The 57,671-nt window shown below is 38.5% G+C and carries 41 protein-coding genes (1 of these 41 cut by a window edge); 18 read left to right on the top strand and 23 right to left on the bottom strand.

The window, feature by feature from the left end; translation table 11 throughout:
- The 7 genes from BM179_RS17530 to BM179_RS17560 form a co-directional block, all read right to left on the bottom strand.
- Positions 1-589, bottom strand: partial view of a cellulose binding domain-containing protein gene (locus tag BM179_RS17530; RefSeq protein ID WP_092018459.1) — the beginning only. It extends 4,382 nt beyond the left edge of the window; the window shows 589 of its 4,971 coding nt (coding positions 1-589); its start codon is at positions 587-589; its stop codon lies beyond the left edge, outside the window.
- Positions 590-898: 309 nt separating this feature from the next.
- Positions 899-2,629 (bottom strand): RagB/SusD family nutrient uptake outer membrane protein, encoded by a 1,731-nt coding sequence (locus BM179_RS17535; protein ID WP_092018460.1) that lies wholly within the window; start codon positions 2,627-2,629, stop codon positions 899-901.
- 18 nt (positions 2,630-2,647) lie between these two features.
- On the bottom strand, positions 2,648-6,211 hold the full coding sequence (locus BM179_RS17540) for a SusC/RagA family TonB-linked outer membrane protein (protein ID WP_218159247.1): 3,564 nt from the start codon (positions 6,209-6,211) through the stop codon (positions 2,648-2,650).
- A 238-nt stretch (positions 6,212-6,449) separates the two neighbouring features.
- Positions 6,450-7,556 (bottom strand): FecR family protein, encoded by a 1,107-nt coding sequence (locus tag BM179_RS17545; RefSeq protein WP_092018462.1) that lies wholly within the window; start codon positions 7,554-7,556, stop codon positions 6,450-6,452.
- A gap of 180 nt (positions 7,557-7,736) precedes the next feature.
- A complete protein-coding gene (locus BM179_RS17550) occupies positions 7,737-8,315 on the bottom strand; it encodes an RNA polymerase sigma factor (protein WP_092018463.1) in 579 nt (192 codons plus the stop codon).
- A 365-nt stretch (positions 8,316-8,680) separates the two neighbouring features.
- Positions 8,681-9,271: an HD domain-containing protein gene (locus BM179_RS17555; RefSeq protein WP_092018464.1), complete on the bottom strand. Its 591-nt coding sequence runs from the start codon at positions 9,269-9,271 to the stop codon at positions 8,681-8,683.
- Positions 9,272-9,354: 83 nt separating this feature from the next.
- Positions 9,355-10,191, bottom strand: coding sequence for an alpha/beta hydrolase (locus BM179_RS17560; RefSeq protein WP_092018465.1), 837 nt, complete (start codon positions 10,189-10,191; stop codon positions 9,355-9,357).
- Positions 10,192-10,631: 440 nt separating this feature from the next.
- Here BM179_RS17560 and BM179_RS17565 point away from each other — a divergent pair, with 440 nt between their 5' ends.
- Positions 10,632-11,690, top strand: coding sequence for a GNAT family N-acetyltransferase (locus BM179_RS17565; RefSeq protein ID WP_092018466.1), 1,059 nt, complete (start codon positions 10,632-10,634; stop codon positions 11,688-11,690).
- A gap of 213 nt (positions 11,691-11,903) precedes the next feature.
- A complete protein-coding gene (locus tag BM179_RS17570) occupies positions 11,904-12,491 on the top strand; it encodes an RNA polymerase sigma-70 factor (RefSeq protein WP_092018467.1) in 588 nt (195 codons plus the stop codon).
- Between the two features lie 127 nt (positions 12,492-12,618).
- Here BM179_RS17570 and BM179_RS17575 read toward each other — a convergent pair whose 3' ends face one another.
- The 5 genes from BM179_RS17575 to BM179_RS17595 all read right to left on the bottom strand — a co-directional run bounded on the left by BM179_RS17575 (position 12,619) and on the right by BM179_RS17595 (position 21,355).
- Positions 12,619-14,184: a hypothetical protein gene (locus tag BM179_RS17575; protein WP_092018468.1), complete on the bottom strand. Its 1,566-nt coding sequence runs from the start codon at positions 14,182-14,184 to the stop codon at positions 12,619-12,621.
- Positions 14,185-14,322: 138 nt separating this feature from the next.
- A complete protein-coding gene (locus BM179_RS17580; protein ID WP_092018469.1) occupies positions 14,323-15,222 on the bottom strand; it encodes a glycerophosphodiester phosphodiesterase family protein in 900 nt (299 codons plus the stop codon).
- A 37-nt stretch (positions 15,223-15,259) separates the two neighbouring features.
- A complete protein-coding gene (locus BM179_RS17585; protein ID WP_092018470.1) occupies positions 15,260-16,663 on the bottom strand; it encodes a RagB/SusD family nutrient uptake outer membrane protein in 1,404 nt (467 codons plus the stop codon).
- 18 nt (positions 16,664-16,681) lie between these two features.
- Entirely contained in the window at positions 16,682-20,128 is a 3,447-nt protein-coding gene (locus BM179_RS17590) for a TonB-dependent receptor (RefSeq protein WP_092018471.1), read from the bottom strand.
- Between the two features lie 258 nt (positions 20,129-20,386).
- A complete protein-coding gene (locus BM179_RS17595) occupies positions 20,387-21,355 on the bottom strand; it encodes a FecR family protein (RefSeq protein ID WP_092018472.1) in 969 nt (322 codons plus the stop codon).
- Between the two features lie 243 nt (positions 21,356-21,598).
- Here BM179_RS17595 and BM179_RS17600 point away from each other — a divergent pair, with 243 nt between their 5' ends.
- The 4 genes from BM179_RS17600 to BM179_RS17615 all read left to right on the top strand — a co-directional run bounded on the left by BM179_RS17600 (position 21,599) and on the right by BM179_RS17615 (position 27,871).
- Complete coding sequence (locus BM179_RS17600; protein WP_092018473.1) at positions 21,599-22,006, top strand: YchJ family protein; 408 nt, start codon at positions 21,599-21,601, stop codon at positions 22,004-22,006.
- A gap of 230 nt (positions 22,007-22,236) precedes the next feature.
- Positions 22,237-22,425, top strand: coding sequence for a hypothetical protein (locus BM179_RS17605; protein ID WP_092018474.1), 189 nt, complete (start codon positions 22,237-22,239; stop codon positions 22,423-22,425).
- 232 nt (positions 22,426-22,657) lie between these two features.
- Positions 22,658-25,696: a PAS domain S-box protein gene (locus BM179_RS17610; protein ID WP_092018475.1), complete on the top strand. Its 3,039-nt coding sequence runs from the start codon at positions 22,658-22,660 to the stop codon at positions 25,694-25,696.
- Positions 25,697-25,777: 81 nt separating this feature from the next.
- Positions 25,778-27,871 (top strand): PAS domain-containing hybrid sensor histidine kinase/response regulator, encoded by a 2,094-nt coding sequence (locus tag BM179_RS17615; RefSeq protein WP_092018476.1) that lies wholly within the window; start codon positions 25,778-25,780, stop codon positions 27,869-27,871.
- A 35-nt stretch (positions 27,872-27,906) separates the two neighbouring features.
- On the opposite strand, the gene BM179_RS17620 is transcribed toward BM179_RS17615, so the two are convergent.
- Together BM179_RS17620 and BM179_RS17625 are read right to left on the bottom strand one after the other, a co-directional pair.
- Complete coding sequence (locus BM179_RS17620; protein ID WP_092018477.1) at positions 27,907-29,442, bottom strand: response regulator; 1,536 nt, start codon at positions 29,440-29,442, stop codon at positions 27,907-27,909.
- Positions 29,443-29,448: 6 nt separating this feature from the next.
- Complete coding sequence (locus BM179_RS17625) at positions 29,449-30,588, bottom strand: FIST signal transduction protein (protein WP_092018478.1); 1,140 nt, start codon at positions 30,586-30,588, stop codon at positions 29,449-29,451.
- A gap of 628 nt (positions 30,589-31,216) precedes the next feature.
- Between BM179_RS17625 and BM179_RS17635 the strand changes: the two genes are divergently transcribed.
- The 3 genes from BM179_RS17635 to BM179_RS17645 are packed head-to-tail and all read left to right on the top strand — an operon-like array spanning position 31,217 to position 33,974.
- Positions 31,217-31,585: an Hpt domain-containing protein gene (locus BM179_RS17635; protein WP_092018480.1), complete on the top strand. Its 369-nt coding sequence runs from the start codon at positions 31,217-31,219 to the stop codon at positions 31,583-31,585.
- Positions 31,582-32,709, top strand: coding sequence for a glycosyltransferase family 4 protein (locus tag BM179_RS17640; protein ID WP_092018481.1), 1,128 nt, complete (start codon positions 31,582-31,584; stop codon positions 32,707-32,709). Before BM179_RS17635 ends, BM179_RS17640 begins: the two co-directional genes overlap by 4 nt.
- Before the next feature lie 47 nt (positions 32,710-32,756).
- A complete protein-coding gene (locus BM179_RS17645) occupies positions 32,757-33,974 on the top strand; it encodes a glycosyltransferase family 2 protein (protein WP_092018482.1) in 1,218 nt (405 codons plus the stop codon).
- Positions 33,975-34,007: 33 nt separating this feature from the next.
- Here the strand turns inward: BM179_RS17645 and BM179_RS17650 are convergent, their stop codons facing one another.
- Entirely contained in the window at positions 34,008-34,574 is a 567-nt protein-coding gene (locus tag BM179_RS17650) for an SPOR domain-containing protein (protein WP_092018483.1), read from the bottom strand.
- A gap of 269 nt (positions 34,575-34,843) precedes the next feature.
- Between BM179_RS17650 and BM179_RS17655 the strand changes: the two genes are divergently transcribed.
- Positions 34,844-35,038 carry a hypothetical protein gene (locus BM179_RS17655; protein ID WP_143095260.1) on the top strand — a complete coding sequence of 65 codons (195 nt, stop codon included), beginning with the start codon at positions 34,844-34,846 and terminating at the stop codon, positions 35,036-35,038.
- Positions 35,039-35,082: 44 nt separating this feature from the next.
- Here BM179_RS17655 and BM179_RS17660 read toward each other — a convergent pair whose 3' ends face one another.
- Positions 35,083-36,255: a sugar transferase gene (locus tag BM179_RS17660; RefSeq protein WP_092018485.1), complete on the bottom strand. Its 1,173-nt coding sequence runs from the start codon at positions 36,253-36,255 to the stop codon at positions 35,083-35,085.
- Between the two features lie 11 nt (positions 36,256-36,266).
- The gene (locus tag BM179_RS17665; RefSeq protein WP_092018545.1) at positions 36,267-36,653 is read right to left on the bottom strand and encodes a response regulator transcription factor; all 387 of its coding nucleotides are present in this window, start codon (positions 36,651-36,653) and stop codon (positions 36,267-36,269) included.
- Between the two features lie 1,136 nt (positions 36,654-37,789).
- Between BM179_RS17665 and BM179_RS17670 the strand changes: the two genes are divergently transcribed.
- Entirely contained in the window at positions 37,790-38,206 is a 417-nt protein-coding gene (locus BM179_RS17670) for a barstar family protein (protein WP_092018486.1), read from the top strand.
- A 35-nt stretch (positions 38,207-38,241) separates the two neighbouring features.
- Positions 38,242-40,902 (top strand): metallophosphoesterase, encoded by a 2,661-nt coding sequence (locus BM179_RS17675; protein WP_092018487.1) that lies wholly within the window; start codon positions 38,242-38,244, stop codon positions 40,900-40,902.
- 58 nt (positions 40,903-40,960) lie between these two features.
- On the opposite strand, the gene BM179_RS17680 is transcribed toward BM179_RS17675, so the two are convergent.
- The 5 genes from BM179_RS17680 to BM179_RS17700 form a co-directional block, all read right to left on the bottom strand.
- Positions 40,961-43,798 (bottom strand): S9 family peptidase, encoded by a 2,838-nt coding sequence (locus BM179_RS17680; protein ID WP_092018488.1) that lies wholly within the window; start codon positions 43,796-43,798, stop codon positions 40,961-40,963.
- Positions 43,799-43,918: 120 nt separating this feature from the next.
- Entirely contained in the window at positions 43,919-44,938 is a 1,020-nt protein-coding gene (locus tag BM179_RS17685) for a LacI family DNA-binding transcriptional regulator (RefSeq protein WP_092018489.1), read from the bottom strand.
- A 61-nt stretch (positions 44,939-44,999) separates the two neighbouring features.
- Entirely contained in the window at positions 45,000-45,350 is a 351-nt protein-coding gene (gene folB / locus BM179_RS17690; protein ID WP_092018546.1) for a dihydroneopterin aldolase, read from the bottom strand.
- 105 nt (positions 45,351-45,455) lie between these two features.
- On the bottom strand, positions 45,456-46,463 hold the full coding sequence (locus BM179_RS17695) for a DivIVA domain-containing protein (protein WP_092018490.1): 1,008 nt from the start codon (positions 46,461-46,463) through the stop codon (positions 45,456-45,458).
- A 76-nt stretch (positions 46,464-46,539) separates the two neighbouring features.
- Positions 46,540-47,439 (bottom strand): WD40 repeat domain-containing protein, encoded by a 900-nt coding sequence (locus tag BM179_RS17700; RefSeq protein WP_092018491.1) that lies wholly within the window; start codon positions 47,437-47,439, stop codon positions 46,540-46,542.
- 203 nt (positions 47,440-47,642) lie between these two features.
- Between BM179_RS17700 and BM179_RS17705 the strand changes: the two genes are divergently transcribed.
- Positions 47,643-48,272 carry a 4'-phosphopantetheinyl transferase family protein gene (locus BM179_RS17705; RefSeq protein WP_092018492.1) on the top strand — a complete coding sequence of 210 codons (630 nt, stop codon included), beginning with the start codon at positions 47,643-47,645 and terminating at the stop codon, positions 48,270-48,272.
- Between the two features lie 24 nt (positions 48,273-48,296).
- Here the strand turns inward: BM179_RS17705 and BM179_RS17710 are convergent, their stop codons facing one another.
- Positions 48,297-49,130: a transglutaminase-like domain-containing protein gene (locus BM179_RS17710; protein ID WP_092018493.1), complete on the bottom strand. Its 834-nt coding sequence runs from the start codon at positions 49,128-49,130 to the stop codon at positions 48,297-48,299.
- 224 nt (positions 49,131-49,354) lie between these two features.
- On the opposite strand from BM179_RS17710, the gene galE reads away from it, so the two are divergent.
- The 5 genes from galE (at position 49,355) to BM179_RS17740 (ending at position 57,669) form a co-directional block, all read left to right on the top strand.
- Positions 49,355-50,374 carry a UDP-glucose 4-epimerase GalE gene (galE, locus tag BM179_RS17715; RefSeq protein ID WP_092018494.1) on the top strand — a complete coding sequence of 340 codons (1,020 nt, stop codon included), beginning with the start codon at positions 49,355-49,357 and terminating at the stop codon, positions 50,372-50,374.
- Between the two features lie 43 nt (positions 50,375-50,417).
- A complete protein-coding gene (gene rfbB / locus BM179_RS17720; protein WP_092018495.1) occupies positions 50,418-51,473 on the top strand; it encodes a dTDP-glucose 4,6-dehydratase in 1,056 nt (351 codons plus the stop codon).
- A 75-nt stretch (positions 51,474-51,548) separates the two neighbouring features.
- The gene (gene rfbA / locus BM179_RS17725; RefSeq protein ID WP_092018496.1) at positions 51,549-52,409 is read left to right on the top strand and encodes a glucose-1-phosphate thymidylyltransferase RfbA; all 861 of its coding nucleotides are present in this window, start codon (positions 51,549-51,551) and stop codon (positions 52,407-52,409) included.
- Between the two features lie 652 nt (positions 52,410-53,061).
- The gene (locus BM179_RS17735) at positions 53,062-56,073 is read left to right on the top strand and encodes a SusC/RagA family TonB-linked outer membrane protein (protein WP_092018498.1); all 3,012 of its coding nucleotides are present in this window, start codon (positions 53,062-53,064) and stop codon (positions 56,071-56,073) included.
- A 27-nt stretch (positions 56,074-56,100) separates the two neighbouring features.
- A complete protein-coding gene (locus tag BM179_RS17740) occupies positions 56,101-57,669 on the top strand; it encodes a RagB/SusD family nutrient uptake outer membrane protein (RefSeq protein ID WP_092018499.1) in 1,569 nt (522 codons plus the stop codon).
- Positions 57,670-57,671: the final 2 nt, after the last annotated feature.

The following is a 57,671-nucleotide window of genomic DNA, read 5'->3' on the forward strand; positions in this document are numbered from 1 at the left end:
CATTACATACCGGATAGAAATAGGTGAGCATCATGTTTTTAAATCTATCGAAGTCTGCCGAAGACCAACCTTTATAAATCCGCAGCACCTCCGCTGCCATGGCAAAATCAAACACCGGGATTCCACTCAAACCGGGAATATCTGTGCCTGTTGGCACCTGATTTACTGTTGATGACCACGCATTACATATTCGCACGGCACATTCCGCATAAGTTGTATCACCGGAAATATACCAGCGAATGGCATTCAGATAAGCTGCATGAGCATCTGCATCCGCTCGCTGCCGGCTCCCTCCCATATTAGCTCTGGCAGCCGCTGTATAGGTATTCTGAGCCTGAGAGTCTGTAATCAGCTTATTCCATCCATCTATCCAGGGGTGTTCTCCCGCTGCTACTTTTGCTTTCATTCGGTCTAAGTCGGACAATGTATGTAAACCTCCGGGATGGACAAAAGTCTGAGCATTTGTACTATGTAAGATAATCAGCAACAGCGTCAGAATGACGGAGCTTTTAAATATTGTCTTTTTTACCGGATTCTGATAAATATTATCCCCGGCACAACAGTTTTTAAGGAAAAAATTAGTCTGCATATCTCAAAGTTTTTAAAATTTTCAACTGATGAACATCAATCAGAAAGTATTAAATAGGAGATCCTTTCAGTAATAGCAACAGGTCAACCTTCCGGATCAGAGAGTCAGGGTTTTTCAACTAATTTCAGGAACTCCTTTATTTCAAAAAAGTGATCCCTGCCCGTTTACTGTTAATTCAAACGAGAGGTTTTTTTTAGTAAATACATACAGATTAAATACAGAATCCCAGATCTTTCTGCATAGAAAAAGGGTAAAACCCTCTGATTAAAGAGGGCTTTACTAATCAGAGAAACAAAAATCCGCTTCGTCTTACCAGCCAGTATTCTGAGTAAGATTCGGATTCAATTGCAACTGTTGAGTAGGAAGCGGAATCAGGTAGTTCTTCTCCGTGAATTTTCTTTCAGTAACCGGATCAGCTAATACATCCCCTTCCGCTGTTAATGCAGGAGTTTTAGGATATTTTGTTTCGAATTCTGTACCTTTCCAGCGAACACCTAAAACCGGTTTTATCAATTCGATGTGTGCAACATACCATCTTTTCAGATCATCCATTCTGAAACCTTCTCCCTGAAGTTCCACGGCTCTCTCTCTACGGATTTCCTGTCGCATATCTAATCCGTTTGCACCTGCAAAGGCATTACTAAGTTTTGGCATAGCAGCATTTACCCTATTTCTCACCAGATTAAGCGATTTATCAAGATCAGCGTCTGAAATAGCCCCATTTCGTTCATAAACAGCCTCTGCATAATTCAGATAGACTTCTGCCAAACGAATTACCGGATAGTCATACCCTTCCTGTGAGTTAGGGACCTGTCTTTCAGCAGACCATTGCTGATTGTTATAACCTGTAATATCATTGCTCCACGGATCATGCGGAGGACGGGCATTGGCCAAATCAACAGGACTCCAATCCCAGTTAATATGCCAGTTTGTTGCGTTCTGCCAATATGGATTTCCCGGAATCATCATGTAATATTTCATCCGCTTGTCTCTGCTGGCATATTCAGATTTGAGAGTAGCACGGCTAAATGCTGTAGTGGTTTTACTGATCGGTAAGCCATCACTGCATAGATACATATCAGCCATAGTCCGGCTCATATCTGCACCCAAAGCCCCAAATGAGATCTGATTCGGGATAGTTTTCAGTAAGTTATTTGATTCGTAACGAACCGAAAGTATATATTCATTATTCGCTGCCTTCGTAATTCCGGCCGGATTTGATTTCTGGTTTTCCAGAATAAACAGGTACTTCAATGCGGAATCGCCCAAGGCAGTCGGCTTGAACAGAGAATACTGATTAGCAATGATTACACTATTACTATTGCTGACAGATTTGTCCAGCAAGGTTGTTGCTCTTGAAGTATTTCCTCTGAACTTTTGCCAGGTTCCCTCATACAAACAAACTCTACCTAAAAATGCCTGAGCAGCCTGCTTGCTTATTCTCCCCTTATCGTTGGCAAGAATGGCATTTTCCAGAGGTAAATCCTGGATAGCGGCTTCGAGATCAGAAATGATAAAATCTATGGTTTCATCTCTGGTACTGCGTTTGGCAATCAATTCTGCCGATTCAGGAGTTAACACATCCTTAACCAGAATAACCCCTCCGTATGAAGTAAGAAGTTTGTCAAAATAAACATATCCTCTGAAAAATTTCGCTTCAGCTACATAAGTCTTAATCTCGTCTTGTTTTGAATAACTTTTAGCTTTCGCCAGTAGATAATTAATATTTCTGATCCATTTATAGGCATCATTATAATTATTATCCACTGCTATTACTGTATTGGTCCCTCTTGCTATGGCGCCTCTGTCTGCCCCCAGGTCTGAGCCCGCATGGCCATCACCATTTCCGTTGTCGAACGATCTCAGATAACCATAAAACGCATTTGCGGCAAGCTTAAATTCTGAAGAGCTTTTCCAATAACTGGCATCAGATACCTGATCAAGCGGCTTTAAATCCAGCGAATCGTTGCAAGCCTGACCTATAAACATTGCGGAGCCCGCTAAAAAGGCTGTTATATATTTAGTCAATATCTTTTTCATATGTTTCATGTTTTTAAATTAAAAAGTTACGTTTACACCGAATGTTAACAAACGATAGAAAGGATAGCGCTGGGCTCCTCCACCGACATCACTGGTTTGCTCCGGATCCCAGTTATCTTCCACTTTGGTCAACTCCCAAAGGTCATTTCCTGAGAAGTAGATTCTTAACTTTTCAATTTTCACTTTTTGCGTAATTGCCTGTGGAATAGTATAACCAATTACAAGATTCTTTAATCTTACATAAGCTCCGTTCTGCATAGACCAATCTGAAATCTGATAGTTATAAGCACCATAGTTTCCAAAACCTTTATTGGTAGCAGTCGTCAAAATCGGCAATTCTGCATTTGGATTGTCAGGAGTCCACGTCTTGCCTACCCACCAATTGGCATGCCCCTGATAAATTGCCCCGAAAGGTGTACTCCAGTCAGAACGCCTGTAGATATTTCTCTGGCCGACACCCTGAAATACTGCCCCAAAATCGAAACCTTTCCATTCTAATCCGAGGTTGATTGCAAATACATATCTCGGATCGCTTCTGCCAAGATATACCACATCTCCATCTGCAATCGGATTACCATTTGCATCTTTCTTGCCGAGCAAATACTGGGTGGCTCCCGCATTGGTAAGTTTACCATCACCGTTAATATCTTTATACATATTAATCCCCGGAATCATCTGAGTGACTCCCGGCATATTTGAAATACTGCTTCCAGGTACAAGTTGTGCATAAGCAGCAGCCTGATCTGTAGTCTGAATTCTGCCATTGTAAACCACTCCGAAATAAGAATTCAAAGGATAGCCTTCAATTGTCCTTTTTCCTGCAGCAATGATATTGGCTCCGCCATAATTAACCAGTTTATTGTCATTATCTGAAAGCGTACCACTGACACGATAAGAAACACTTCCGATTTTGTCTCTCCATCCCAATGACATTTCCCAGCCCCATACTTTCAGGTTGCCGATATTAGCTGTCGGAGCAACAGCACCAAGTACAGCAGGGTAAGTCTGAGGTAAAAGCATATTGGAGTTTTGCTTCCAGTAATAATCAAATCCTCCGAATAGGCGGTTGTTAAGTGCCGAGAAATCCAGACCAATGTTTGTACTGGTAATACTTTCCCATGTTCTGTTCAAACTCACCAGTGTTCCTGCCGGAGCAGAAATTACTGAACGTGAACTGTATCCTCCCAGGATTGGCCCTCCGGCATTAATATTGATTAGTTGCGTATAATCGTACAATCCAATCCCCGACTGGTTTCCTACAGTGCCATATGATCCCCGGATCTTCAATTCATTAAAAAACTTGATATTTTTCATGAAATTCTCCTGAGAGATACGCCAACCGGCTGAAATTCCACCATAAAGTTTCCATCTGTTGCTGGCATCAAATTTAGATGAGCCATCATAACGGACATTCGCTTCAAAAAGGTATTTATTATTGAAATCATAATTAAAACGTCCGAAACCGGAAGCAATAGCCCAGTGATTACGTTTCTCGCTATTGGTACGGGTGGTATTATCCCCTAAACCCAAACCTAAAGCCGGAATATCATTGCTGGCCAGATAAGTAGTTTGAGTGGACAATGAATCAAGTTCATCCCGCTCGTAATTAACACCGGCTACTACGGTAACATTATGCAAATCTGAGAGCTTTTTCTTGTATTCCAGATAGGCATTGGTATTATAATAAATTTCCTTACGAGGTGCCTGTACGTACCATGACTGATTCTGAGAAGGGTTATCCTGATACTGATATGTTTCTGTATAATTATAAATACCCGTGATATATTTATACTGACTCTGAAGATCTGAAACAGAGTAATTATACCCTGCCTGAGCAATCAGATTCAAATCTTTGGCAATATTAAACTCAAGTTTTGAATTGATAAAAACCCTGTTGTTGGCTGTAATACTTTCTCCGCCAAGTTCCAGCAGCCAGTTACGGGCAGGCTGTGTTCCCCAGGCATAGGGCTTTCCATTGATAGTGGCAACAGGGAAACCCGGCTGAGAACCGAAATTGATCTCACCTTGTCTGCTTGGCACAACTACATCATTCTTTTCCAACGAAATATTGGTAGATATTTTCAGGCGGGGAGAAAAGGTATAATCAAAAGCCAGTCTGACATTATAGCGTTTATTGGAGTTTTGCCCCCATTTCAACATACTTCCATCATTTAAATACCCCAGCGAAAGCCTGTATCCCAAACTTTCCGTTCTGGCAGAAATACTGATATCCTGTTGGTTAGACATCGCACGGCCATCGCCCCATAAAATATCAATCGGATTGGTATCGAAGAAAGTATAATCTTTAACATCCGTAAATCCGATGGTTTCTCCTCCGGCAATATATTCCGGAGTATTTTTATCAATATAACCGCTTGCCGGACGATTCATCCAAGCCCTGGCATATTTGGTCCAGATCCAGTTTTCATCAGGTACTCCCCCAGTCGAAGCATTAGAAATAGCTTCCAGCATATATTTACCATATTGATCTCCATTAAGGAATGCAGGTCTGAGACCCATTCTTTTCTGAGAAACAGAGCTGTTGAACTGAATTGTTGCCTTTCCTGACTTTGCTTTTTTAGTAGTAATCAGTACTACTCCGCCTGCCGCACGTGCTCCATATATTGCAGCGGAGGCATCCTTCAAAAATGACATATTGTCGATATCCTGAGGATTTATGGAATTCAATGCGTTCAAACTAACTAATGGAATACCATCAACGATGACAAGCGGATCGGCTCCGTTAGTCGAAGCAGCTCCTCTGATCTGAAAATTCCAACCCTCCTGCCCCGGTGCAGATGAGCTTCTTGTAACTACTACTCCTGGAACCTGTCCCTGTAAGGCCGACAAGGGATTTGTTACAGCCCCTCTGTCCTGAAACACCTTATTGTCAACCGTGGAAACCGCTCCTGACAAAGTCGCTTTCTTTTGCGTTCCATAACCTACTACCACCACTTCTCCCAATGCCTGAACATCTGTTTTAAGGCTAACGCTTATTACTGTACGTTTACCTACCAGTACCTCTTCACGCAGGTAACCTACAAAGGAAAATATCAGCGAGCTGTTTTCATCCGGAACAGCAATTGAATAATTTCCTTTGGCGTCAGTGGTGGTACCTCTCTGAGTACCTTTGATCGCAATACTTACACCGGGCAGTCCTTCTCCTTTTTCAGAATCAGTTACTCTTCCGGTTACAGTTTGCAGGATATTTTCGGTTGAATTAATCGCTAACTCTTTCTGTTGAATAGCGGAAGTTGGTTTGATTATTTTCTTCAGAATAATTCTCTTTCCCACAACTTCATATTCAATCATATACGGGGAAAGTACTTTCCCGAGTACCTCTTCCAGTCTTTCATTTTCAACTTTTAACGTTAATCGGCCAGATTGATCAAATATCTGGTGATTATACATAAACTGTACATCCGAAGCTTTTTCTATTTTTTTCAAAACTGATTCTACTCCGAGGTTCGAAAGCTGTAAGGAAACTTTTCGTTCCAGTACTTCCTGAGCTTTTATATCATACGCCTGTGCAATTGTCACGAAGACAATCGCTAAAATGGCTTGATACAGGCTAATCCTCATGATTTTAAAGATTGTTTTGTGAATTTGTAATCTGTTTTTCATACTTTTGAATGTTTTGTCGTTTTAACGATTCGGCAAAAGTTCCCTTCCACCCTTTGCAGGGTGCTATCTGAGCCAAAGAAAGTGGGAACAATTCAGGACGGAGGTGGTGGAACGCCTCTGTCTTTTTATTTCCGGGAAATGATACTATTCTTTTTTCTTCATCATACTAAATTTAGGGGTTCGGTAACATGTGTATTTATTGGCATCCTTTACTGTAAATAATTATCTGAGCATCAACCTCCTCATACCTGGCATCAATCGTTCTGCAGATCAGTTTGAGTTTCTCAAACAACGGTTCATCCTCGAGATCTGCTGTCAGGTAGCAATTTTTCATTACATCGGCATCATATACAATTTTAACTCCATAGGTTTTTTCCAGCGTGGCAAAAACTTCTGAAATCTGAGCATGATCAAATTCAAATAATTGTTTCTGAATTGCCAATTCCAATACTTCGGGCTTTTCAATCAATGTCCTGACTAAATGGTTATCATCTCTGTAAAATTCTACCTGTTGATTCGGTGTAAGTATCAGGCCATCGAGATTCGGTTTAGCCTGTTGTTTTAACAAATTTTCTTTTGTTCCGGCAAAAACAGAGACTTTCCCTGTTTTTACCATAACTTTCACGGTTCTTTCATGCTGATAAGCCTGTATGGCGAAACTTGTTCCTAACACTTTGGTAACCAAATTATTAGCATATACATAAAATGGTTTGAAAGGATCCTTGGCAATCTCAAAAAAGGCCTCTCCTGACAAATAAACTTCTCTTCTACCTGCTTTAAAACCACCTGAAGGGTAACTGATCCGGCTATGTTTCTGTAAAATGATTGAACTTCCGTCTGAAAGCGTTACAAGCATCTGCTTCTCAGAATCATTGATTTTCTCAGTCATTACTACCTCAGAAGCTTTCACCAGATAATCATATGAAATAGCCCCTTCTCCCGGGCTTCCTGACAATGCGTACCACCAGATTCCTCCCAATACGATAGCTATTGAAGCAGCAATTTTTATCCATTTATGCTGCCAAAGGGTACGGACGCCTTCACCTTTTTCTTCAGAAGATTCCAGCATTTCTGATAATCTGAAAATATTTTGCTTTACTTCCTCATCCGATATATTTTCAAAAGCACTTTTAATAGATAAGAGTATTCTCCTGCCTTGCTCAATCTCCTCTGTTTTTTCAGGATGTTCCAGAAGCCAGCTTTCCCAAAAGTTTATTTCTTCGGTTCCGGCGTCCAAAACCCATCTTCTGAAAGAGGGATCAGAGGCAAATTCTTCTGCTTTATATTTTTTATAATCCTGCATGGATAAAATTGAACTTTATTAATTTTGAGGTATGATGAAAAATCAGGTCTGAGATACCCTTTATTCTGAAAAAAAAATTATTTTTTTATTTCAGAAAACGATAGAAATGCCCAAAAAAAGGTCTTAAACGACCCAATCCGGCCGATTGTCCGGAATTAAATTTAGCAGAAAATAAAATAATTAATGCAGAGAAAAAAGAAGGAATGACCAAAACTGCCAGTTATTTGGAAATAAAGTACGCAGTGTAATCAAAGCTTTCTGAAGCAGATTTGATACGGATTGTTTATTGATGTCCATTAAATCAGCAATTTGCTGGTGGTCCAGCCCCTGATAAAATTTAAGAAACAGCACTTCCTGCTGTCTTTTGGGAAGCAAGGCTATAGCCTGACGGATCCTCTGTTCATTCTGAGAATAAATTTCATGGCTGATCAGACTCGTTTCAGCGTTCATTTCCTCAAAAAAGTTTAAATCTTCCGTAAAATTGTCATTAAGGATATTCCACTGATTTCGTCTGAGATGTTGTAGCAGGTTGTTTCTGAGGGCTTTAATCAGATAGATGGTGATGACCCTGATTTCATTAATGGTGTTTCTTTGTTCCCAGAGATACAAGAAAAGATCCTGAATCTGATCCTTTATCAATTCACGGTCTTTAGTAAAACTGGTAGCGTAATTAAAAAGGATTTTATAATGATTCTCACAAAGCTGACAAAAGGCTTCCTTATCTCCAAATCTGGCTTTTTGCCAAAGATCGAGATTCATCTGATTATTTTGAGATATGTCCTGGGAATATTTCAAAGAGGTTCTCAGCTAAGCTTACATTACAAATGTACAAATATTTAATTCTTTAATTCTATTCCGGATGATTTTTATGGAAGAGTTTATAACAACCACTACCCATTTCAGGCCAGGCGTTGTTGATAAAAGACAAAAACATGGGGTTACTACTGAAAAAACTTTACAAATCGTGAAAAACGATATTCCCTTTACAAAGCTAATTGTTTCAAAATTTACGTTATCCACCCTTTGGAAGAACTGAAGTTCTCCCAATATTATAAAAACAGGATTATTAAAAGTAAAATCCGGGTCGAATCACCAACCCGGATTTTGCCAGAACAGGAAGAATCTTATTTTCTGAGAATTCCCTCTTCAACACTCTTATTGAGCAATGCTTCTGTAAAATCCCAGATAGAGGTTGATCCGTTTTCAATAACCTGTGTTTTTTCATATACTACATCAAAACCTACGTTAAACTCTCTCCATGTTCCTCCTCTGTTAGATGCGTTCTGAAGGATCGGTTCCAGCCTGTCCATAGATCTGGCAAATTTCGCCTCTGCCGTTTCTGCCATTTCAAATTCTTCCCAGATGGCTATAAATTCTTCTGCCTGAGCTTGCGGAAGCAGACCGAAAATACGTTCCGCTGCTTTTTTCTCTTCCTCTGTATTCACATGATTTTTCTTGGTATCATAAAGAAAGGTATCTCCGGCATCTATTTCAACGATGTCATGAATTAATACCATTTTCAATACCTTTAAAATATCAACCGGAGCATTTGAATACTGTACCAGAACGAGACTCATCAATGCTAAATGCCAGCTATGTTCTGCATCATTTTCATTTCTGTCGCTATTGAATAGTTTGGTCTTGCGCTGAATATATTTTAGTTTATCTATTTCTTTGATGAATGCGATTTGCTTCAATAAATCCTCTGTTTGCATTTTATCTGATTTTCTAAAATTTGGGCTTCTAATAATCTTTAGAGAACAGTATTCCCGGTCTTTTTGTTCCTCAGTTTTAAGGGTTATTTCTTTGAAAACAAGATTTCAAACCCCTTATACGCACTATTATGAAGTATTGTAAGATGATTTTCGTTTGGCATCGGAACAAATTTAACTTTTAAACCTTTTTTCTGCCCGGTCTGAAGTGCTTCTGCAAGTTTTCCGGCATCGTCTTCCATTTGTTTGCCTTCTGTACCGACTGAAACATAAACCTGAGTTTCCTGAGCAGTTTCTTTCGCCAGAAAACCAGGAACTTTCAATAAAAGTGACTCATTATCCCACCACAAACTCGGGCTGATAATCATGTAGTTGTTAAAAAGCTCAGGTTTTGTCAGCAGAATCTCGGTAGCCAATAAACCTCCAAGCGACTGCCCTACAATAGTTTTTGAAGCATTTGCCTTGAATTTCTTCTGAATAAACGGTTGCAGTTCTTTTTCTACAAACGTAATAAATTTTGCTGATCCTCCTGTCGTAGGAAAATCTTTCTTATCATTTTCGATTGAAGTAGGGAAGGTAAAATCTCTTTTTCTGTCAACATTTGCAATTCCTACGACAATTGATGCCGGCATTGCTTCTATCATCGTCAGAAACTGAACAAGTCCGGTAATATGGATAAAATCCTCATTGGCAGAGCCGTCCAAAAGATAAATAACAGGATAAGTTCCTGCAGAATCAGCTGAGTATCCTTCAGGCAGATAAATGTTTAATTTTCTGGTTTCATGCAAGGCTGCTGATTGTATTTTTTCAACAGTTCCCAGCACAAACTGTCCTGATTTATTGATAGATTTTGTCTGAGGTTTCTGTCCGGATAAACTAAGGGATAATGAAAGGAATAGTACTAAAATAATCAGAGATTTCATGCTTTTGTGTTGAAGTGTGAAATAAAGAAAACCAAATTTAAGGATTTTTATCTGCCCGGAATCACGACAGCCACTTTAAATCCAAACCTTATGCGGTTCCTGTTAGTTATGAAAGAAACGGAGGAAAACCAATGTTATGAAAACCTTATTAAAGAAGAATTATTTTCTTCATAAGCATCTGTCAGAATGGTTAAACACTATAACTTAGTCAATTGTAAAAATGAGTGCCTTTATTGCTGAATCAGTTCAGTAACTGTTTATAAAATGACTGAATGATCTAAGGCTGAATATCAGATAAAATATGTTACTTGTGTTTAATATGTTCTATCATCCGGCATTTTTTTCCGGGATTCCGTTAAATTTAACTGAATTATCAGGTATTTTAAGGTAATCTGCTTTGTTTTGTCTAAAACTTTAGCCCAAAATTATCCATTGAATAAATGTTTGCAGAATTACTTCAACCCGACTCCCTGCTTCCCGAAGAACTTGACTTATATCTTGCTGACGGATGGTTTAGGATGGGGCAATCGATCTTTACCACTAATTTTCTACGGTTTCATGACCATTTCTATAGCGCTATCTGGCTTCGGATCGACTTATTTTCCTTTGAAATCACCAATACTCAGAAAAAATTATTGAAACAGAATGCCAGATTCAGGGTAGAAATTCAGCCTGCTGTATTGAAAACAGAACAGGAAGAACTTTTTGCCAGATACAGAGAAAACATCACTTTTGAAACCTCTCCTTCTTTAAGTCATTTGTTGTTCGACAACGGACGGGGGAATATTTACAATACCTATGAAATTAATATCTATGACCAGTCAAGATTAATTGCAGGCGGTTTTTTCGACCTGGGAGCAACCAGCGCGGCAGGTATTAATTGCTATTATGATCCTGAATATAAAAAATACAGTTTGGGCAAATTTCTGATGTTTTTGAAAATGGATTTCTGCCGGGAACGAGGGTTCGAGTTCTTTTATCCGGGCTATTTTGCTCCCGGGTATTCGATGTTTGATTACAAACTTGACCTTGCAAAATCTGCTCTCCAATATCTTGACCTGACTACCCAATTCTGGAACCCGGTCAGTGAGATTGCTTCTTACAGTATTCCAGTTGAGGTAATGACAGAAAAGCTGCAAAAACTTTCCCTGATTTTAAAAGAAAATGATTTTGAACATTCCTTTCTGTATTATGACTTTTTCGATGCCGGACTGGTTTCTTATCTCAGTGGAATGGGTTTAATGGAGTTCCCGGTTTTCATATATTGCCTTAAAACAGATGCAAATATTTATAATCCGATAGTGGTTTATGACGTCAGAGACAATCTGTATCACCTGGTTTTAAGCAGTTGTATGTACGAAACTGAAAAGCGGAAAACGCTCATCAATCATTATTCTTCGCATTTGCTAAAGGTTGAAAAAGACCTGTTTGCCAATGAATCTGCTGAAATTATGGCGGCAGTTATCCTGCAGTCGATCAGAAAACAACAGACCGTCTGAGTTCTCGGATATTGGAAAATATTTATACGGACGACAGGTATTTCCATTCCTTTTTACAGGAGATTTCCGAGGTTTTTTAATTGATAATTACTATATTTACTTCGAAAAATCTTATTCGGAATCCAAAATGAATAGGCAATGGTTTTCTTAACAATTTATTAACTCCCGTTTTCTGTTTTGAGTGTATTTTTGATAGATAAAAATAAAACATAAATGTCACAGGAGTCCTTTAATGATGCATTACTTTTAGAGCAATTAAAGAACGGGAATGCGAAAGCGTTTGACTGCATTTATGACTGTTACTGGAAAAATCTGTTTCTGTTTGCCTTCAAAAAAACACAGTGCGAGGAAGCTGCGAAAGACTTAGTACAGGAACTATTTATTTCTCTCTGGCTAAAAAGAGAAACACTGGAAATTACCTCTACCCTTTCTGCCTATCTTTTCTCTGCTTTAAAATATAGTATTTTTGATTATTTCGATTCCTCTCAGGTTCGTCAAAACCATCAGGTTTATTTACAGCAGACTTCTTCTCAGATTGATAATTGTACAGAAGAATCGGTAAGTGAAAATGAAATTAAATCTTTGCTGAACGATTCTATTCAAACTTTAACAAGCCGGACAAAACTGGTCTTTCAGATGAGTCGTTCAAATGGCTATTCCATTAAAGAAATTTCTCAGAAACTAGATTTATCTGAACAGACTGTTAAAAATCAACTAAGCAGTGCCCTGCGTAAAATCCGTGTCGATTTAAGTGATTATCTTATAATTTTCCTGCTCCTTAACTGGTTTCTGACCATTTAATTTTTCCTATCCTCTTTAAAGCAAAAAATTGGAAAGAATGTGACATTTCCCATTCCTCCCAATCATAAAACCGACTTCTTTCAGATAACAAATAACCTGTTCCCTGGCTGCAGATTGCCAATCCTCATTATCTGATTACATAAGGCCCAAAGGTTTTCATTACTTCTAATTTTTCTTTTGTTTCATCCAACACATAAACCATATAGGTACCTCCTCCATTTTGAACCCTTATCAACACATGTCCGTTCAAACTTTTAAATGCTTTCGTTATCCAGCCCCCTAAATAGATTCTGGTTTCAGGCAACATGTGGGTATTAAAAACCTTTATACTATCTCCACGGCTATTTTTTTCGACAAGTCTAAAGGCCAGTTCCTGCCCCGGCTGGTCTGAGCACCAACTTTGCTGCACTACTACTTCCGGAGATAATGCTTCTATAAAATCACGATTGTTAGCGTCCCGGTTGCCGTGATGGTTTAATGACATAGCCGTTACACGACCCGCTGCTTTTGCAATCGCCGGTTCAACATTTTTCCTTCCGGGATAACCCAAACCTTCATAACCGGTATTGTCGCCGCCGCTATAATAAGTAAATGCCCCGTAAGTGATTTTTATGGCATTACTAAGCGGATTTTCGTTGAACCCTTTTTGCGGCATGTCCGAATCAGAGAAACAGTTTACAATTTGTTCATCTATGCCTGACCAGACTTTATTCCCTGCTTTTATATTGCGTACCGAGAAATCCGGATAGCTTTTGGGCTGAATCAACAAACCAATTTGCGAATTGCTCCCCGCCTTAAGTGCTTCGTGGATAAAATCCTTTCTTTTTTCCTGCTCCTTAATGAATTTCACATAATTGGTAAACGTGGCATCTTTACTGTAATAAGTGTGCAAATCAACCGGATAATCAAAACCTCTGTCCAGGAGTTTGTGAATTGGAATTTGTGTTCCTACATCGGCTATTCCGGATAATTGATAAGCTCCGTTTGCAGTATATGGGGTTTGGGCATTTACACTGCCATAATGGTCCTGGTGGAAATGCGTTATCATGGCATAATCGATAGTCAGCGCTCTGTTTTTCGGCATTATCTGTGCGATGTAGGCGGCTATCCACTCACCCGGACGTTTTTTATCGGTGGGTAGTGCCGGGCTTACTTTTAACGGGGAATTCTTTTTATAAAATTCCTCTGTCTGTAAATCACCTGCGTCTAACAACATGGTTGTACCATCCGGAAAGACCATGAAACTGGCATTCCCACGCCCGGTTTCTATAAAATGGATGTCCAAAAACCCCTGCTGCCAGGCCGCCGGAAGATTTCTGTCCTTTACCTTCTGCGATGCTATCGAATCTGATGCTAACTTAACTGCTATAAAATTCTTTTGTGCCGCTGCTGTTTTGCTTTTATAGTCCAGGCAGGAAAACTCAAATTCACCACTTGAATTAGTAATCGCTGTATTTGAAGTATTCACTTCGGTAATGGCTGCACCTGAAATTGCTACCTTGCTTTCATCAACAATTTTTCCTTTTATTTTATCAGTTACACGAAGATTAAGATCTGCTTTATCAATAGTTTTCTGATCTGAAACTACTATACAGCTGTAACAGGTTGTACCGAAACTCCTTTGAAACATCAGTACTGTCAGGACTAAAAAGAGGGTTCTTTTTAAATTAAAATGAGTATGTTCAACAAACATATTTAAGATAGTTGTTTTTAACATGTAACAGGGCAGAGAACCAGCCCTTCTTATCTTTTCCTTTAAAGCAAATAATTGGAAAGAATGAGAGATTTCCCATTCCTTCCAATCATAAAACCAATTACCTTCCTGTGAGGCTTATGGATGTAAATGTCTTGCCTTCAGATAAAGAAGCAGCTGCTTAGGTCTGTCGGTTTGAATCATGTTGGTTCCTTTTCCAACGATCCATCCATAACTTCCTGCTATATCCGTTTCAGAACGGTCATCATCGTGTCCACCGTTTAAACTTGCCCAAAGTGAGTTTATCCAGACTCTTGAACCTCTTTCCTTAATTTTCTCAAATTGATTAATCACTGAAGAAGTATCATTTTTAAAGCTCAGTTCAAAAGCGATCGGTTTGATCAGGGTCTGGAAATCATCAATAATTTTCTGCGAACCGGGTTCATCAATTCTGACCATCGCCATGTAGAAAATCTTATCCAGTAAATGGCCGTAGTCTTTTTTTACCTGCTCAGGAGTAAAATAATATCCCTTAAAAATGGCATGATTAACGGTTCCGGTTTTTTCCAGAATAGCATAAGCTTCATTCAGATGCTCATAACATTTATCAAGATTTACCATTACTTTTCCTTTCACGGCAAGCATTGCCTCCTCAAGTGTCGGTACTTTGTGATAAGTTACCCGTCCCATTCCGTTTCTTAAAAACAGTTTCTTCAGAGAATCCAGCGTATAGTCTTTCACGTAACCTTTTCCGTTAGTGGTACGATCAACTTTTTCATCGTGCATGATAATCAGATGACCGTCTTTGGTTTTCTGAACATCAATCTCAACAATATCTACACCTAATTCAATCGCATTGTTAATCGCAGCAATTGAATTTTCAGGCGAATTACGCCAATCTGCCCTGTGTGCAATTACCAGTACATTTTTATCTTTAGGATTTTTCAATTGTTCAATAATCGCCGTTACCCTTTGTTTCTGCGCCTGACTTTCGAAGAAAAACACCAAAGAGAATACTAATCCAAAAAAATATTTCATTGTTCAATTATGTTTATTGGTTTTCTAAAACAGTAAATCAATATCCCGGATTTTGTTTAATGGCAGGATCTGTATTGACCTGACTTTGCGGAATCGGCATGAGCAGATTATGCTCGTCAATCGTAATAAGCTTCCCGTTTTCTTTGAACCATTTGTTCATTACCTCAACAGCTGTTTTTGTTCTCAACAGGTCAAACCAACGATGCCCCTCTCCTACCAGCTCCAGTTTTCTTTCCTGTGCAATAGCCTCACGCAAATCTTTCTGCGTATTTGCGGAAGTATTCGGTAAGCCCGCTCTGTTTCTGACTAAATTCAGATTTACAGAAGCCTGATCCGTATTACCCGATTCATTTTCCACTTCTGCCAGCATCAAAAGCACATCAGCATAACGAAGTACTACGAAATCACTTCCACCATCGGTAATTACAGTAATTGGCTTTGAGATTTTATTATTGAAAGGAATCCCGGAAGAAGTAAGTGTCACAAAAATGCCTTTCCTCAGATCATTTGAAGAGTATAGGTTATAAAGGTTTTTGGTAGGCAGATTATGGCCTTTTGCGCCACTTTGCGTTCCGGAAGGGCTGAATTGCTGGAACATAGTGCTGCCTTCGCTATTTCCATTGATTCCTGACGCAAACTGCACGGCAAAAATAATTTCCTTGTTATTTTCATTGCTCAGGCTAAAGATGTCCTGAGGCTTAGCAAGTAAAGTATGTTTTCCGGAATTAACCACACTTTGCAATAAGGTTTTAGCCTCCGGATAACTATTCAGGGTCAGATAGACTTTTGCCAGCAATGTCTGGGCAGCGGTTTTGATAACTTTACCAGGTTGTGACGAAGTTTCAGGAAGCAGATCAATGGCTTCGGTTAAATCTTTTTTCACCTGATCATACACTTTAGCCTGTGCCGTTCTTCCCTGACCAAAATATTTGTTGGGATCAGACGTTTCCTCGGTGGCAAGCGGAACATCTCCGTATAGTCTTACCAGATTGAAATACATCAATGCACGGATAAATTTCATTTCACCTTTGCGGGCAAGTTTTACTTTATCATCCTTAAATGTAATCTTGTCAATCCGGTTTAATACCACATTAGCTTTCTGAATCCCCTGATAAGCATGTCTCCAGGTAAGCGTCACGATACCGTTGGTCGGAATTGTTGTAAACTCATCCAGCTGGCCATAAATCCCGTCATCATTTGCCGGAACTTCATCATAGGTATTATCTGAAGGAATTTCAGCGAAAGCAGGCAGGTATAAGCCATACAATCCGGTTGACTGAAGACTGGCATAAACCGCATTTACATATTCTTCAACTTCCGTTTCATTGGAAAGAAAAATGCTCAGTTCTTTTGAGGTAATCGGGTCCTGATACAGGTCATTTGTACAAGAAGAAATAACCAGCAATAACCCAAGAAAAGGTATAAAAAATTTCTTTTTCATCTTCAATACTATTTTTGATTAGAATGTTAAGCTTAGCCCTAAAATGAAAGATCTTGCGACAGGATAATTGGTATAGGAATATCCGTTTGTCAGAATATTGTCGGGCGAAGTGGCATCTGGATTGAAGCCTCTGTATTTGGTAATGGTCAGCAAATTGTTGGCAGTAACATAAACTCTCGCATTCGTTATCTTAAGTTTTGAAAGCACCTGCTGAGGAATGTTGTAAGAAAGCTGCAACGTACGAAGTCTTAAATAATCAGCATCTTTATAAAACAGATTCGAGCTTCTCGTCAGCTTTCTGGCGCTTGAAAAATTACCCATATTAGGTTGTGCCAAAAAGCCGTTAGGGTTATCGACCGGATGATAACGATTATCAAAATAGTATTTATTCGGTACACCAAATCCTTCACCTGACTCATCCTGGGAGGATGCAGCTCTGTCATAAATTTTTCGTCCTTCGATACCATTGAAAGAAAAACTCAGTTCAAAGTTTTTATAGAAGAAAGTACTACCAAATCCATACGTAAAATTGGGATTATAAGTACCAAAAATTTTCTGGTCTTTCTGATCAATTACGCCATCATTATTCAAATCCTCCACGATGTAATCTCCGACAACTGTTCCGGTAAGATGAGGAGTTTTATTGATATCATCCTGATTTTTATAAACTCCGGTAACATTGTACCCGCTTAGTTCAGCGATAGATCCGCCAACTCTCGTTACGAAATTCCCGTCAGTTCCTGCAATAATCTGCTGTTGCCCCGGTGCCAGTTCCAGTACTTTATTGGAATTAGTAGCGATATTGGCATTAAAACTCCATTTAACCGCTCCCAGATCAATGGCATTACTTCCCAGTTCAAGTTCAAAACCACTATTTCTCACTTTTCCGATGTTTTGAATGGAGGAAGTAAAACCTGACTGCTCCGGAATAGGAACATCTAATAAAAGATCCTGAGTAGTTGAATTATAGTAATCGGCCGTAAGATTAAACTTATTCCATAAACCTAAATTCAAACCAAGGTTCATAGAAGTTTTGGTTTCCCATGACAAATTGGGGTTTGGAGTGGAGGTTGCTGAAAAACCAGGTCCTAAAGTATTGCCATATACATAATTTGACGGGCCAACCAATGCTTTTGAACTATATGAACCGATCTGGTTATTACCGGATTGCCCATATGTTGCTCTCAATTTGGCAAAAGAAACTACCTTTGTTTTAGGGAAAAAATCTTCATTACTCACTATCCAGCCTGCTGTAACAGAAGGGAAATTTCCCCATTTAGTCTGATCACCGAAACGTGAGGAACCATCTCTTCTTATTGTACCTGAGAGCAGGTATTTATTCTGAAAAGCATATTGCAAACGAGCCAGAAAAGAAACCTGGCTCCACACATACCGGGAAGCAGTTGCTGAAAATGCACTGGCTCCGCCAATATTCGGGATATTATCATCGGGAATCCCAGAGCCGGTAACTTTTGTAGAAGAACCCGTTTCTTTCTGAAAAGTATAACCAACCAATGCGTCAATATTATGCAAACCGATGTTTGTATTATAATTGACGGTATTCTCTACCAGATAATTTACATTCAGTTCTCTGGTTTCTACGGCTGAAGCCGGTTTTGGCGCAGCAGTACGGTATCCACCGACGTCAGATGGGTTATAGAAATCAAAGTAATTATTTCTTATATCAGCCCCGACAAGTGCTTTGAATTTTAAGCCGGGAACAGGTTCATACGACAAATAAGTATTACCGAAGGTTCTGAATAAATTTCTGGTATTCTTTATTTTCTTAATTAATGCCACTGCATTTTCTCCCAGCGCTCCGTCTTCCGGTGTATTGGCAATAATCTGTTTGCTGATAGACAAGGAACCGTCAGCATTATAAGGACTGAAAAAAGGATACATAATCAGCACTCCGGCCACCGGGTCATTCGACCAGTTAGCATCATTTTCGAAATAGTTCTGTGTGGAAAAAGAAGGATTCACTGCCACACTAAAATCAATCTTGTCTGACAATTTTGAATCTATCTTGATTGTTCCGCTGTATCTGTTCAATCCGTTTTCAATGACAATTCCCTGCTGGTCCAGGTAGTTGAAGGAAACGAAATAACTGGATTTGGAAGTGCCTCTTGTAAGGGCAAGGTTATAACTTCTGATCGGAGCAGTCCGGAATATCTCATTCAGCCAGTTGGTATTTGTCAGACCCGGCTGCTTATCAAGATAGGGTTGCAGATAGTTAAGTCTCAATTCTCTCAGACTGGCTCCTTTGGCAATACGTGTTGCTCTGTCATCATTAATACTTCTGTTGGCAGGATCTTTGGAAACGTATCCCCAGTCTCTTGCCTCAGTAAAATACTGTGCGGCCTCATAAGCATCTACATACTGCACATTATCAGCCCTTTGCTGAATTCCGGTATAAGCATCAAGGGAAATTGTCAATCTGTCTTCTTTCCCCTTTTTCGTAGTAATCAGAATAACCCCGTTAGCTGCCCGCGAACCATAAATCGCTGCTGAAGCCGGATCTTTCAATACATCGATTGTCTCAATATCCTGGGGGTTAATAGAGTTTAACGAACTACCTTCCGACAACGGAAATCCATCTACTACAACAAGAGGACTTCTTCCGGCGGTAAGCGTTCCGATTCCCCGAATCACAATCTGAGGGTCAGCACCAGGTTGTGCAGAAGCTTCGTTGATTACCACACCAGCAGCTTTCCCGGCCAATTGATTGGCAAAACTACTGCTGGCATACCTATTCAGTTCCTGAGATTTAACCTGAGAAATAGAACCTGTAATTTTTGATTTTGATTGTTTTCCGTAACCAATTACCACTACTTCCTGTAATGCCTCAGTACTGGGAGACAAGTCAACATTGATAACGGACTGGTTTCCGACTGCAATTTCTTTAGAGCCGTATCCTACAAATGAGAACACAAGCACTGCTTTCTCATCATTCGTAGTAATCGTATATTTTCCGGAAGCATTGCTGGATGTTCCCTGGGCAGTTCCTTTCACCCCGATATTCACACCAACCATGGCCTGCTTGGTGCTGGCATCTATCACCTGCCCCATTACGGTTTTAGCAGGTTGATTAGCTTTTCGGGGATCTTCTTTAATAAAAATGTAGGAATCTGTTGCCTTGTAAATTACGTGATAAGGCTTAAGCAGCTCTTCCAGAATACTGCTCAGCTTTTTGTTTTCCGCATTCACAGAAACCTTATTTTCCAGAGGAAGTAAATCTTTGGAATAGATAAACTGGCAATTCCCGTTTTCACTGATTTTGTTTAACATTTCACGCAAACTTACCTTTTGAAGTCTGAGTGTTAATATTTTGTCCAGCACATTCTGAGACTGGGCGTTCCCCTGAAAATAAGTCAGGCTCAGCAATAAAAAGGCAATAGTCGAAATGACTTGATACTTCCTGAAACATTTCAGTAAAATCAGAAATCGATTCACATTTTTTTTCATACTTTTGAGTTGTTTTAAAAACTTAAGACAAAATGCTCCCTTGCGAGTTTTTTAAAACTCACCAAGTCAAATCACATTGATGAAATAAGGAGCTTTTTAATTAGGCCGAAGGTGTTGCGAGCATCTTCGGTTTTTTCATTTTCTGCTTGTCAGACAAATGAGCAATTACAGTTTGAGAAGATTGTCAAGGGTTTAATTCATGCTTAAAATGAGGGTTTTTATGGGTAAACTTATTTGCTTTACACTATCGATAGTCTTTTAACAGCCGTTTCCTTTGATGATAACATGACCATCCTTCATATAATAGCTGGCATCAAGAAAAAGGCAAAGCTTTTCAAGAATTTTTTCCAGCTGTTCATTTTTGAACTGGGCATTCAGCATACATTTTTTCATTTTCACATTTCCTAATTCAATCCTGACATCATACTTACGGCTTAATACTTCCACAATTTCAGTCAGTGAAGCATCTTCAAAAACAAGTCGTCCTTCCGTCCAGGCCAGGTAATCATGGGCATTTGATACATTTATCTGAGATAATTGTCTGTTTTGCAGGTTATAAACTACTTTTTGATTCGGAAGAAGATTGATGGAAGACTGTGGGTTCTGAACATTTACTTTACCAGTTACGACTGTCACCTCTTCCTTTTCTGTTCCAGGATAAGCCTTGATATTAAAACTTGTTCCCAGTACTTTGGTTTGTAATTGAGCCGTTTTTATAATAAATGGTTTTTCAGGATTTCTGGTAACCTTAAAAAAAGCTTCTCCTTCCAGATAAACCCGGCGGGTCTTTCCCGAAAAATCTTTTTCATATTTAAATCTGGTTTTCGCATTGAGATGTACACTTGAGCCATCCGGTAAAATCACTTCTTTCATTTCCCCGGAACCTGCATAAACTTCCACTAACTCAATGGGTTTATTCCTGAGCGACTGCCAGTAAATCCAGGCAAAAACACTGATTCCTGATACCAAAAGTACCGAAGCAGCAATCCTGACCCATGAAGTGGCAAAAAACCGTTTTCTAAATGTCCGCTGTTTAATGCCTTCTCTTATATTATTTCTGATTTCATCTTTAAGATTTTGCTCATGCGCATCATCGATAAACCTGAAATCAGAATGATGGTCTTCCTCTAAATTTTCCAGCCAGTGATTTAACTCAGCTATCTCTTCATTCGAGCAGGAGCCGGTTTTATATTTTTGAATGAGAATCTGTATTTTTTCAGGAGTCATTAATCAATCGGGCTTGTCATAATAAACGGTTTCAGATACAAGTAGGCTGAGAAAGGAAATAGTACTATTGAAAAATGAATATTTTTAAAAAAAAATTATGCGGAAGCAAATTTTCCTCTGTTTCAGGCTGTAAAAAGCCCCTTTGATTCAATTTCAGGCAGATTTCAACGGAAAATTCGGTTTCTCTCATCCAATCTCATCCGTAAATATTAATTTTGAATCTTAAATGTCAAGACCATCTCTATGTCAAAGCAATGTCCGTGTTGTTCCGGAAAAAGTTATCAGGATTGCTGTCAGCCCATCATAAGCGGTGCAAAATTGGCTGAAACAGCGGAGCAGCTAATGCGTTCGAGGTACTCAGCGTATACTATTTACGCTATTTCATATCTGCTTGATACGACACATCCTTCTACCAGAAAGTTCTATAAAGCAAAAGAGATAGAACGCTGGGCAAAATCGTCCGACTGGCAACGGCTGGTTGTAACAAAATGCCTTGACGGAAAGGTAGTTGACCGTTTTGGAGAGGTGGAATTTATGGCTTTTTATCTCGATTCTTCCGGAGCCATGAAGGTACATCACGAGCATTCAAATTTCGAGAAAATCAAGGGTCAGTGGTTCTATGTTGACGGAGAAATTGTTTCATCCATTTAAATCTGTTATTCTATTTTATTCTCTTAACATTCTTTTTCTCTTTTCTTGTCAAAAATTATACCTCAAACTGAATTTTAGTGGTTTATACTCAGTTATTTTAAAGGAACTCTCCAAATATCAAAATCTTTCGTAAACTAAGCTTCAAATGTTTACCCTTTGGCATGATTTTAGCGTAACTATTCGTTAATCTAACTGCCGAAGTATTTTTAAACATTGAAACATAACCGCTGATGAGTTTTCCGAAAAAACTGAATCGGATTAAAGCACATGAAACTAATCAATATGCCAATATTGATGCGATTTTCTTTTCTGTTTATGGTTCAATCAAACAAAGTTCTGAACAGCTTCGCCATTTAAAAATTCCAAAACAGGATTTTAATATTTTCAACATAAATAATCAGAATTTCACCTTCAATTAGTGTTCACCTTATCGTATCGCCGGAACGCAATTGATATTTTCCTGAAAAACTAAAACATAACAACCAAACTATCAATCAGTTAAAACCGTAAGTATCGGTTTAGAAAGAATAAATTACCTCTGCGGAAACAGATAAATCAATTGATTTACATTTTCTGTCGTTATAAGTGAAATATCAGTAAAACGAGGCAGTATCGGCCTTTGGCTTCGTTTTTATATTATCTGTCTTAAGTATGAAGGAACATAAAATAAGTTTGGGTGAATTCATGTGGTCATATACTCGTGACGCATATACCAGTATGTTCTTCAGCGAAGATATCTTGGAAGTTACTGGTTATCAACCGAATGAGTTTATACAAAATCCCGCTCTTTTTCCGGAAATTGTTTTTGAAGAAGACAAAAATCTGTTTCTGACTCACCGGGAAGCTGTAAATCATAATTCCCGTAATAATCTGAAATACAGGATTATTACTCGATCGGGAGAAATCAGAAGTATTACTGAAAAAACCTTTACCCGTTTCGATGAGAATAACTCAGTAATCACTGTCACAGGATTTGTAACATGGAATAATCCAAATAAGTCAAGAAAGACTGAGCAGAAAATTCAAAAGTCAATCATTAATTCTCAGGAAGACTTTATCTGTACTTTTTCACCTGACCTTACGGTTAAGTTTCATAACACTTCCTTTATCAGGTTTTGTAACAGGCAACCGGATGAGATTAACGCAAGTAATATTCTGAGCTATTTCCCGGATTTTGTAAGGGAAAAGATAAAAATCAATATCCGGAAACTTTCAAATTCAGAACAAGCCGGAGATATTGTCTTTAAAATAGTTAATGCTGAAAAAGATACCATATGGCTGCGTTTAATTATCCTGCCGATATATAATGCTCAAAATCAGCTTTGGGAATTCCATCTTCAGGGGTCAGATATTACTGATTTAAAGAAAAGTCAGGAAATACTGAAAAGCCAGACGGCTGAATTTGAAGCAATTATTGAAAATCCGCATATTTCGATCATCGTGTTATCGAAAAACTATGAGCTGGAGCTTTTCAATAAAACCTTCGAATCGTTTATTTTCAAACTTTTCAACATCTATCCCAAAATAGGCTATTCCATCAATAGATTTTTCATTGATCTGGCGCAAAAACAGTTCTTTGCCGAACAAATTGACCGCTGCTTCAACGGAGAATATTTTACAGCCGTTTTGCGTACAGATATTTCTGATCATTCGTATTATTTTGAACATTCCTTTAATCCGGTTATTGAAGATGGTAAAGTTGAAAAAATAAGCATCGTAACCAGAGATGTAACCAGGGAAAATATTTACAAAACTGAATTAAACAAAACTACCGGCAGACTGACTCACAGTCAGTTTCTGCTTAACAAAATCCTTGAAAATCTACCGGAAAGTGCTGTTTATGTACTAGATAAAGACCTTAGATTACTTTTTAGCGCGGGTGAAGAGTTGTCAAAATACAATCTGACTCCCGAAAATTTGCAGGGAAAATTACTTGAAGAATGTTTTTCTCCGGAAACCAGTGCCTATGCCAGAGCGCTTTTTTACAGAGTATTCAACGGAGAAAGATTTACCGATATTAAAGAGCTCGGAGATCAGACTTTTGAAAACATTTTCACTCCGGTTTTCAATGAACAGCATGAAATTTCACTGGCTTTATTGTATTCCAGAAATATCACCGAAAAAGTACTTTCCAAGCAGGCAAACTGGGAATTACAGGAAAAATTCCTGACCGCATTTAACTATGCTCCGATCGGAAAAGCATTGGTTTCGAAAGACGGAAAGTTTATGATGGTAAATCCGGCTCTTTGCCAATTTCTGGGTTATACAGAAGCTGAATTATTAAATATTACCTTTCAGGAGATTACGCACCCTGACGATCTTGAGAAAGACTGGGATCTTGTTTTGCAGGTATTGAACGGAGAAATCAATTCATATCAGCTTGAAAAGCGTTATTTTACAAAAAACAAAAAGGTTATCTGGAGTCTTCTCAATGTTTCCAAAGCAGTTGATGCTCATGGCAATTTCCTTCATTTTATTTCTCAGATTCAGGATATTACCAGACAAAAAGAGTATGAAGAAGAGCTGATTATCGCTAAAAATAAGGCAGAGGAAGCCGCAAATGCCAAAGCCAGTTTCCTGTCAATTATGACGCATGAAATCAGAACTCCGCTGAATTCTGTAATCGGTTTCAGTAACCTTCTGGATTATGATCCAAAATCTCCGGATGGAGAAAACATTAAATTACTGAAGTATTCTGCTGAAACACTTCTGGATTTAATTAACGATATTCTAGATTTCTCGAAAATAGATGCCGGAAAAATTGTGCTGTTTGAAGAGGTTTTCGATTTCCGGGAATTGCTGATGAAATTAAGAAATTCTTTCCAGTTTAAAGCAGATGAAAAAGGACTGGAACTGAAAGTTATTATTGATGAGGAAATTCCGGCACATCTTAAAGCAGATTTAACACGCATTAAGCAGATTTTCAATAACTTAATGGGAAATGCTTTAAAATTCACAGAAAAAGGAAGTGTTGTTATAAAAGCCCGGTTACATAAAATTGAAGACGATATTTGTCATATCGACATTACTTTTGAAGATACAGGTATCGGTATCGCCTCTGAGAAACTGGTGAAGATTTTTGAAGTTTTCTCACAGGCTGATGAAAATTCCACCCGGAAATATGGAGGAACCGGACTGGGCTTATCTATTACTCAGAAATTAGTTCACCTCATTAATGGTACAATTGAGGTGAATAGTACTTTAGGAAAAGGAAGTATATTCAGGATACAATTGCCATTCCGGAAAGCCGATACAAGTATAGAAGTGAAGCATCCATCTCTCTTTAACGACGACCTTACAGGAATAAGAGTATTAGTTGCAGAAGATAACCTGAATAATTTTATTCTGGTTGACAGATTCCTGAAAAAATGGGGAGGAACTGCTGAAAATGCTCCGAATGGAAAAATTGCACTGGAGATGCTTGAACACAAATCCTATGACGTCATTTTAATGGATACTCAGATGCCTGAAATGGATGGGTATCAGGCAACCAGAGCAATCAGAAATTCCACAGATTCCAGAATTTCCGGGATTCCTATTATCGGATTCAGTGCAACGCCAAAATCTGAATTGATCGTACATGGAGAAAAAGTTGAAATGGATGGCTATATCGGGAAACCTTTTCTGCCGATGGAATTGTTCCAGCTTCTCAGAAGTGTCAGCAAACATCAGCTGGTTTCTGAGTCCTGAACATGAAAAAAGAATCACAGACACACATAAAATACATATTAAACCAGCCCTAATACTAAGTAGTCTTGAACTTATACACTGATGGAAAATACTGATTCACTCAAATGGGACAATCATAAAGAGAGGAAGGCCAGGTTACAGGCTGAATCAATTATGGAGGAAAAGACCCTGGAACTTTTTGAAGCAAATCAAAATCTTTTATTCCTGAATAAAAGCCTGGAAGAAGAAATTATAAAAAGAACCAAGGAACTAAAAAACAGTGAGGAAAAATACAGAGGAATTGTCGAAAACCTTGAATTAGGTCTGCTGGAAGTAGATAATAAAGGCCTGATTGTAAAGGCAAATGATCGGTTTTGTTCGATGTCGGGCTATGAAGTAAGTGAACTTCTGGGGAAAAATGCCATGGAAATGCTTGTACCAAAAGAGTTTCAGGAGGTACTTTTACAGCAATCCGAAGATCGCAAAACCGGACAGGCAGGCACTTATGAGATTCAACTGATTAAAAAATACGGAGACAGGATATGGGTGCTTATCAGTGGTGCTGCTATTTTTGATGAATTTGGTAAAATTTCAGGTTCCGTAGGAATCCATTATGACATTACTGACCATAAAGTACTTGAACTGGGGATAGAACGTGCCACAATTCTGGCAGAAGAAGCAAGAAATGCCGAGAAACAGTTTCTTGCCAATATGAGCCATGAGATCAGAACACCTCTCAATGCTATCATCGGGATGGTTCATTTATTATACGACACACAACCTTCCACACAACAGCTTGAATACATAGAAATCCTTAAAACTTCTTCAGATTTCCTGCACGACCTGATTTCTGATTTGCTGGATATTGCCAAGATTGAAGCCGGCAGGGTAGAGATTCAGGATAAGGAATTTGATTTGGTTGGCTTTTTGAGAACCATTCAAAAGGTATTTGAAATTAAACTTGGGAAAAAGCCTATCGAAGTGCAGTTTATGATCGATACACGCATTGAATCCAATGTAATCGGCGATGAATTGTTACTGAATCAGATTCTGTTGAATATCCTTGGAAACGCTGAGAAATTTACAGAAAAAGGCAAAATCACACTTTCTGTTACTGTATTGAAAGATGATGTGAAATATTATATCCTCGAATTTCAAATCAGCGATACAGGTATTGGTATTCCTAAAGATAAAATAGACCTTATTTTTCAGAAATTTAAGCAAATCAATCCTCAGGGACAGAAATACAAAGGAACAGGACTTGGACTTGCCATTACCAAACAGCTTGTTGAGCTTCAGGGAGGTAAAATTTCAGTAAATAGCCGGGAAAATCTTGGCACTACCTTTATTTTCACAATTCGTTACACAAAAGGTGGTGTGGAAAGTCTGGTCAAAAACAATCCGCTTTTTGTTCCGGAAAGAAATCTTGACAATGGTCATGTACTTGTTGTGGAAGATAATCTGATGAATCAGAAGTATATCGGCAGCCTTTTGAATAAATGGGATGTCAGACATACTATCGTTTCGGATGGAAAAATGGCTTTGGAAAAAATTCAGGAAGAACGTTTCGACATTATTCTGATGGATATTCAGATGCCTCATATGAATGGCTATGAAACTACAATTGCCATCAGAAGCACGCAAAATCCTAATCAGCATATCCCGATCATTGCGCTTACTGCTTCGGCTATGCTGGATCAAAAGAATAAAGCGCTGGAAATAGGAATGAACGATTTTCTTACCAAACCGTTTAATCCGGGCCAGTTACATGATCTTCTGGAACGTTTCTCCAAAATACCGATTAACGATGCTGAAGCTGACCTTGATTTTCTTTTTTCCACAAAACTTGACAGAAACAGATTGATTGAACTTTACGGAGACGACATAGAATACGCAGCTGAAATGTTTGAAACATTTCTCAATGATGTTTTACCTGATTTTGACCTCTTAAGTGAGTTGCTGGAAAAAAAGGAATTTATGCTTTTCGGCAGAATGGTCCACAAACTTAAGCCTTCTATTGTAATGGTTGGTCTTACTTATCTGGAAGAAAAAATGCATAAACTCGAAAGCTTTGCCAAAAATGAATCAGACTGGGGGAAAATAGGAGATTTACTGCATTCTTTAATGTCAGAGCTTGAAAATATGCTTCCTGTTATTAAAGAAGAATACGGGAAACTAAATGCATTAATGGATTAGAAATCAATAAAAAGTTTATCGGAAATAGCCGGATATTAAATCTGCTGAAGTCTGGCACTACAGTATTTGGCTATTTTCTGAAATAATTCCTTCGGATTAAAAGGTTTAGTTAAATAATCAGTCATTCCTACTTCAAAAGCTCTATCCTGATTACTGATTGTTGCTGAAGCTGTAAGTGCAATAATCGGAATTTCCGGATCAATCTCTCTGATTTTTTCTGTAGCGCAATATCCATCCATTTCAGGCATTAAAATATCCATCAGGATGATATCGTATTTGGTCTTCAGAAATTTCTCATAGGCAATCAGTCCATTCTCTGCAACATCCACATCGAGTTGCCATTTATTTAAGAATCTCAGGGCCACTTTTATATTTACGGGATAATCCTCCACCAACAATACTCTGATCCCCTTTAAAGTACTTTCATTAATCTGTTCCGAAAGTATCTGCAGATTTTTCTGGGTAGTATTACTGGTTTTCAACTCCAGTCTGAAGTAGAACTTCGATCCTTTTCCCGGTGTACTTTCCAGTTTAATGTCACTATTATAAAGTTTCAACAGTTTTCTGGTAATTACCAGGCCGAGGCCGGTTCCGCCATACTGACTTTCAATGCTGGAATGAGCCTGGGTAAACTTCTCAAAAATCAATTCCTGTTTATCTTCATCAATACCAATTCCGGTATCGGTAACCGAAAAATCAAGCACCAGGGAGTTTTCTTTTTTCGAATGCACTACAATTTCAATAAAAATACTACCCTTAGAAGTAAATTTTACAGCATTCGATACCAGGTTAGTCAATACCTGACCAATTCTCACCGGATCACCGATAAAAGTATCTTCCAGCTCATCATCAATCATCAGCCGGATACTATTTCCTTTTTCATGCGCTTTGAGCTGATTGGCATTTTTGATATTTGAAACCAGTTGTCTCAGATCAAAAGGCATCTCTTTGAGTTCAACCTTTCCTGCTTCAATTTTACTGAAATCAAGGATATCATTAATAAGCGCCAAAAGGTTTTCGGTTGAAAACTGAAGAACTTTAAGGTTTTCCATCATCGCCGGGGAACCGTCTTCCTGTTGCATCAGGTAGGTCATTCCGGCAATAGCATTAAGCGGCGTTCTTATTTCATGACTGATCATTGATAAAAACTCAGATTTAGCCTGGGTGGCTTTTTCTGCTAATTCTTTGGATTGTCTGAGTTCAAGCTCTATACCTTTCTGGTTTTCAATCTGTTTGTTGAGAAAACCAACGAGAGAAATCAGGTTATTGGCATCAAAATCAGGTAATTGGTAATTATCTGGAATTTCCAGTGAACCAATCGCTTCAATCAGTTTTTCTACCGATTTTCTCCGATGTTCAGCTTCGTCTTTCAGTTTCTGGTTAATTTCGGTGTACTCCTTCTCATTCAGAAATGAAGAATGTTCAAAAAGCTCCTTATCTCTGTCAAAATTCTTATAAGATTCATTGACAGCATTTAGAAATTTTGTAACATCTTCACTTGCCAAAGACTCTGATGACAGGTATTTTTTTACCTGTTTTGCTAGTAGTTTATGAGTCAGATCCAATTCCATTTATGCCTAATCTTCAGTGAATGTAGTAATTGTCATTGTCTGGTTATGCAGTTCACACCGAGTGCCTGCCACTAAAGGCGAAATTTCCCCGTATGAATAAAAACCGGTTAAACAGGTAGAATCTCCGAAAATTTCTTTCGCTACTTCAATCTCCTCTTCCGTTCGCTGACCAAGTACCAGTTTTCTTCCTACACAGCTTATCAGAATCGCTAATTCCGGAGGCTGGGAAAAAGAACGATAGGTATTTTGTGCCGCAGTCGAAGAGGCATCTATTAACCTGTCAAAATTAGCCTTCATAAATCTTACCAATGCCCCTTCCGGCATTTCTCCGGCAAAAGTCATTGATTTCTCATTTTCATCAATCGAAAGAATCGTCCTGACCAATGGTTCCGAATCAGGAGTAGCTTTAATGGAAAGCGGAAAATACAAGGCGCCTCCCGGTAAACTTGAAGCATAATTCCCTAAATATTCTTTATACAAATCCAGTGCCTGTTTATCTCCGATCTTATAAAGAACATTATAAGCTGATTTCGTAATTTCCCTTTCAGGTCCGTAAACGTCCCAACCTCCTACTGAACCATGCCCGACATGCAGACTTTTTCCATAAAATCCGACAGCAGCGATTTGCCCGGATTCTGGTTCAGCATTTAATCCTACAACTGTTTTCTCAAAAGCTGTGCCATCTCCGGCAAGTCCGCCCGTAATTGGCACATTTTTATCAAATCTTTCATTAAATGCAGCGATCAGAGCACTTCCGTTTACTTTTCCGCCATCGGAAATGATAAAAATTGAATTTAAATCCGGCTGATCCAGCGCTTCCGCAATCTGTTTTCCGGCTTCGAAACTCTCTGTATAATCGTTAATACTGATTTTAGTACTTTTTATGGTAGTTTTATCGAACTGAATTGCTGTTACTACCACGGTATGATCCTGAACCCCGTCCGGATAAATTTCTCCGGAGGTTGAATTAATGATAATTTCAGCAACGGGGTATAATTTCCTCAGATGTTCATAGGGTTTTATACGTTCTAAAATTTCTCTTTCCCCAAAAGCTAAAACCAATTGCGCTTTTCCCTGTGTTGAATTACTTTCATCAGACAATGTGTGCCACTCTTCGGATTTGTAAAAAAACTGATCTATTTTCATACCTGGTTAGTATAAATTCGTTAAATAAAGGTCTGCTTTGCTGGTTGACTGTAAATTGGATTTCTGGCGGAAGTCCTCAATCTGAACTATCTGAAAAAGAGCATCTTCCACAGGAATAAATACCCGATGCCAGACAGATTTGTTAATGGCCAATCGGCAATCAACGATCAAGTGATAAAAGAGGTTTTATAATTTTGCACTGTTAAATTCTGGTATGTTTGTTTCAAAACAGGTGTTGCAGAACACTTTCAGAATATTGAAAAAAATAATGATTCCATATTTTATCAGAAGGAAATACCAGGATTTCTATTGTGTTCAAATACTTCTAAAAACTGATACATTCACTCTAAAAATTAAAATAACACATTTTTTTCTAGAAAACGTTAAAAACAAAAGAGTTTTTTTTAAGTGGTATTTTTTCATTTATCCCACAATTCATTAGTCTTAACGTTTACTAACGGGTAGTTTTATGTGATGCAATATTTTACTTTTTTTCCTGCTGAAAATTCATTTCTTTTCTGCGCTAAAATCTTTTTTTCGTGCTTATGCACACCAAGGGAATCATTTTTTTATATATTTGAAAGATAAAAATTATTTGCCATTCAAATTCACCAACCCCTGTTCCCGTATGTTTATTTTTAACCCCAAATTAGATGCCAAATATCTGGAAGAACTTTATGGCGGGGATCCTGAAATTACGCAAATGATGTTTAATCTCTTTTTGACTGACAGTATTCCATCATGGGAAAAAGTTGAAGGGCTCATCAGAGATGGTCAGTTTGCTCCTGCAGGAGAACTTGTTCATAAAATAAAACCTTCCTTTTCCATGAGCGGACTTACCGCCCTTCATCCACAGGTTCAGGAACTTGAAAAAAGCTTAAAAAGCGGAGGAGAATATAATGCCCTGATAGCACTTTATGAAGATATTAACGGGCAGTTATATGACCTTAAAGCAATCATTCAGGAAGATATAGACCGTCTTAATCAAATTATATGAGAATTGGCATAGAGGCACAACGCATTTTCAGGCCTAAAAAGCATGGAATGGATATTGTGGCATTAGAATTGATTCACACACTTCAACGGATTGACAAGGTTAATCAGTACTTTATTTTTGTAAAACCTGATGAGGATGATACCTGTATAAAGGAAACTGAGAATTTCAAAATTGTCCGCATTCCGGGAGGAAATTATGTTTACTGGGAACAAATACTTTTACCTAAAGAACTCAGCAAATACAAACTTGATCTGATTCACTGTACCAATAATACCGCTCCGTTGTTCTGTAAAACGCCGATTGTACTCACTCTTCATGATGTAATATTTCTGGAAAAAAACAGTGGGGGTAATGGTGGAACTGCCTATCAGAAATATGGTAATATGTACCGTAAATACTTACTTCCTCTCATTTTTGGAAAATGCCGGAAAGTACTTACTATTTCTACGGTAGAACAAGCCAATATCAGCCGGGCACTGAATGTTCCGAAAGAACAGGTTACAGTTGTGCATAATGGCGTAAGCCAGAGATTCGGTGAAAAACCGGATGCCGGGGAATCAGAAAAGGTGAAAGCGAAGTTTAATTTACCTGAAAAGTTTTTCTTTTTTCTTGGTAACAAAGATCCGAGAAAGAATGTCCCTAATGTTATAAACGCTTTCATTCCTTTTACTGAAAAATACCCTGAAGTAAAACTGGTAATAACGGCATTAGATGCAGCAATGGTTACTGAAATTCTGGAAAAGAGTGGAAAATCCGCTCTGATTGACCGGTTTATTTTCCCGGGTTATGTTTCCAATAATGAATTGACTGTGCTGTATCACCAGGCTTTTCTTTTTCTGTATCCTTCCCTGCGGGAAGGTTTTGGTTTACCAATTCTGGAAGCGATGTCGGCAGGCACACCTGTACTGACCTCAAACGTTTCTTCCATGCCTGAAGTGGCCGGAGACGCTGCATTTCTGGTAAATCCTGAATCCGTGGAAAGCATTACTGAAGGTATATTTGATGCATTTGAAAATGAGACAAAAAGGGCAGAAAAGATACAGGGCGGTTATTTAAGACCCCCGCTATTTACCTGGGAAAATACTGCAAAAAAAATGCTGGAAATTTATCAGGAAATTCAATAAGGAACTTCTGACATTTACATTGTACCGTTAACCATTTCACTCATCTTATGATAAAAATATTACTTGAACTTATTTTCTGGATTTCCATATTGCTGGTTGTTTATACATATGTGGGCTATGGAATTTTGGTTTGGTTTCTTATCAAAATCAGAAAAATCTTCGGTATCGAATATCTTCAGAAATTTGACAGTTCTTTCGAACCTAACATCACACTGGTTGTACCAGCTTATAATGAGCGGGCCTTTGTAGAAAGCAAACTGAAAAATTCGTTTGGTTCAGATTATCCCGCTGATAAACTGGAGGTTCTTTTTGTTACGGAAGGCTCAAATGACGGTACTACAGAGTTTCTTGAAACACAGAAAAGTCTCTACCCGAATCTGCGGATTATGGGCGGTTCTGAGCGGAGGGGCAAAATTGAGGCTATGAATATGGCGGTTCCTACCATCAAAACTCCGGTGGTTATTTTCACCGACGCCAATACAACCCTTAATAAAGACGCTTTAAAGAATATTGTCCGTCATTTTAATGACCCGAAAGTTGGTGCCGTAGCAGGTGAAAAAAGGATTCAGACCAATGAAAATGAGGCAGCTGCGGGAGCAGGAGAAGGTTTGTATTGGAAATATGAATCTTTTCTGAAAAAACTTGATACAAAGCTTTATAGCGTAGTCGGAGCGGCAGGAGAATTATTTGCAGTCAGAACTCATTTATTCGGCCATGTAGAAAAAGATACGCTTTTAGATGATTTTGTCATTTCTCTCAGAATCGCAGCAGAAGGTTACCGCGTCATTTACGAACCGGAAGCATATGCTATTGAGCGACCTTCTTTTTCGATCGGAGATGAGAAAAAACGTAAAGTGAGGATTGCAGCAGGTGGTTTTCAGGCAATTGCCCGTTTATCTTACCTATGGAATATTTTCAAATACGGATGGCTTTCTTTCCAATATGTATCACACCGGGCTATGAGATGGGCTGTTGCACCTTTTTGCCTTCCACTGATTTTTGCGGCAAATATCGGTCTTTTGCTGGTTAAAGAAGGTATGGAGCATTACGACATGGTTTTCTACAATACAGCCATGGTTGCGCAGGTTATTTTCTATGCTATGGCATTTCTGGGATATAAACTTGAAAATATGCAAATCCGTGTAAAGGCACTTTTTGTTCCGTTCTATTTTTCTTTTATGAACTGGTGTGCTATACAAGGTTATTTCAGATATAAAAAAGGACTTTCTTCAGGTATATGGGAAAAAGTAAAGAGAGCCGAATAACCGGCTCTCTTCAATTTCTCAGTATTCTCAAAATTATTGTTCCTGCACAACTACAGCCATGTTTAATTTTTTTCTGGCTATTTTCGCCTGGGTTTCAGCCTCCGCTTCATTCTCATAACCTCCGATACAAACTTTAATTAATTTACCGTCTTTTTTAGAAACTTCCAGAAACTGAGCCGGATAACCTTTTGCAATCAGCTCTTCTTTCTGTTTTTCGGCATTAAGAAAATCCTTAAAAAGCCCTGTAAAAAGTAAATATTTACCCTTAAAAGTCGTTTCTCCCTCAAAAGAATCAGTTGTTTCTCCCTGTTTTTCCGGTTTGTCGGAGTCAATGACTTGCGGAGGCTGAGGAGGAGTATCAGTAACCGGCGCTTCAGCCATTGATACCGGAACAACTAATGCCAGTTCTTTTAAAGGAATATCATTATGCGGCATCAAAAATTCTTTAAAAGTAGTTTCGCTGTGTAAAGGTGACAACATCCACCAAAGATACACCCCACAAAAACCTGACAACATAGCCAGGCCAATTCCGATCAGCCACTTTAAATGATATTTTCTTTGGGCAATTACTCTACGACTTATACGCTTTTTTGAACTCATAGCAGATTTGTTTTTCAGGCAAAACTTGAATTATTTAGGGCGGTTTATTTTAAATTTTCGGCTAAAACTTTATTAATCCGTTCAAACGGGAAATACTTAGGTTATCATTTAAGAGGTTTTTCCAAAATAGCTTGCAATGCTTATTCATCTGTAACTCTGCCGGAGAAACGGATTGCATAAACCAAAACCATTAAGTCAATTGAATGTTCTTCTGTCGATACTTTCCGGTACAGGATTTGTATCCTTTGGCGGTAATTCCCGGGAAAAGTATGCGAAATTTACTAAATTATCTGGAATTTCAAGGTTTTAGAATGGCCAACGTTTTCAAATCAGGTACTTTTCTTCAGAAAATCAACTCAGGTATCAGCGAATTACCCGGATATTTCAGGCTGTTTGAAAGGCTAAAAGGTGCTGTTCAGATAAGAGACAGAATGGGGAAAATATTAAGGAGGGTTAAAAAATAAGGTTCGTTCTGATGCCATGTGATCGGAACGAACCTGCTTTAGCTTTAAACGTTTTCAGATTGTAACAAAGCCGGGAATGTTTTCAGAATAATCTGTACATCCATTCCGAAAGAAAATTTCTTGGCATATTCAATATCCAGCTGGATACGTTCTTCCTCAGTCATATCTTTCTTACCTTTTCCACGCTTGGTTACCTGCCAGAGTCCTGTCAGTCCACCCGGGCCGGCAAAACGATAAATATATTCATCAGTTGTTAACTTTTCAGCTTCGTATAAAGGAAGTGGTCTGTTTCCTACCAATGAGATATCCCCGATTAAGATATTGAATAACTGAGGTAATTCATCAATACTGGTATTTCTCAGAAACCCTCCGATTCTGGTAATTCTAGGGTCATTCTGAAACTTCATAAAAGCCACTTTTTCACTTTTCTCAACAAGATAAGTTCTTTCACAAACCTGTTTCCCGTCAAGATAAAGAGGCAATTCACAGTCAACTTCTTTGGCTCTGCACTCAGCACACAATCCGGAAATTTTATTCTTATTATCTCCTTTTGTGTACATATTCAGGGAACCCATGTTTTTAATCAACTGATCTGCATCAGTTCTCATCGTTCTGAATTTGTAAAGATCAAAGATTTTGTATCCTGCTCCTACCCGTTTGGATTTATAAACCACCGGACCCTTCGAATCGATTTTAATTAAGATAGCAACCAGAATCAAAAGAGGTGAAAGTAACAAAAGCGCAGATCCTGTTGCCAGCACATCAAACGCGCGCTTCCAAAGCGGTATTTTTACATCCAACACAGACGATGAAGTCTGTTTCATGGCTACATAATGTCTTCTTTGGGAAAAATAATTCAGACGGGCCATTAAATCCCCGGTACTAAAATCCCTTAAAAAAACATCATCTCCTTTTTTATTGATGATTTCTTTAATTACGCCTGGAGTAATTTCATTCACCGTAATAATTACCGGTAAATTTTTCGACCAGGACTCACTTCTTATCGTATCCAGAAACTGAAAACCTCCGGTTCCCTTGCTGATAATAACAGCATCGGGAGGGTAACTGTTTTTAATAAGATCAATGGCTTCCTCCGGAGAATTCAGCACTTTAATCTGAAGTTCATGCCCGAATTTCTTTAAAAATTCTACTGTGTTGGAAAGTTCCTGTTCAACATAGTAAATTTTCAGGTGTGTTGGTTGTAAATCTCCATTCATAGAATAACAGATTAAGTTTTTTTAACTCTTCGCAAAATGGTTTTGATTTTCGCCTGAACTTCCATCGGGTTGAAAGGTTTCAGCATAAAGTCATCCGCACCTAAATTAAGACATTCTATTCTCTCTTTACTTTCGTCTGTTCCTGACAAAATGATAATAGGAATCTCTGAGAACAAATTACTTGCTCTGGTTACTTTGATAAACTCCTTGCCGTTCAAATGAGGCATGTTAAGATCTGCAATCACAAAATCAACATCATTACCCTTTTCCAGCCATGCCAGGCCTTCCATTCCATCACCTCTGACAGTTACATCAAATTCCTGTTTCAGAAAATGTTCCAAAATAATACGGGTACTTGGTTCATCATCAATAATCAGAAGTGTTTGTTTCTTTTCCATATAGTTTTTCTGTTGTAAAGACATATATCAGGATTATGCAGATATAAGACGCTATTGCGGCATAGTTACCCATTATAGGTCTTGTTATTATCTGTCCTTGCCATTCAGTAAACATGATTTAGCCATAAACTGAACAATAATCATGTCTGCTGTTATTACTATTATTTCTGTTTCCCTCCTTCAAAAGACTTTAAATCAACCCATTACACATCCGGGCAATTAAGCTTTATTTACGGCCGGCAATATTTGTTGAAATCATATTGCCATATTAAATAATAGTAAACGTTTGAACCGAATTATATTTCAGAAAGGAATCAATCAAGAAAAGCGCACCGGAATAAAATACAGAAGTGATAAAACCACAATTGTTCCATCAAAAAATACAGAAACAGGGACAGCTAAATACCCGTCAGCCATTACTGTATCCAATTCATAATTTCATTTTTCCCGGATTTATAACCGGAAAAGCAGTGTGCCCCTTTTTTAATAATTCCAATTTACCTGAACTTATATTTCAATGTTCAATATATTAAACAGATATCGGATAATCAATATATCATTATCTGTAAAATGTTAATATTTTTTAGGATTTAAATCCGGTAAGGATAGAATTTATAATTACCAAAAAATGCAAAAACCCTGCCAAATAATAGCAAACATATTAATAAACTTTCCAATTACGAAGGTTATTAATACAAAAATTACACTTTTAGCGAAGAAAAACGTAAACAAAGAAAAAAACAAATCAATAAATTTTGCAAAGACGAAGGTCCTAAATCTCTCTTCTTAAAATCAAACAACTAAAAATAGAAATAATTCTACTTACTTTTCATTCTTTGAAAATTACAAGTCAGAATTCTGAAATTTTCCCGCAGTTTATCCTTTCTATTTCGGACTATTCCGTGAAGTCCGGGTTTGTTTTATTCCATTTAATAACATAAGCGATAAAGGCGCTTTTTTGTTTTCAAATTATGAGAAATAAAGAAGAAATCTCTCTCTAAGGTAAATTCCTGATGATGAATTATTTTCTCTTTTAAAAAAACGTCTGAAACAACTTTTGGCGTTTAGAAAGTTTATAAATTGCCTTTATTTTACTTATTCTTACTTCTTTAGATTTTTACATTAAATATAGCTTCATGGCCAATTACACAATTCTCAAAGCAATTTTCCAAAACGATTCAATTCCTGATACATTAATTGCTTCAATTGATGGTGAAAAGGTGCAAGACCTCAGTCAATTTTATGAAACCCTGGGTAAAATATTCAAATTTCCGGACTACGCTGAAAATAACCTGGATTCATTTGATGAATTAATCAATGACCTTGAATGGCTGAATGAAGAAGAAATTCTGATCATTCTCAAAAATTATGACCTGCTTTTATCTGAAGAAAGCCTGGAAACCAAAGAGGTTATCCTCAGTATTTTTGACGATGCCGCTGAAGAATGGAAACACAGAGATGATGTTCAAAAGAATATTAAAATCCTTATAGAACCTTCAGAAGAAGCCATCGAGGACCTTTCCGAGATTGGGATTGAGTTTGAAGAACAATAAGTTTTCATCAGTAAATAAGCCTGAAACACACAATTATGAAACAAAACTATATTTACCGTAAACTAAAGATTTTTCTGTTTCTCTCAGGAATATTCTTTCTGGCAAATCATGCAGATATACTTGCCCAAACTGTTACCCGCGGTCCTTATCTTCAGATTTCCACGCCAACCAGTATACAAATCCGCTGGAGAACAGATGTTGCCACTTCTTCTAAAGTTCAGTATGGTTTAAGAGCAGATGCACTATCGGCCTCAAATACTGACAACCAATTGGTTACGGAACACATTATCACTATTTCAAATCTTGCCTCTAATACAAAATACTATTACAGCATTGGCGCAACGGACAAAGTACTTCAGGGAACAAGCGATAACTTTTTTATAACCGCCCCGAAAGCAGGTACCGAGCAAAAAGTACGGATCTGGGCAGTGGGTGATTGCGGAAACAGGTCAGAAAGACAAAAAAATGTCAAAGAAGCCTATCTTAAATACATTGGTGCCGAATATACTAATCTCTGGCTTTTAATGGGAGATAATGTCTATTTTGGCGGAGACGACAATGATTTTCAGAAATCTTTTTTTGAGCAATACCAGAATGACAAAATCATGAAGCAGACCGTTCTCTTTCCTGCTCCCGGAAATCATGATTATGACTTTTTTGAGAAGAAACAAGGCAATCCTGACATGGCTTATTATCAGGTTTTTTCTATGCCTGTCAAGGGAGAATCAGGTGGCGTTCCTTCCGGAAGTAAAGCCTTTTATTCCTATGATTTTGCCAATATTCATTTCATCAGTCTTGATTCTTATGCAGCAGATGCACAGCAATTTCATATCTGGGACCTTGTCAGTGAGCAGATTACCTGGTTAAAGAAGGATCTGGAAGCTAATAAACAGAAATGGACAATTGTCTATTTCCATCATCCTCCATACACAATGGGTTCTCATGATTCCGATAATGAGAACGACCTGAAATTGATCAGACAAAACCTTGTTCCTCTTCTGGAAAAATACAAAGTTGACATGGTATTATGCGGGCATAGCCATAATTACGAGCGTTCCAGGCTTATGAAAGGACATTATGGATTAGAAGCTTCATTTAAACCCGAGCTTTATAATAAAAGCAGTTCTTCCGGAAAATATGATAATTCGGACAACTCCTGTCCTTTTATCAAAAACAGTAACAGTGCTGAAAATGAAGGGATTGTTTATGTCGTTTCAGGTTCGGCCGGAGCAATGGGAACGCCTAAACCAAGTTATCCTCATGATGCGATGTATTATTCCTATCCCGATAAGGGAGGCTCTTTTTATATTGAAGTTGAGGCAAACAGACTGGATGCTAAATTCATCACTGAAGAGGGGAAAATCAATGATCAGTTTACCATGATGAAAGATGTAAATCAGAAAAAAAACATCAGTATTGATCATTTCCAAACCTTAACTCTAAATGCTTCCTGGCCAGGTGGTGCTTATAACTGGAACAATGGTGGAGTAGGGAAAAGTATTGATGTGACTCCTCCAAAAAAGGTAATTTACACTGTTAAAGATGGGAAAAACTGTCTGGCAGATACCTTCAATGTCAGTTTAAATCCTTGCAGAATCGGGCAATTTGTTATTCCTTCCTCTAATGGTACTACCCGTATCGCCACTTATGAATGTACAGATGAAGAAGGATATGTACATTATTCGGATAAAGACAGAAATCTTCTGCTTTCTGTGAAAAAAGGTGATATTAATATCGGAACTATCGGAGATAATTCTTTAACAGTAAGTCTTTCCGGGGCTTCAGGGGCAGCTAAAATCGAAGCAAAATATCCGGAAAATTATGTAAAAAACCCGCTTGGATGGTATGCGATGAGGAGGTTCTGGACGCTGTCATCAAATCAGAAACTCAGCGCAGGTCAGAAGCTTAAAGTTAGATTTTATTACAAAGATGAGGATTTCAATGCCATCAAAACGGCACTCAATTCCAGAATTTCTCAGCATGTGGATCTGAAAAATTACTTTATCAGTTCCACTGCCAATGCAGATGCAGATCCTTCAAATGGCCATTTAAAAATCACTTCCGATAATATCCAATTACTCTCTTCCACCGCTAATGGCTGGTTATACACCAATCTCGGCAATGGTACACATAGCAGTGAATTTGAAATCAGTCAAACCGGAAGCGGAGGTTTACTGGGTTATTCTCCTGCCCGGTTCCAATTACAAAATCTGATCTTAAAGTCAGAAGGAGAAGGTATCAGAATTGATTGGGCTACGAGTCTGGAGCAAAATATTAAGAATTTCAGTCTGGAGATGAAAAGTGGTTCAAACAATTTTCAATCTGTTTATACCATAAATTCCAAAGCTCAGAATGGTTATTCAGAAAGCACTTTAAATTATTCTTTTCTGGATAAACCCCGTTTCGGAAGTGATATCCAATACCGCTTAAAAATCACTGACCTGGATGAAAACATTTCCTACTCTGCAATTTCTACTATCTCAAATCAGGCTTTAGGACTGGAAGAACTTTTGAACAGTGAAAATCCTTTTCAGTTTGAAAGTCTGAGTGTTTATGACTTGCAGGGAAGAGAATTTTTAAAGATTGAAAGTAAAGGCATTTTATCAAGAAGTCTGTTCGACAAAATTCCTTCAGGGTTATATCTTGTTGAGCTCAGAACCGAGCGGGACAGCAAGATTTTAAAGCTTGTGAAATAAAACCTAAAAAAGCCCGGTATTCAATTGAGTATCGGGCTTTTTTAGGTTTAAATCTGTTTTATTTATCCAGTTCCAGTTTCTGATTTATTCCTTTCTCAAGCATTGGCAACCCCTGAGTCATCCACAAAGGTGCCGGAGCATCTTTCAGATAATGGTCAAAATACTGATACAATCGGATAGCAAAATCCTTTCTGTTTTTACGCAAAGTCAGTCCATGCTTTTCTCCGTTATAATTGAGTAACCATACAGGCTTATTTAATCTTTTCAGTGCCATATAGTATTCAATCCCCTGATACCAGGGTACTGCACCATCATCATCATTATGCATCATCAGTAAAGGGGTCTGTATTTTAGGAGCAAAGAAAAGCGGTGAATTGTCAAGGTATTTCTGTGTATTTTCCCACAGATTTCCACCTATTCTACTTTGTGTATGTTCGTATTGTGCCTGTCTGGAAAGACCCGATTCCCAGCGAATACCACCGTAAGCACTGGTCATGTTTGCCACCGGAGCACCCGCCTCTGCCGCTCTGAAAATATTGGTTTGAGTAACCAGATAAGCAGTCTGATAACCACCCCAGCTATGCCCCGAAATACCGATCCTGTCTTTTTTCACGAATCCTCTGGCAATTAAACTTTCAACCCCCGGAATCAGACAATTATAAGCACTTTTTCCCGGATCACCGATTTTGTAAACAATATCCGGCACAAAAATCAGGTACCCGTTGGAAGTAAAATACGGATAGTTTATATAAGATCTGATAGGAGACGGAACAAAGTGCGTATGCAGGTTATCTGAATTTTTCTCATAATAATAAACCATTAAAGGATATTGCTTCGTCGGATCAAAATTTTCCGGTTTATACAAAAGACCTTGTAAAGGCGTTCCGTCCTGTGCTTTCCAATCTATCAATTCTACACTTCCCCAGGCATATTCTTTTTGCTGAGGATTGGCATCAGAAATCTTACTGATATTTTTGAGAGAAAGATCCGTAGTGTACAAATCAGGGAAATTCTGAAAATTCATTTTGGTGAAAATCAACTTATCCGCATTTCTCGCTTTTACCGGATTTGAGAAAGAAAATGCCTGTTTTACAACCGTTTCAGGAAATGCTCCCGGTGTTTTTCCCGCCAAAGCAAATCCTTCATCCTTGTTTACAGCGTCAAAGATTTTGAATAAAATAGTGCCTTTCATCGCAAACTTCTCTTCCGGATCTAATTTTGCAACACGATAAACCACTTTTGTATTACGTCCGTTAGTCAGGATTTTTTTATTCCCATTCGGGTCTATGCCCCAAACGTCATAACGATCATACACAATGAATGATCTCTCGTCTTCTGTCCATCCTGCCGCTCCGTAAGACTGAGGAAAGTCAGGATGATCGTCATCTTCTTCAAAAAATCTGACCGTTCTGTTATCCGTAATTTTTACCGTTTTATTGTCTTTTACAGAATAAGCAAACCAGGCTGTATCAGCTAAAGCCCACCATGTTACAAAATTTGCATTAGGAGAAAGAACAGGGTTTCCTCTCAGCGCTGTAGCAATCTGTTTCTTTGAACCGTCTTTCAAATTCAACAAATACACATCTCTTCTTGCATTCCAGTCCCAGTGTTCCTGAGAATATGGCTCCTCAGAGGTAGCTAATAACAGGTTATTGTTAGCATCTTTATCTAAAGTAACATTCGGAATTTCTTTGGAGCCCAATTGTATTATCTGAAGATTGTCAAGATTTACAACAGCCAGATAGGATTTCTTTCTGTCATCTTCCAGTGACACCTTCTGCTGAGGCTGCAATCTTTTATCCTGCCAGTTCCATACTTCCACATTTACAATTTCTTCAGGCAATAAGGTAGTGTCTGGCACTACCGGTTTGGGATTTGTTCCAAAAAATAGTTTAGAACCGTCCTTCGAAAACTTTGGCTGGTAGTTATCGCTGATTAACCAACCCTGTGGCGCAAATGTCTGACTCTCATCAGTCAGTTTCTGAGCAGTTTCCTGTCCTTTTTTCCATAAGTATAATTTAGGAAGACGAATCTGGGTCTTGGCATTAGTATCCAGATCAGCGATAAACGCTGTCTGTAAGCCATCTTCTGAAAGGCCTATTTTCCTGAACTTTCCTTTGGATTTAAAAATATTTTCCAGCTTTCCGGTTGATAATTCATAAGAATAAACTCCTGAAACGAAAGAAGAATCATTTCCGGTAGTACTGAATACTAGCCGGCTGCCATTTTTTGAAAATTCATAGTCGGTCACAAAGGGAAAAAACTGTTCTGTTTTACCGGAAAGATTTCTCAATACCAAGCGATAACCATTTGTTTCACTTTCCTTTTTGGCTGCCTTCTTTTTTGTTTCTTTCTGGGTGGAATCCTTCTGCTTCTCAGCTGTTTTCTTTGCTTCTTCTACCTGAAAAGCAACCCAGCCTCCGGATTTTTCCGGAATTTCATAAGAGATTACATTCGGATATTTAAGCAGGGCGTTTGATTTCAGATGATAAACAGCCAGCGAGTCTTTCGGAAGGTCTTCTTTCTTTTTCTTCTGACGTTTAAGTGCTTTTACCACATTCAGCTGTGGTTTGATTTTAAAAACAGCATATTCAGAATCATCCGTAAGTCTGAGATCATACCCTCTGCTGACAGAATCAGTTTTTTGATTTTTCAAAGAATAGATCATAACCTTTCCATCTCCTTCCTGAGGATTTAAGGTATAAACTACAGATTGTCCATCATTTGAAATTAATTTATCGGGGATTTCTTTCCAATTGTCATAAACATCATGACTCAATGTTTTTTTGGCAATGGCGGAGGCTGGCTCCTGAACGTTTGTTTTACTTTTTTTCTTTTGTGCCAGAAGGGAAGTTGACAAAAGAAGGCAGGCAAACACTGTAAACAGTTTTCTCATATTCAGGTTAGTTTTTGATGAATTACTAACCTAAAATTACTGATTGATTTACAGGGTTTGCAATGATTTTATGAGTTTTTCAGGAAATTGCTTAAAACTAAGGCGATTTCTTTCCTTTTTTTATTTTCGTTGTGAAGATTCACGGATTTTAAGCTCCGTTTTTAAGACTTTTACCTGTGAAGGAAAACTTTCACCTTTATATTCAATCTGACTGATAAGAATATTTGCGGCAATTTTCCCTATTTCAGTAGTTGGCTGAGAAACGCTGGAAATCGTTGGGGTCATTAATGAACAGATGGGTTCATCATTAAAACTTACCAATGCTACTTCCTGAGGAATTTGCACACCTCTTTCCCGAAGTGCCAGCACTGCACCAATCGCCAGGCGATCACTCACTGCCAGAATACCATCCGGAGGATTGGGAAGATTCATCAACTGATGCGTACAGGTGGTAGCAGTTGACTGGTGGTAATCGCCATAAATCACCAGGGAATCTTCAACAGGTAAATTTCCTTCACGCAGAGCACGGAGATAGCCCGCTTTCCGTTGATTGCTCACGGTAACATTTTTGGACCCGGCAAGAAATGCGATTCTTCTGCACCCATTGCTAATCATATGACTAACAGCCTCATAAGCAGACTGCTCATTATCTACCATTACTTTCGAGGCATCTATTTCCTCACATTCCCTGTCAAAAAAGACAAGAGGGATTCCTCTTCTCTGAAGGCGTTTTAAATGTTCAAAATCTGTAGTTTCTCTGGAAAGAGAAATAATAAAACCTTCAACCTGTCCACGGGAAAGGTTCTGCACGTTAGTCAGTTCTCTTTCATAAGACTCTCCGGTCTGGGTAATCAGCACACTGTAACCAGCTTCAATAGCAGCCTCTTCAATGCCTTTTACAACGGTAGAAAAGAAATAATACCCCAAATCGGGTACGATAACACCAAGCGTTTTAGTTCTGCTCTTTACCAGACTGGTAGCCAACACGTTAGGTTGGTAGTCCCACTCCTGTGCAAGATCAAGTACTGACTTTTTAGTTTCAGGATGAATATCGGGCAAATCACGCAGGGCTCTCGAAACCGTTGCGATTGAGATATTGAGGTGACGTGCTATGTCTTTTATTGTTACCTGATGACGCATTGTAATTTATGGTGATAATTCTCAAATTTACACAAATTTGTCATAAAAACTATCCGATACTCTATCCTTTCAGGCTAACCTTTGCCCGGGTACATACTCCGCCGATGGGAGGATTAAATTTAGAAACAAAAACCTCAACCGACTCAATTTCAGGGTATTTATATCTGACCTGGTTAATTACTTTCTGAGCGATGTGTTCCAATAATTTTGCAGGCTCTTTCATGACTTCCGCAATTATTTTATACACATCTCCGTAGTTTACAGTTGCTTTCAATTTGTCTTTCTCTGCCGCTTCTGTAAAATCTGTAATAATCTGAATATCGATCTGATAGCGGTTCCCTATTTTTTGTTCTTCTTCATAAAACCCATGATACGCAAAAAATTCCAAACCTTCGAGTGCTATAGTTCCCATATTTTCTTTTTTGAACGAAATATTAATGTGGCTGGCAAAACTGAATAATAAAAAATCGTAAGTCATTAACCTAAAATGACTTACGATCCTGAATGAATTTATTTACTATATATTATCGAAAAAGGATCCTCCTCCTACAGTTCCGATTCCGCCGTGTTTGTTCAGTTCCTCCATTACAGAAGCAACTGTCGGCAAACCATCATCTTCTTTACCGAATTTCTTTAATTTAATTTTCGGCATTTTCACTTCTTTTACAGATTCTGCTGCATTATTCAACTTCACATCCTGCGCCTTCGGCTCTTCCTTAACAGGCTCATGTTCATTTACAATCGCATGCACTGTCGGAAGTTCCTCATTTTCATCATCATATTCCGCAGCAGGCTCAAATTCAACTTCTACTTCATTGTTATGCTGTGGTAATTCCGGTGAAACCACTGTTTCCTCAGTACTCACAGGCTCAGGAATAGTACTGATTGCTTCAACCTCAGGAATATCTTTTGATTCAATAACAGGCTCAGGAGCAATAAGCGGAACCTCTTCTGTTTTTTCCTGAATTTCCGGAAGGTTCTGGCTTGCAGCATTTAAAGCATTACCTGCCATTTTATCTTCAAACCGATTCGCTTTTTCAAGGGCATCATTTGCAAAACGTTTCAGTTCCACTACCAGATAATCCTTATAACGCTCCATCGCTTTAAAGTCTCTTTCCAGGCCTTTCAAGTCGTTTACAGCTTCGTCAAGAATAAATTTAGCTTTATTCTCAGCATCAGAAGTTGTCATATTAGCCTTTTTCCTTGCTTCTGCATTGATTTCTTCCGCTCTGACTTTGGCATCAATCAATATTTGCTCAGCTTCTGCCTGTGCTTTATCATTAATCTCCTTTTGAGTATCTTCCGCAGCTTTAAGTGTTTTGAACAAACTACTTTCAATCTCCTTCATCCTGGCGATTTCCCGCTCTGCATTTTCTAACTGACCTTTTGTATGGCGAACCTCTTCAATTACCTTGTCCCATTCCTGAGAAAGAGAAAGCAAAAAGGCATCCACTGACTCCACATCATAGCCTCTGAAAGACTTGTCAAATGAGTGTTGTCTTATTTCAAGTGGGGTAATTTTCATATCTTTAATAATAAAATAATTCTTGTTTTCGGATAGTTATCTGTTCTTCTTTTCAGACAACAAAAAATACTGATTTTCAGGATAATTTCCAGACAGATATCTTTTTATCATCTGAAGCTGAAACCAGCTGATTTTCATATTCGCTCCACCATAGCCTGTTCACCGAAGTACCATGTCCGGCATGCCGGGCGCGATCAATAACTTTCAGAAGTCTGAACGTCTCCGCATCCCAGACTTTTATGGATTTATCCATACTACAGGTGGCAAAGAATTTACCGTCAGGGCTGAAAGTAAGGTGGTTAATGGCAAAAAGATGAGCGACGATATCATTTTCCAAAGAATATTGTTTCTCAACATTCCAGGCTTTCAAATGAGCATCTCTACTCCCTGAAACCAAAAAACGATAATCAGGGGTATATTTCAAGGTAAAAACGGAATTAGTGTGTGCTTTTATTACGAATTTTAAGGAAAAATCCTGCAAATCAAAGATTTTAACTGAAAAATCACTGTAACCTACAGCAAATTCTCTCTTATGCGGATTAATTTCCACACATCTGGCACTTTTATCGGAAGCTTTCAGATGTTTGACAACCGCAAACTCCTGAATAGACATGATTATTACTGTTCCGTCACCCAAACAAACAATTGCCAGGTTTTCATACATCTTTATATCAAAAATAGAACTGGAAGTAATTTTGATTGATTTGACCTCCTGTTTATTCTCAATATCAAATACATGAATTCCTTCAAAATTCTGCCCAACCCAAAGCTGTTTCGATTTTTCTTCATAACACATGGCATAGACTGAGGCAGGAACTTTTGCAATAAGCTCACCCACATCGGGTTTTTCAAGATTCCATCTGACAACCAGCCCATCCCCTCCGGCAGAAAAAAAATGCTGTTTATCCGGAGTTCTCTCCAAAGAATAAACACTATCCCGGTGTCCGGAAAAGGTATCAATTTTTTCTACGAGCATTAAATAACTGGTTATAAATTCCGAACAAAATCTTTCCTGCCAAAAACCCTGCGATTCACGCTAAAGGTGCATTTTTTTCCTAAACTAACTTCAAAATTAGTGGATTTGATTGCGAATGACAAACAGTAATCCAAGAAAGCCTTGTAAATTTGTAACGGAACTGAAGGCTTATTCAGCTCTTCTCCGTTAAAGTTTCACAGTATATGGCCATTGTTTTCGAAAAATTTCTTTCCCCGAAATCTTTAATTGTTCTTTGGAAAATAGAAGAACAAGCTTCCTTTTTTTCAGAGTATCTTGGTAATGCTGAAAACGTTATCAGTGAATTGGGAAACATTTCGCATCCGCAAAAGCAATTGGAATGGCTTGCCAGCAGAACCTGTGTGAAACACCTTTGTACCAAACTCGGGCTGGAATATCAGGGCATAAAAAAAGACCTTCATAATAATCCTTATTTAATTAATTCCGAAGGATTTGTTTCTCTTTCGCACACCCATGGTTACGCTACGGCAATTGTAAGTTTATCTGATGAAGTAGGTATTGACATTGAGAAAGTCTCAGATAAACTTTCTTATGTTTCTCATAAATTTCTCTCAGAACCGGAATATATTCAGGCAGATAATGACCTGAAAACGCTCTGCATTTACTGGTGTGCCAAAGAAAGTTTATATAAACTGCATGGCAGGAGAAATCTGAGTTTTAAAAACAACATTTTCATTGATCATTTTGATAGAAACCCTTCGGTTATTTCGGGGAAAATCACACAAAATGATCAGATTACAAGTCATACATTACATGTTTTCTATGAAAATGATTTTGTATTAACGGTAGTTTAAGAAACAGTTCAGCACTTTCCCTGCTCAGGAAATTGCCTTCAGAATATGTTCTACCTCCTTCACCCGGTCATCATCTCCCGTTTTTTCGAAGGCCAGGATGAGGTTTCTCAGCACCCTTTTAATAATGTCAAGATTGGAACAGGGCTGATAAAAAATATCATTGGGTGTAAGATTCAACTGTGCAATATAATTGTCGATATCAATCTTACTGAAAACCAACCCTTTATTAAACACATTCAGATAAAACTGAAAATTGTCTTTTTTATAGGTGAGTACAAAAAGATTCGGCAGGTTAACGCCATATAAAGGCACTCCCAGTTTCTGGGCAATCAGCATATATATTACACAAAGGGAAATAGGATTTCCCCGATGTGTTTCCAGCACAATATTAAGCATGGAATTATTGGCAGAATGGAAATTCTTGGTATTTGCTCCAAATTTCAGCTTACTGAAAATTACTGAATTTAAGACCTTTACCTGGTCCATCGGATGCAAACCTTCTCTGAATTCTATCCATACATCATAATAAATCTGATCCAGAGAAGTTCTCAGTTTCTCATAAGATAAATCAGGATATTGATAAGTGGCTACAGCCCACATTCCTTCCAGCAGATCCATTGCCCCGCCCTCCTTCCATAAAGTCAGCCGCTCAATTACCGATTTATACTGCAAATCGTGGATCAGTTCTTCGATTTTACGCTGCATAAGAGGATTAAGGCTACTGTCTTCCCAACGATCCTCGAGATATGGAATCATCTCTCCGCCAAGCGAGCGAATTTTATCTTCGACCAGCGTGGCGACCTCCTGATCTTCATCATCCAGTAAAGAAATCAGGGCTTTAATTTCGTTCTCGTTCATGCTAAGCTGTAATAAATAAATTGATTAGTAAATGACAATTGACTTTTACTTAATTGTGTCATTAATCTACAAATTTATTCTAAAAACTACAAATTATAAATACTCGTTCAAACTGCCGTTTAAAAACTGACCACGTTTTTTCTTCAAATATAATTTTTTTTAGGAATGAAAAGCCTTAATTTTACTAACTAATAGATCACTCTTCAATTCTGAATTCTCTTTTTATGAAAATTTTAGTAACAGGCGGTGCTGGTTTTATTGGATCCCACACGGTAGTAGAATTGCACAAAGTAGGTTATGAATCCATTATTCTTGACAACTTTTCAAACTCCGACAAGAAGGTTTTAGACGGATTGAAACAAATCATTGGAACAGAGACTCCGTTCTATGACAATGATATCAATGATCCGGCTACTTATGACCGCATTTTTACGGAGCACAAGATTGATGGCATCATCCATTTTGCAGCGTATAAAGCAGTAGGCGAATCTGTTGAAAAGCCTCTGAAGTATTACCGGAATAATGTTGCTGCGACAGTCCTTTTACTGGAAAAAATGCAGGAACACGGTGTTAAAAACCTCGTTTTCTCTTCATCATGTACAGTTTACGGTCAGCCGGAAGCACTTCCGGTAACTGAAAATTCACCTGTGCAGCCTGCCACTTCTCCTTATGGAAATACCAAGCAGATTTGTGAAGAAATCATCCGGGAAACAGTGGCAACCGGTAGCGGACTCCGCTCTATTTCCCTGAGATACTTCAACCCGATCGGAGCACATGAATCAGCTTTAATCGGAGAACTTCCGCTGGGCGTTCCGGCAAACCTGATCCCTTTCATTACACAAACTGTAGCAGGGTTAAGAGGCCAGCTCTCTGTATTCGGAGATGACTATCCTACAAATGACGGAACGGCTGTCCGTGATTACATTCACGTAGTAGATCTGGCAAAAGCTCACGTATCCGCTTTGAATCTTTTACTGAAACAACCGGAAGGACAATATTATGATTTTTTCAATATTGGTACCGGAACAGGAAGCTCTGTACTCGAAGTTATTAAAGCATTCGAAGATGCAACAGGATTAAAAGTAGATTACGCCATAAAACCAAGACGTGCGGGAGACGTAACTGCTGTATATGCTGACGTTACCAAATCAAGTGAAATTTTAGGCTGGAAAACAGAAAAAAGTCTGACAGAAGCACTTGGAGATGCCTGGAAATGGCAATTAGCTGTAAGTAAAAGAAAATAATTTAAATTATTCAAAACATAATTTTTCACACAACGTTGTTGAAATGAAAAAAATCCTAATTACAGGTGGAGCGGGTTTTATCGGCTCCCACGTTGTCAGATTATTTGTAACCAAATATCCTGAATATCAGATTTTTAATCTTGATAAATTAACCTATGCCGGAAACCTGGCCAATTTGACAGACATTGAAAATGCTCCGAACTATACCTTTGTAAAAGGAGATATTACAGATGCTGAATTTATTGACGGTCTTTTTTCAGAACATGATTTCTACGGCGTTATTCATTTAGCAGCTGAATCGCATGTTGACCGTTCTATCACCGATCCGATGGCTTTCGTTTTAACCAATGTTATCGGAACAGTGAACCTTTTAAATGCAGCCAAAAACAGCTGGAAAGCAAATATCAGCGAGCATCGTTTCTATCATGTTTCTACTGATGAAGTTTACGGGGAACTACACAATCCTGAAGACTTTTTCCTCGAAACTACACCTTACGATCCAAGATCACCGTATTCTGCCTCAAAAGCTTCTTCCGACCATTTTGTAAGAGCTTATGGTAATACCTATAAATTACCGGTAGTTATCACAAACTGTTCCAACAATTACGGCCCTAATCATTTCCCTGAGAAATTATTGCCGTTGATGATCCATAACATCCTTAACAACAAACCTCTTCCTGTTTACGGAAAAGGTGAAAACGTAAGAGACTGGTTATTTGTGGTGGATCATGCAAGAGCAATTGATACCGTTTTCCATAATGGTGTAATCGGAGAAACGTATAACATCGGCGGATTCAATGAATGGAAAAATATCGACATTGTCAAATTGCTTTGCAAATTGATGGACAGCAAACTGAACCGTGCTGAAGGAACTTCTGAAAAGCTTATCACTTACGTAACGGATCGTGCAGGACATGACCTTCGTTATGCGATTGATGCGACCAAAATCATGAATGAGCTTGGCTGGAAACCATCATTGCAGTTCGAAGAAGGTCTTGAAAAAACCGTTGACTGGTTTTTAAGCAATTCAGAATGGCTTGAGAATGTTACTTCAGGAAATTATCAGAAGTATTACGAAAACATGTACGCAAACCGATAATTTTGAAATAATGAATGCGAAGCTCTGAAAAGAAATGTAATTTTCAGTCAGGTTGATCATTCAAAATCAGAACACATGAAAGGAATAATTTTAGCAGGAGGCTCTGGCACCCGTCTTCACCCTCTTACCTTAGCTGTCAGCAAACAATTAATGCCGGTTTACGACAAACCGATGATTTATTATCCGTTGTCTATTCTGATGCTTTCAGGTATCCGTGAAATCCTCATTATCTCAACGCCTCATGATTTACCGAATTTCAAAAAATTGCTGGGAGACGGATCTCAGGTAGGTTGCCAGTTTAGCTATGCTGAACAACCTTTGCCTAACGGACTTGCACAGGCATTCGTTATTGGCGAAGAATTCATCGGAAATGATAAAGTTGCCCTTGTTTTAGGGGACAATATTTTCTACGGTTCAGGCTTAAGTAAATTATTGCAGGCAAATAATGATCCTGATGGCGGTGTGGTTTATGCATACCAGGTTCATGATCCGGAAAGATATGGTGTGGTAGAATTTGACAAAGATTTCAATGTTTTGTCTATCGAAGAAAAACCGGCAAATCCTAAATCTAATTATGCCGTACCGGGTCTATATTTTTACGACAATGATGTAGTGGAAATTGCTAAAACAATACCTCCTTCTCCTCGTGGTGAATACGAAATTACGGATGTCAATAAAGAATATCTGAAAAGAGGTAAATTAAAAGTTGGTGTGCTCAACAGAGGAACAGCATGGCTTGATACCGGTACTTTTGCCTCTTTAATGCAGGCAGGTCAGTTTGTTCAGGTCATTGAAGAACGTCAGAGTTTAAAAGTCGGCTGTATTGAAGAAGTTGCCTTCAGAATGGGCTTTATTGACGCAGAACAGCTTAAAACGATTGCCACTCCTCTGGTAAAAAGCGGATATGGACAATACCTTCTTAACTTGTTGAAATAGCAGGTTTCCTTATATAAATCATCAAAAGTCTGAGCGAAATCTCAGACTTTTTTTATACCCTCAATCTCAAAATCAGGCAAAATCCGGGTGAAGACCATTCTATATTTAAAAGCCGGCAGGGATGTAATTACCAGGTGGTAAAACCGGATAAATAAACGAAAGAATGCTTCAATTCTGAGTTTTTCAGCTCCGGAATAAGCTTTACTGGGATTATAAAATTGCAAAAAAAATATAATTCCAGACAGAATCAATTCAAGAAATAATACAATTCTAAAAAAATCAGAAGAAGGTCTGAATACCCGGATTTCTCCGCAAAACCCTATCTATATATTCAGAAATACGCATTTTATTGAAATAATACAATCTATGCTATACTGTTCTAGTAATTCAAATATTTATAATTCAAACCATTCAACCTGCCATAAAAAGACATTTTAAATAAAATTTTTTCAAAAAAAAATTGAAATAAAGAAACTTTATCCCCTATTTTGTCAAACAATTTCACGACATATTTATACTTTGGTAACAGCATCAATCTGGTCGATTTCGACTTATTTTCACCGGATGCTACATTCTCTGATTAAACCCAACGTATAGCTGTTGAAGTGCAGTTGTTTTTATTAACCATTTTTAAAAACTTAACGAATTACCTATGAAAAATCATTTGTACAGATGGTTTGGTCGTTTCGTGCGACAAGGTATAGCATCAAAGTTGCCTTCAACAGCAATTCTGATGACTATTACATTTTTGATGTCTGTGAGCGTTTTTGCTCAGGACAAGACTGTAACGGGTAGGGTTACTGACGCCGTAGACGGCTCAGGTCTGCCAGGAGTTTCAATCCAGGTAAAAGGAACAAATAAAGGAACTCAGTCGGATGTTACAGGGAATTACAAAATTGTAGTTCCATCAACAGCAACCCTGGTTTTTTCTTTTGTAGGTTACTCTAAAGAAGAAGTTGTGGTAGGCAACAGAGCTGTTGTAGATGTGAAACTGGGTTCTGATTCAAAAGCACTAGAAGAAGTTGTTGTGGTTGGTTATGGTACTCAGAAAGTAAAAGATGCAACAGGTTCTGTGGCTTCTTTGAGCACTAAAGACTTCAACAAAGGGGTTATCGCTTCTCCTGAGCAATTACTTCAGGGCCGTACTGCAGGTCTTCAGATTACGCCTGCCAGTGGTGAACCTGGTGCTGCGCCAAACATCAACATTCGTGGAGCCGGTTCTATCCGAAGCGGTAATGGTCCGCTTTTCGTAGTGGATGGTGTTCCTCTTGACAACAGTTCCGCTGATGCTACACAAGATGCCGGAGCTGGTTCTGCTTCTCCGAGAAACCCGCTGACCTTCCTTAACCCTTCTGACATTGAAAATATCTCTGTTTTGAAAGATGCTTCCGCTTCTGCCATTTACGGTTCAAGAGGTGCTAACGGGGTTATCCTTATTACTACTAAAAGAGGTAAAAAAGGTCAGGGATTACAATTCTCTTCAAATACCAGTATCTCTACTGCTGCAAAACGTTATGACTTGCTTTCAGCTTCTGATTTCCTGGCAGGTGTACAAAAACTGGGAGGCGATAAAACTGCTGTTGATAACAAAGGAAACACTAACTGGCAAGATCAGATTTTCCGTACAGGTGTTTCTCAGGACTACAACCTGGGTTACGGCGGAGGTAACGAAAATACCCGTTATCGTGCAACTGTTGGTTACAGTGATCAGAAAGGTATTGTTCAGAATTCTGGCTTGTCACGTTTCACAGGTCGTTTAAACCTTTCTCAGGATTTATTCAAAGATAAAGTAGTGATCGACTTATCTTTAACAGGATCAAGTGTTAAAAACACTTATGCTCCTATCACTGATAACGCAGGATTCCAGGGAAGTTTGATCGGGGCTACCATCATTGCTAACCCAACTAACCCTGTTTATAACTCTGACGGTACTTTCTTCCAGCCTGATGATACCCAACGTAACCCAAGCGCTATGCTGGCTTATATCGATGACAAAGATAAAGTTGACAGATGGTTAGCTAACCTTAGCGGTACCTGGAAAATTACAAACAACTTATCTTATAAAGCTACTTTAGGTTTAGACAGATCTACTACTACCCGTAATCAGTGGTATGATCCTAAACTTCGTACCTATACCGGAACACCTACCATCAGAGGGGTAGTAATTGCTCAGGCAACAGGAAACGGACAAGGATGGGAATTCAACAAAGATGTTAAATCTACTTTGGTTGAGCATACTTTTACCTATGACAAAAAAATGGGTAAAGATGCGATCAATGCCGTTGTAGGTTATTCATATCAGAAATTTGAAAACTATTCATGGAACCATGTAGGATATGGCGGAACAAATGGTGAATTCAATAAAAACCTGGGGGCATTCAAAAAACAATTGAGCTGGGGTGATAGTACCAAAAGCGAATTGCAGTCTTATTTCGGCCGTGTGAATTACAGCATCGGTGATAAATACTTCCTTACCGGTACTTTGCGTGTGGATGGTTCGACTAAATTCGGTACAAACAATAAATACGGTTATTTCCCGGCATTTGCAGGAAAATGGAAAATCGGAAATGAAAACTTTGTTCCGAAAAGCGTATTTAATGATTTGGCTGTTCGTTTAAACTGGGGACAAACCGGTAACCAGGAATTCCCGGGTGGTATTGCTCAGGCTGTTTCTCAACACAACTATAACGGTTCCGATGTACCTATTAATGCTGCGAACCCGAATATCAAATGGGAAACAACCACTACTTATGGTGCTGGTTTAGACTTCGCTATCCTTGATGGTCGTTTGAGTGGTTCGGTTGATTATTTCAACAAATCTACTACTGATCTTTTATTCCTTGCTGTTTATGCACAACCTGCTGCAGTAAAACAAAGATGGGTTAACCTTCCGGGTAATGTAAGAAATACAGGGGTTGAAGTAGGTTTAAACTTCCAGGCTGTTCAGGCTAAATCATTTACATGGGAAGTTTTATATAATATGACATTCCTGAAAAACACTATCGAAAACTTTGGTTCTGCTAATATCAACACTGGTAACGTAGATGGTCAGGGTTTATCAGGTGCTTATGCTCAGAGATTCTCAAATGGTTATGCCCTTTATTCTTTCTATTTGCCAACATTTACTGGTCTTGATGCAAACGGTTTAGGTACTTATGCTGACAACGGTGCTTCAACTATTGTAGGTAATCCGATCCCAAGTTTTACTTTCGGTTTTACCAACAACTTTACATTCGGCAAATTCAATGCCAGCTTGTTTTTTAATGGTTCCAGCGGATTCTATCTATACAACAACACTGCAAATGCCTTATTCCTTGCAGGTAGTTTAAAAACAGGTCATAACGTTAGCTATGATGTGTTAAACAGTAATGAAAATCCACTGAATGCTGGTTCAGTTTCCACTCGTTTCCTTGAAAAAGGTGACTTCATTCGTCTGGCCAATGCTTCTGTTGGTTATACTTTTGACTTACCTGCTTCAAGCAAAATTAAGACTCTACGTGTTTCGTTAACAGGACAGAACATGTTTGTAATCACAAACTATTCAGGATTAGATCCGGAGGTGAATACAAACAAAGCTAAAGACGGCGTTCCTTCTCGTGGTATGGACTACACGGCTTATCCTAAAGCCCGTACGTTTACATTAGGTCTTAATCTTGGATTCTAATCATTTTAAAATTTTAGTTTAGAAATTATGAAAACAAAATATAATTCAATTGCATTAGTCAGCCTGTTAGTACTTGCTAATATGAGCTGTACTAACTTGGATGAAGAAATACTTCAGGGTAAATTTGTAACCAGCGGTAGCGGCAGCACTACAATTAATGTTAGTGCAGCATTAGCGGGTACTTATGACCAATTGAACGGCTTTTCCGATCAGTCTAACGTTTACGCTTTGGAAGAACATCCCTCAGATGAGATGATGGGACCAACCCGTGGAACTGACTGGGATGACTTTGGTACATGGAGAAAATTACACCAGCATACCTGGGACCCTTCTCACAACCAGGTTTCAGATACCTGGGATAACCTGAACATCGGTTCTTACAGAGCAACTCAGACACTTTCTGTAGCGACTGATAATCAGACTAAAGCAGAAGCGAGTTTCCTCAGAGCATTTTATATGTTCTATATCGTTGACCTTTACGGACAAGTTCCTCAAAGGGAAGCAGCAGATTCACCTGACTCGAACCCGAAAGTTTATAACCGTAAGGATGCTACTGATTTCGTAATCAAAGACCTTGATTTTGCTGCCAATAATTTAGCCTCCGGCATTCCTGGAAAAGCTACTAAAGAAGCTGCAAATACGATGTTGGCGAAAATGTATCTTAATAAAGCAGTTTATACCCAGGATCCGGCTTCTCCGGCTGGTCCGTTCACTTTCGCTAAAGCGGATATGGACAAAGCAATTGCTTATTGTGATGCCGTTATTAAAAGTGGTAAGTTCAGCCTGCAGCCTGCCGGAACCTGGTATCAGAACTTTTACTGGGATAATACCAAGGATTCTAAGGAGTTGATTTTCGTAAGAGAAAACCAGGATGGCAGCCCGGTAGCTACTGTTAAAAACCGTACGTTCATGGGTCTGCATTACAATCAGCAGCCTAGTGGCTGGAACGGATTTACTACACTTGCCGACTTCTACAATAGCTTTGATGCTAAAGATGAGCGCCGTGGTGGTAAATTGGCAGGATTTACTGATAAATTAGGAACAAACTTCGGTTTCCTTGTTGGTCAGCAATATGCAGGAGATGGCAAAACTCAGATTAAAGACCGTAGTGGTAATCCTTTGATCTTTACGCCTGATGTAAACATTAACTATGCAACTGAAGCAAAAGGGATCCGTGTAGTTAAATTCCCTTTACACCCTATCTCTGACGGAGCAGGTGGATACAAAGCAGATGAGAACAGTGGTAATGACTATATCTTCCTTCGTTATGCTGACGTACTTTTAATGAAAGCAGAAGCGATTTTAAGAGGTGGTTCACCAACTAACGGCGATACTAAAGAATCTCTTGTGAATCAGGTTCGTCAGGCTCGTGGCTTATCAGCTCTTGCAACTGTTGATGACAAAGCTATCCTTTTGGAAAGAGGTCATGAACTTTATTATGAAGGTTGGAGAAGAAATGACCAGATTCGTTTTGGTACATTCCTTGATCCGGTTGATCAACGTTCAACTAAATCACCTGCTTTCAGAGTATTGTTCCCTATTCCACAAAGAGCAGTTGATACTAACCCGAACTTGAAACAAAACGTAGGATATTAATT

Origin of the sequence: Pseudarcicella hirudinis (assembly GCF_900115665.1) — a bacterium.
GTDB classification, from domain to species: Bacteria; Bacteroidota; Bacteroidia; order Cytophagales; family Spirosomataceae; genus Pseudarcicella; species Pseudarcicella hirudinis.

Excerpts from the sequence above, each read along its gene's own strand:
- BM179_RS17535 (WP_092018460.1), bottom strand. The coding sequence starts at position 2,629 with ATGAAAAAGATATTGACTAAATATATAACAGCCTTTTTAGCGGGCTCC.
- BM179_RS17540 (WP_218159247.1), bottom strand. The coding sequence starts at position 6,211 with ATGAGGATTAGCCTGTATCAAGCCATTTTAGCGATTGTCTTCGTGACA.
- BM179_RS17545 (WP_092018462.1), bottom strand. The coding sequence starts at position 7,556 with ATGCAGGATTATAAAAAATATAAAGCAGAAGAATTTGCCTCTGATCCC.
- BM179_RS17550 (WP_092018463.1), bottom strand. The coding sequence starts at position 8,315 with ATGAATCTCGATCTTTGGCAAAAAGCCAGATTTGGAGATAAGGAAGCC.
- BM179_RS17555 (WP_092018464.1), bottom strand. The coding sequence starts at position 9,271 with ATGCAAACAGAGGATTTATTGAAGCAAATCGCATTCATCAAAGAAATA.
- BM179_RS17560 (WP_092018465.1), bottom strand. The coding sequence starts at position 10,191 with ATGAAATCTCTGATTATTTTAGTACTATTCCTTTCATTATCCCTTAGT.
- BM179_RS17565 (WP_092018466.1), top strand. The coding sequence starts at position 10,632 with ATGTTTGCAGAATTACTTCAACCCGACTCCCTGCTTCCCGAAGAACTT.
- BM179_RS17570 (WP_092018467.1), top strand. The coding sequence starts at position 11,904 with ATGTCACAGGAGTCCTTTAATGATGCATTACTTTTAGAGCAATTAAAG.
- BM179_RS17575 (WP_092018468.1), bottom strand. The coding sequence starts at position 14,184 with ATGTTTGTTGAACATACTCATTTTAATTTAAAAAGAACCCTCTTTTTA.
- BM179_RS17580 (WP_092018469.1), bottom strand. The coding sequence starts at position 15,222 with ATGAAATATTTTTTTGGATTAGTATTCTCTTTGGTGTTTTTCTTCGAA.
- BM179_RS17585 (WP_092018470.1), bottom strand. The coding sequence starts at position 16,663 with ATGAAAAAGAAATTTTTTATACCTTTTCTTGGGTTATTGCTGGTTATT.
- BM179_RS17590 (WP_092018471.1), bottom strand. The coding sequence starts at position 20,128 with ATGAAAAAAAATGTGAATCGATTTCTGATTTTACTGAAATGTTTCAGG.
- BM179_RS17595 (WP_092018472.1), bottom strand. The coding sequence starts at position 21,355 with ATGACTCCTGAAAAAATACAGATTCTCATTCAAAAATATAAAACCGGC.
- BM179_RS17600 (WP_092018473.1), top strand. The coding sequence starts at position 21,599 with ATGTCAAAGCAATGTCCGTGTTGTTCCGGAAAAAGTTATCAGGATTGC.
- BM179_RS17605 (WP_092018474.1), top strand. The coding sequence starts at position 22,237 with ATGAGTTTTCCGAAAAAACTGAATCGGATTAAAGCACATGAAACTAAT.
- BM179_RS17610 (WP_092018475.1), top strand. The coding sequence starts at position 22,658 with ATGAAGGAACATAAAATAAGTTTGGGTGAATTCATGTGGTCATATACT.
- BM179_RS17615 (WP_092018476.1), top strand. The coding sequence starts at position 25,778 with ATGGAAAATACTGATTCACTCAAATGGGACAATCATAAAGAGAGGAAG.
- BM179_RS17620 (WP_092018477.1), bottom strand. The coding sequence starts at position 29,442 with ATGGAATTGGATCTGACTCATAAACTACTAGCAAAACAGGTAAAAAAA.
- BM179_RS17625 (WP_092018478.1), bottom strand. The coding sequence starts at position 30,588 with ATGAAAATAGATCAGTTTTTTTACAAATCCGAAGAGTGGCACACATTG.
- BM179_RS17635 (WP_092018480.1), top strand. The coding sequence starts at position 31,217 with ATGTTTATTTTTAACCCCAAATTAGATGCCAAATATCTGGAAGAACTT.
- BM179_RS17640 (WP_092018481.1), top strand. The coding sequence starts at position 31,582 with ATGAGAATTGGCATAGAGGCACAACGCATTTTCAGGCCTAAAAAGCAT.
- BM179_RS17645 (WP_092018482.1), top strand. The coding sequence starts at position 32,757 with ATGATAAAAATATTACTTGAACTTATTTTCTGGATTTCCATATTGCTG.
- BM179_RS17650 (WP_092018483.1), bottom strand. The coding sequence starts at position 34,574 with ATGAGTTCAAAAAAGCGTATAAGTCGTAGAGTAATTGCCCAAAGAAAA.
- BM179_RS17655 (WP_143095260.1), top strand. The coding sequence starts at position 34,844 with ATGCGAAATTTACTAAATTATCTGGAATTTCAAGGTTTTAGAATGGCC.
- BM179_RS17660 (WP_092018485.1), bottom strand. The coding sequence starts at position 36,255 with ATGAATGGAGATTTACAACCAACACACCTGAAAATTTACTATGTTGAA.
- BM179_RS17665 (WP_092018545.1), bottom strand. The coding sequence starts at position 36,653 with ATGGAAAAGAAACAAACACTTCTGATTATTGATGATGAACCAAGTACC.
- BM179_RS17670 (WP_092018486.1), top strand. The coding sequence starts at position 37,790 with ATGGCCAATTACACAATTCTCAAAGCAATTTTCCAAAACGATTCAATT.
- BM179_RS17675 (WP_092018487.1), top strand. The coding sequence starts at position 38,242 with ATGAAACAAAACTATATTTACCGTAAACTAAAGATTTTTCTGTTTCTC.
- BM179_RS17680 (WP_092018488.1), bottom strand. The coding sequence starts at position 43,798 with ATGAGAAAACTGTTTACAGTGTTTGCCTGCCTTCTTTTGTCAACTTCC.
- BM179_RS17685 (WP_092018489.1), bottom strand. The coding sequence starts at position 44,938 with ATGCGTCATCAGGTAACAATAAAAGACATAGCACGTCACCTCAATATC.
- folB (WP_092018546.1), bottom strand. The coding sequence starts at position 45,350 with ATGGGAACTATAGCACTCGAAGGTTTGGAATTTTTTGCGTATCATGGG.
- BM179_RS17695 (WP_092018490.1), bottom strand. The coding sequence starts at position 46,463 with ATGAAAATTACCCCACTTGAAATAAGACAACACTCATTTGACAAGTCT.
- BM179_RS17700 (WP_092018491.1), bottom strand. The coding sequence starts at position 47,439 with ATGCTCGTAGAAAAAATTGATACCTTTTCCGGACACCGGGATAGTGTT.
- BM179_RS17705 (WP_092018492.1), top strand. The coding sequence starts at position 47,643 with ATGGCCATTGTTTTCGAAAAATTTCTTTCCCCGAAATCTTTAATTGTT.
- BM179_RS17710 (WP_092018493.1), bottom strand. The coding sequence starts at position 49,130 with ATGAACGAGAACGAAATTAAAGCCCTGATTTCTTTACTGGATGATGAA.
- galE (WP_092018494.1), top strand. The coding sequence starts at position 49,355 with ATGAAAATTTTAGTAACAGGCGGTGCTGGTTTTATTGGATCCCACACG.
- rfbB (WP_092018495.1), top strand. The coding sequence starts at position 50,418 with ATGAAAAAAATCCTAATTACAGGTGGAGCGGGTTTTATCGGCTCCCAC.
- rfbA (WP_092018496.1), top strand. The coding sequence starts at position 51,549 with ATGAAAGGAATAATTTTAGCAGGAGGCTCTGGCACCCGTCTTCACCCT.
- BM179_RS17735 (WP_092018498.1), top strand. The coding sequence starts at position 53,062 with ATGAAAAATCATTTGTACAGATGGTTTGGTCGTTTCGTGCGACAAGGT.
- BM179_RS17740 (WP_092018499.1), top strand. The coding sequence starts at position 56,101 with ATGAAAACAAAATATAATTCAATTGCATTAGTCAGCCTGTTAGTACTT.